The organism is Moritella sp. 36, from assembly GCF_018219415.1.
Classification (GTDB): Bacteria; Pseudomonadota; Gammaproteobacteria; order Enterobacterales; family Moritellaceae; genus Moritella.
Genome location: NZ_CP056120.1, coordinates 4,959,744 through 5,017,414, shown reverse-complemented (window position 1 = coordinate 5,017,414; position 57,671 = coordinate 4,959,744). Strand labels below are relative to the sequence as shown.

At 43.8% G+C, this 57,671-nt stretch carries 23 protein-coding genes, 4 tRNA genes and 18 rRNA genes (2 of these 45 cut by a window edge); 40 read left to right on the top strand and 5 right to left on the bottom strand.

Annotation, left to right across the window (positions count from 1 at the left end):
* The 3 genes from atpD to glmU form a co-directional block, all read left to right on the top strand.
* Positions 1-68: the end of a F0F1 ATP synthase subunit beta gene (gene atpD / locus HWV03_RS22385; protein ID WP_211677964.1), read on the top strand. 1,318 nt of this gene lie to the left of the window's left edge; the window shows 68 of its 1,386 coding nt (coding positions 1,319-1,386); its start codon lies beyond the left edge, outside the window; it ends in the stop codon at positions 66-68.
* A gap of 15 nt (positions 69-83) precedes the next feature.
* Positions 84-509 (top strand): F0F1 ATP synthase subunit epsilon, encoded by a 426-nt coding sequence (locus tag HWV03_RS22380; protein WP_045108515.1) that lies wholly within the window; start codon positions 84-86, stop codon positions 507-509.
* Between the two features lie 160 nt (positions 510-669).
* Entirely contained in the window at positions 670-2,034 is a 1,365-nt protein-coding gene (gene glmU, locus HWV03_RS22375; RefSeq protein WP_211677963.1) for a bifunctional UDP-N-acetylglucosamine diphosphorylase/glucosamine-1-phosphate N-acetyltransferase GlmU, read from the top strand.
* 72 nt (positions 2,035-2,106) lie between these two features.
* Here glmU and nadE read toward each other — a convergent pair whose 3' ends face one another.
* Complete coding sequence (nadE, locus tag HWV03_RS22370; protein WP_211677962.1) at positions 2,107-2,943, bottom strand: ammonia-dependent NAD(+) synthetase; 837 nt, start codon at positions 2,941-2,943, stop codon at positions 2,107-2,109.
* A gap of 456 nt (positions 2,944-3,399) precedes the next feature.
* Between nadE and HWV03_RS22365 the strand changes: the two genes are divergently transcribed.
* The 16 genes from HWV03_RS22365 to rrf (HWV03_RS22290) all read left to right on the top strand — a co-directional run bounded on the left by HWV03_RS22365 (position 3,400) and on the right by rrf (HWV03_RS22290) (position 32,136).
* Positions 3,400-4,944, top strand: a 16S ribosomal RNA gene (locus HWV03_RS22365).
* Positions 4,945-5,235: 291 nt separating this feature from the next.
* Positions 5,236-8,127: ribosomal RNA gene (locus HWV03_RS22360) — 23S ribosomal RNA — on the top strand.
* Positions 8,128-8,268: 141 nt separating this feature from the next.
* Positions 8,269-8,384: ribosomal RNA gene (gene rrf / locus HWV03_RS22355) — 5S ribosomal RNA — on the top strand.
* Between the two features lie 921 nt (positions 8,385-9,305).
* Positions 9,306-10,850 (top strand): 16S ribosomal RNA (locus tag HWV03_RS22350).
* A 119-nt stretch (positions 10,851-10,969) separates the two neighbouring features.
* Positions 10,970-11,045 (top strand) — tRNA-Glu (locus tag HWV03_RS22345).
* Between the two features lie 248 nt (positions 11,046-11,293).
* Positions 11,294-14,187: ribosomal RNA gene (locus HWV03_RS22340) — 23S ribosomal RNA — on the top strand.
* A gap of 141 nt (positions 14,188-14,328) precedes the next feature.
* Positions 14,329-14,444, top strand: a 5S ribosomal RNA gene (gene rrf, locus HWV03_RS22335).
* Between the two features lie 922 nt (positions 14,445-15,366).
* Positions 15,367-16,911: ribosomal RNA gene (locus HWV03_RS22330) — 16S ribosomal RNA — on the top strand.
* A 291-nt stretch (positions 16,912-17,202) separates the two neighbouring features.
* A 23S ribosomal RNA gene (locus HWV03_RS22325) occupies positions 17,203-20,094 on the top strand.
* A 126-nt stretch (positions 20,095-20,220) separates the two neighbouring features.
* Positions 20,221-20,336: ribosomal RNA gene (gene rrf / locus HWV03_RS22320) — 5S ribosomal RNA — on the top strand.
* A gap of 923 nt (positions 20,337-21,259) precedes the next feature.
* Positions 21,260-22,804, top strand: a 16S ribosomal RNA gene (locus HWV03_RS22315).
* A 291-nt stretch (positions 22,805-23,095) separates the two neighbouring features.
* Positions 23,096-25,989, top strand: a 23S ribosomal RNA gene (locus HWV03_RS22310).
* Between the two features lie 141 nt (positions 25,990-26,130).
* A 5S ribosomal RNA gene (gene rrf / locus HWV03_RS22305) occupies positions 26,131-26,246 on the top strand.
* 921 nt (positions 26,247-27,167) lie between these two features.
* A 16S ribosomal RNA gene (locus tag HWV03_RS22300) occupies positions 27,168-28,712 on the top strand.
* A 290-nt stretch (positions 28,713-29,002) separates the two neighbouring features.
* Positions 29,003-31,894 (top strand): 23S ribosomal RNA (locus HWV03_RS22295).
* 126 nt (positions 31,895-32,020) lie between these two features.
* Positions 32,021-32,136, top strand: a 5S ribosomal RNA gene (gene rrf, locus HWV03_RS22290).
* Together the 16S, 23S and 5S rRNA genes with 1 tRNA gene alongside form the textbook arrangement of a ribosomal RNA operon.
* Positions 32,137-32,339: 203 nt before the next feature.
* On the opposite strand, the gene pgi is transcribed toward rrf (HWV03_RS22290), so the two are convergent.
* Positions 32,340-33,977, bottom strand: coding sequence for a glucose-6-phosphate isomerase (gene pgi, locus HWV03_RS22285; RefSeq protein WP_211677961.1), 1,638 nt, complete (start codon positions 33,975-33,977; stop codon positions 32,340-32,342).
* Between the two features lie 287 nt (positions 33,978-34,264).
* Between pgi and HWV03_RS22280 the strand changes: the two genes are divergently transcribed.
* The 5 genes from HWV03_RS22280 (at position 34,265) to leuA (ending at position 41,118) form a co-directional block, all read left to right on the top strand.
* Positions 34,265-36,670, top strand: a complete 2,406-nt coding sequence (locus tag HWV03_RS22280) for a heavy metal translocating P-type ATPase (RefSeq protein WP_211677960.1) — start codon at positions 34,265-34,267, stop codon at positions 36,668-36,670.
* Positions 36,671-36,737: 67 nt separating this feature from the next.
* The gene (cueR, locus tag HWV03_RS22275; RefSeq protein WP_255546979.1) at positions 36,738-37,133 is read left to right on the top strand and encodes a Cu(I)-responsive transcriptional regulator; all 396 of its coding nucleotides are present in this window, start codon (positions 36,738-36,740) and stop codon (positions 37,131-37,133) included.
* A gap of 77 nt (positions 37,134-37,210) precedes the next feature.
* The gene (locus tag HWV03_RS22270; protein ID WP_211677959.1) at positions 37,211-37,855 is read left to right on the top strand and encodes a UPF0149 family protein; all 645 of its coding nucleotides are present in this window, start codon (positions 37,211-37,213) and stop codon (positions 37,853-37,855) included.
* 211 nt (positions 37,856-38,066) lie between these two features.
* Positions 38,067-39,107: a CobW family GTP-binding protein gene (locus HWV03_RS22265; RefSeq protein WP_211677958.1), complete on the top strand. Its 1,041-nt coding sequence runs from the start codon at positions 38,067-38,069 to the stop codon at positions 39,105-39,107.
* Positions 39,108-39,447: 340 nt separating this feature from the next.
* Positions 39,448-41,118 (top strand): 2-isopropylmalate synthase, encoded by a 1,671-nt coding sequence (gene leuA / locus HWV03_RS22260; RefSeq protein ID WP_211677957.1) that lies wholly within the window; start codon positions 39,448-39,450, stop codon positions 41,116-41,118.
* Between the two features lie 43 nt (positions 41,119-41,161).
* On the opposite strand, the gene HWV03_RS22255 is transcribed toward leuA, so the two are convergent.
* From HWV03_RS22255 to HWV03_RS22245, 3 genes are all read right to left on the bottom strand, one after another.
* The gene (locus HWV03_RS22255; RefSeq protein ID WP_211677956.1) at positions 41,162-41,539 is read right to left on the bottom strand and encodes a hypothetical protein; all 378 of its coding nucleotides are present in this window, start codon (positions 41,537-41,539) and stop codon (positions 41,162-41,164) included.
* A gap of 181 nt (positions 41,540-41,720) precedes the next feature.
* On the bottom strand, positions 41,721-42,209 hold the full coding sequence (locus HWV03_RS22250; RefSeq protein ID WP_211677955.1) for a hypothetical protein: 489 nt from the start codon (positions 42,207-42,209) through the stop codon (positions 41,721-41,723).
* A gap of 60 nt (positions 42,210-42,269) precedes the next feature.
* Positions 42,270-42,668, bottom strand: coding sequence for a hypothetical protein (locus tag HWV03_RS22245; RefSeq protein ID WP_211677954.1), 399 nt, complete (start codon positions 42,666-42,668; stop codon positions 42,270-42,272).
* Between the two features lie 556 nt (positions 42,669-43,224).
* Between HWV03_RS22245 and HWV03_RS22240 the strand changes: the two genes are divergently transcribed.
* The 16 genes from HWV03_RS22240 to hemB all read left to right on the top strand — a co-directional run.
* A 16S ribosomal RNA gene (locus tag HWV03_RS22240) occupies positions 43,225-44,769 on the top strand.
* A gap of 77 nt (positions 44,770-44,846) precedes the next feature.
* Positions 44,847-44,923: transfer RNA gene (locus HWV03_RS22235), tRNA-Ile, on the top strand.
* 24 nt (positions 44,924-44,947) lie between these two features.
* Positions 44,948-45,023: transfer RNA gene (locus HWV03_RS22230), tRNA-Ala, on the top strand.
* Positions 45,024-45,243: 220 nt separating this feature from the next.
* Positions 45,244-48,135: ribosomal RNA gene (locus HWV03_RS22225) — 23S ribosomal RNA — on the top strand.
* Positions 48,136-48,261: 126 nt separating this feature from the next.
* Positions 48,262-48,377, top strand: a 5S ribosomal RNA gene (rrf, locus tag HWV03_RS22220).
* A gap of 84 nt (positions 48,378-48,461) precedes the next feature.
* A tRNA-Asp gene (locus tag HWV03_RS22215) sits at positions 48,462-48,538 on the top strand.
* Positions 48,539-49,325: 787 nt separating this feature from the next.
* Complete coding sequence (gene ubiE, locus HWV03_RS22210) at positions 49,326-50,081, top strand: bifunctional demethylmenaquinone methyltransferase/2-methoxy-6-polyprenyl-1,4-benzoquinol methylase UbiE (RefSeq protein WP_211673507.1); 756 nt, start codon at positions 49,326-49,328, stop codon at positions 50,079-50,081.
* 9 nt (positions 50,082-50,090) lie between these two features.
* Positions 50,091-50,702 carry a ubiquinone biosynthesis accessory factor UbiJ gene (locus HWV03_RS22205; RefSeq protein ID WP_211673506.1) on the top strand — a complete coding sequence of 204 codons (612 nt, stop codon included), beginning with the start codon at positions 50,091-50,093 and terminating at the stop codon, positions 50,700-50,702.
* The gene (gene ubiB / locus HWV03_RS22200) at positions 50,703-52,343 is read left to right on the top strand and encodes a ubiquinone biosynthesis regulatory protein kinase UbiB (RefSeq protein WP_211677953.1); all 1,641 of its coding nucleotides are present in this window, start codon (positions 50,703-50,705) and stop codon (positions 52,341-52,343) included. It abuts the gene before it with no gap.
* Between the two features lie 131 nt (positions 52,344-52,474).
* A complete protein-coding gene (gene tatA / locus HWV03_RS22195) occupies positions 52,475-52,711 on the top strand; it encodes a twin-arginine translocase TatA/TatE family subunit (protein WP_211677952.1) in 237 nt (78 codons plus the stop codon).
* 3 nt (positions 52,712-52,714) lie between these two features.
* Positions 52,715-53,092, top strand: a complete 378-nt coding sequence (gene tatB, locus HWV03_RS22190; protein WP_211677951.1) for a Sec-independent protein translocase protein TatB — start codon at positions 52,715-52,717, stop codon at positions 53,090-53,092.
* Positions 53,093-53,848, top strand: a complete 756-nt coding sequence (tatC, locus tag HWV03_RS22185; RefSeq protein WP_211673503.1) for a twin-arginine translocase subunit TatC — start codon at positions 53,093-53,095, stop codon at positions 53,846-53,848.
* Positions 53,826-54,629 (top strand): TatD family hydrolase, encoded by an 804-nt coding sequence (locus HWV03_RS22180; RefSeq protein WP_211677950.1) that lies wholly within the window; start codon positions 53,826-53,828, stop codon positions 54,627-54,629. The genes tatC and HWV03_RS22180 overlap by 23 nt, the downstream gene beginning before the upstream one ends.
* 118 nt (positions 54,630-54,747) lie before the next feature.
* A complete protein-coding gene (locus tag HWV03_RS22175) occupies positions 54,748-56,196 on the top strand; it encodes a coniferyl aldehyde dehydrogenase (RefSeq protein ID WP_211677949.1) in 1,449 nt (482 codons plus the stop codon).
* Between the two features lies 1 nt (position 56,197).
* Positions 56,198-56,788, top strand: a complete 591-nt coding sequence (locus HWV03_RS22170) for a TetR/AcrR family transcriptional regulator (RefSeq protein WP_211677948.1) — start codon at positions 56,198-56,200, stop codon at positions 56,786-56,788.
* 71 nt (positions 56,789-56,859) lie between these two features.
* A protein-coding gene (hemB, locus tag HWV03_RS22165) for a porphobilinogen synthase (RefSeq protein WP_211677947.1) crosses the window boundary here: on the top strand, positions 56,860-57,671 show its 5' portion. 205 nt of this gene lie beyond the right edge of the window; 812 of the gene's 1,017 nt are visible here — the first part of the coding sequence; its start codon is at positions 56,860-56,862; its stop codon lies beyond the right edge, outside the window.

Sequence of the window (57,671 nt, the reverse complement as noted above, 5' to 3'; positions counted from 1 at the left end):
TTCCTGAGCAAGCGTTCATGTATTGTGGTTCTATCGACGATGCTGTTGAAGCTGCGAAGAAACTGTAAATAAGCGAGGGCACTATGGCTATGACTTTTGATTTGAATGTAGTAAGCGCAGAAGGTGTTTTATTTTCTGGGCGTGCTGAAAGCATTCAAGTTACCGGTTCTGGCGGTGAGTTCGGCATTTTAGCTGGACATACACCACTATTAACTGGAATAGTACCTGGCATGGTGCGCTTGGTTAAACAACACGGTGAAGAAGAAGTTATCTTCGTTTCAGGCGGTACTTGTGAAGTACAACCTGGCGAAGTTACCGTGCTGGCTGATACTGCGATTCGTGCAGAAGATCTAGATTTAGCCAAAGCGCAAGAAGCCAAAAGACAAGCTGAAGAACTACTTAACAGCTCTGCAACTAACCAAGATGTAGATTATGTTAAAGTTGCGAATCAACTGGCTGATGCAATTGCTCAACTTCGCGTGCTTAAATTGGTTAAAAAATTCAACTAGTTTGAATTTTTAATTGAATGCGTTTAGTTGTCAAAAAGCGACCTTAGGGTCGCTTTTTTTTATGTTTTTAATACACATTAATATTGTTAAACTTAATCATTCCCTATAACCTGAATATTCTATTTATATTTTAATGTCATCATTCAGATAAGAGCCCATTATGCCCATTAGTGTTGTTATTCTTGCCGCTGGTAAAGGAACGCGTATGCGTTCAGATCTTCCTAAAGTTCTTCACCCAATTGCTAAAAAACCAATGGTTCAGCATGTTATTGATACCGTAAAACAATTAGATGTTAACGATATCCATTTAGTTTATGGCCATGGTGCTGAATTACTGAAATCACGAATTCAAGATGATAAATTAAATTGGGTTCTACAAGCTGAACAATTGGGGACAGGCCATGCGGTACAACAGGCCGCGGGTCAATTTAAAGCTGATGAGCAAGTATTAGTGTTGTATGGTGATGTTCCATTAATTAGCCAAGAAACGCTAACGCATCTATGCCAATCTCAGCCTGAAGGTGGTATTGGCTTACTTACTGTGAAATTAGATAATCCGATGGGGTATGGCCGAATTGTCCGTGAAGGCGACACGGTTGTAGGTATTGTTGAGCAGAAAGATGCATCTGCAGAACAACTTAAAATTAATGAAGTGAATTCCGGAATCCTCGTTGCTAATGGTGCAGATTTTCAGCACTGGTTATCTTTGTTAGATAATAATAATGCGCAAGCTGAATATTACTTAACTGATGTAATTGCACTTGCACATAAAGCAGGTCGCACGATTAACGCCGTTCACCCGATTGCAAATATCGAAGTTGAAGGTGTGAATAACCGCATGCAATTAGCTGAACTAGAACGCGCATACCAAGAATTACAAGCATATAAACTCATGGAGCAAGGCGTTACTATGCTTGATCCTCGTCGCTTTGACTTACGCGGCGAAGTTAATGTTGGTAACGATGTTACTTTTGATATTAATGTGATTATTGAAGGTAAGGTCACTATTGGTCGTGGTGTCACTATTGGTGCTAACTGTATTTTGAAAGATTGTCATATAGGTGATAATTCTGAGATAAAACCAAACTCCATTATTGAATCAGCGACAATTGGTATTGATTGTAGTGTAGGCCCATTTGCGCGTTTACGTCCTAATACTATACTGGAAGACGATGCACATGTAGGTAACTTTGTTGAGCTGAAAAAGACAACATTAGGTAAAGGCTCTAAAGCTGGTCACCTTGCTTATCTTGGCGATAGCCTTATTGGTGAAAAAGTAAATATTGGTGCGGGTACTATTACTTGTAACTATGATGGGGTAAATAAATTCCAGACGGTTATTGAAGATGGCGCATTCATTGGTTCAGATAGTCAATTGATCGCACCTGTCACTATTGGTAAAAATGCCACTGTTGGCGCCGGTTCTACTATAGCTAAAGATGTAGCTGCCGATGAACTTGTGATCACTCGAGTGAAACAGCGTCATATCAAAAGTTGGCCTAAACCAACTAAAGTTGCAAAGTAAGCGTTAATGTAATTGCAGTTATAAAAAGCAGAGGCTTATCTCTGCTTTTTTGTATTCGTCATAAACTATGCATTATACAGGGGTTGGAATTGGATTACGTTTATGAGTTGTTTTTTTATAGGTATCGATAATTTTAGTTTCAGCTTTAATATCGATCTCTTTCCCTTCTAAGAAATCATCGATTTGCTCATAAGTAACACCTAAGGCAATTTCATCTTCTAATTGAGGGCGCTCTTCTTCCAAATCGGCAGTAGGTACTTTTTGATAAACTAATTCTGATGCGCCTAAATAGGCTGCGAGTGCTCTCACCTGACGTTTATTTAAACCAAACAATGGTGCTAAATCACAAGCTCCGTCACCGTGTTTAGTAAAGAAGCCGGAAATGTTTTCTGCACTGTGATCTGTTCCAGGTACTAAACCTTGATATAAACCGGCAATTTCATATTGTGCAATCATTCGCATTCTTGCTTTTACATTACCTTTATTAAAATCTTGGTTGAATGCGGTGCTTTCTGGTAATCCAGCTGCTTTCACGGATTCGAGTACTTCTGCATGAATACTATCTGCACCAGATTGAATATTGACTGTGACAGATGTTTTTGGATTAATAAAGCGAAGTGCTTTTTGTGCATCATCTTCATCTGCTTGTACAGAGTAAGGTAAACGTACTGCAATGAAATTATAAACATTACTCTGGTATTCTGTATTTAGCTCTTCGATAGCTAATTGGCAAAGTCGGCCACAAGTTGATGAATCAACACCACCACTTATACCTAATACTAAACTTTTTAATCCTGAGTCAGTTAATTGTTGTTTGATAAAGTTGATGCGACTACGGATCTCATCGGCGATATCGATACTAGGTTTAACTTTCATCTCTGCGATAATTTGTTTTTTAAGTTCAGTCATGGGTATATCTCCTTGGTTAAGGTTATTGTATCGCGATAAATGGACATTACTAGTTATCTGACGATGTTAATGATGACTTTTATCATGTCTTGCTTCGCTATATTGGGGGATTCATATACTATCAAGATCGAAAAAACACACTTCTGTACTAAATCTATACAGAGCTTGTTGTTTGTGAGGTTATTTTATAATAACGCTTGCCTATGTGATCGAATTCTCTATAATCCATCCCACTGAAACGGCAACAGCCGCTCAGTATGCTCTTTAACAATTTATTCAAGCAATCTGTGTGAGCACTTGCAGAGATATAATGACCAAAAATTATATCAATGTAATTGTGAACATTAAATTAAATCGAAAGATTTGGTTTTATAAACAACAAACCTCGGTTTGTTGTTGAAGTACAGAATTCATTGAGCCGACTTAATCAACAACGTTGATTAGTCAAAAAACTTTTAATTGAAGAGTTTGATCATGGCTCAGATTGAACGCTGGCGGTAGGCTTAACACATGCAAGTCGAGCGGAAACGAAGAATAGCTTGCTATTCTGGCGTCGAGCGGCGGACGGGTGAGTAATGCTTGGGAATCTGCCTAGTCGAGGGGGACAACAGTTGGAAACGACTGCTAATACCGCATACGACCTACGGGTGAAAGGGGGCCTCTTCTTGAAAGCTCTCGCGACTAGATGAGCCCAAGTGGGATTAGCTTGTTGGTGAGGTAAGAGCTCACCAAGGCGACGATCCCTAGCTGGTCTGAGAGGATGATCAGCCACACTGGAACTGAGACACGGTCCAGACTCCTACGGGAGGCAGCAGTGGGGAATATTGCACAATGGGGGAAACCCTGATGCAGCCATACCGCGTGTATGAAGAAGGCCTTAGGGTTGTAAAGTACTTTCAGCGAGGAGGAAAGGCAGTAGATTAATACTCTACTGCTGTGACGTTACTCGCAGAAGAAGCACCGGCTAACTCCGTGCCAGCAGCCGCGGTAATACGGAGGGTGCAAGCGTTAATCGGAATTACTGGGCGTAAAGCGCATGCAGGCGGTTTGTTAAGCGAGATGTGAAAGCCCCGGGCTCAACCTGGGAACTGCATTTCGAACTGGCAAACTAGAGTTCTTGAGAGGGTGGTAGAATTTCAGGTGTAGCGGTGAAATGCGTAGAGATCTGAAGGAATACCAGTGGCGAAGGCGGCCACCTGGCAAGTAACTGACGCTCAGATGCGAAAGCGTGGGTAGCAAACGGGATTAGATACCCCGGTAGTCCACGCCGTAAACGATGTCTACTCGGAGTTTGGTTCCTTGAGAACTGGGCTCTTAAGCTAACGCATTAAGTAGACCGCCTGGGGAGTACGGCCGCAAGGTTAAAACTCAAATGAATTGACGGGGGCCCGCACAAGCGGTGGAGCATGTGGTTTAATTCGATGCAACGCGAAGAACCTTACCTACTCTTGACATCCATAGAACTTTCCAGAGATGGATTGGTGCCTTCGGGAACTATGAGACAGGTGCTGCATGGCTGTCGTCAGCTCGTGTTGTGAAATGTTGGGTTAAGTCCCGCAACGAGCGCAACCCTTATCCTTATTTGCCAGCACGTAATGGTGGGAACTCTAAGGAGACTGCCGGTGATAAACCGGAGGAAGGTGGGGACGACGTCAAGTCATCATGGCCCTTACGAGTAGGGCTACACACGTGCTACAATGGCGCATACAAAGGGCTGCAAACCAGCAATGGTAAGCGAATCCCATAAAGTGCGTCGTAGTCCGGATTGGGGTCTGCAACTCGACCCCATGAAGTCGGAATCGCTAGTAATCGTGAATCAGAATGTCACGGTGAATACGTTCCCGGGCCTTGTACACACCGCCCGTCACACCATGGGAGTGGGCTGCACCAGAAGTCATTAGCTTAACCTTCGGGAGGGCGATGACCACGGTGTGGTTCATGACTGGGGTGAAGTCGTAACAAGGTAGCCCTAGGGGAACCTGGGGCTGGATCACCTCCTTACGTAAAGTTGTTAATTTTTGTAAGTGCCCACACAAATTGCTTGAATAGAAAGTTGAATAGTATGTCTTACTAATAGTAAGACGCTAGTAAGCAAAGATAAGCAATCGCTTGTTTATCTTTGCTTTTTAGCAAATTGCTCTTTAAAAATTTGGAAAGCTGAATAAATAAAGAAGTTCTTAAAACACGTTATTGCTTCGGCAATAACAATATAGTGTTCTTGAGTATTCTTGAGGCGAAAAAAACTAGATAATACCTAGTTATTTCAATTGTACGGTCGACTTTAGATTGTATGGTTAAGTGACTAAGCGTATACGGTGGATGCCTAGGCAGTCAGAGGCGATGAAGGACGTGTTAATCTGCGTTAAGCTGTGGGGAGTTGATAAAAAGCGTTAATCCACAGATTTCCGAATGGGGGAACCCACTCTACTTTGTAGAGTATCGTAACGTGAATACATAGCGTTGCGAAGCGAACCGGGAGAACTGAAACATCTAAGTACCCCGAGGAAAAGAAATCAATAGAGATACCCTTAGTAGCGGCGAGCGAACGGGGTCTAGCCCTTAAGCAGTTTGGAAGTTAGTGGAAGATTCTGGAAAGTTTCACGATACAGGGTGATAGTCCCGTACATGAAAACGACCTTACTGTGAAATCGAGTAGGACGGCACACGTGATATGCTGTTTGAATATGGGAGGACCATCTTCCAAGGCTAAATACTACTGACTGACCGATAGTGAACCAGTACCGTGAGGGAAAGGCGAAAAGAACCCCTGTGAGGGGAGTGAAATAGAACCTGAAACCGTATACGTACAAGCAGTGGGAGCAGACTTGTTCTGTGACTGCGTACCTTTTGTATAATGGGTCAACGACTTAATTTCAGTAGCAAGGTTAAGCGAATAGCGGAGCCGTAGGGAAACCGAGTGTTAACTGCGCGAATAGTTGCTGGGATTAGACCCGAAACCCGGTGATCTAGCCATGGGCAGGTTGAAGGTTGAGTAACATCAACTGGAGGACCGAACCGACTAATGTTGAAAAATTAGCGGATGACTTGTGGCTGGGGGTGAAAGGCCAATCAAACCGGGAGATAGCTGGTTCTCCTCGAAAGCTATTTAGGTAGCGCCTCGCGTCTAACTATTGGGGGTAGAGCACTGTTAAGGCTAGGGGGTCATCCCGACTTACCAACCCTTTGCAAACTCCGAATACCAATAAGTTCAATCGCGGGAGACACACGGCGGGTGCTAACGTCCGTCGTGGAAAGGGAAACAACCCAGACCGTCAGCTAAGGTCCCAAAGTGTATGTTAAGTGGGAAACGATGTGGAAAGGCTCAGACAGCCAGGAAGTTGGCTTAGAAGCAGCCATCTTTTAAAGAAAGCGTAATAGCTCACTGGTCGAGTCGGTCTGCGCGGAAGATTTAACGGGGCTAAACATACCACCGAAGCTACGGATGCAAGACTTGTTCTTGCATGGTAGAGGAGCGTTCTGTAAGCCGTCGAAGGTGAGTTGAGAAGCTTGCTGGAGGTATCAGAAGTGCGAATGTTGACATGAGTAACGATAATGGGGGTGAAAAACCTCCACGCCGAAAGACCAAGGGTTCCTGTCCAACGTTAATCGGGGCAGGGTGAGTCGACCCCTAAGGCGAGGCCGAAAGGCGTAGTCGATGGGAAACAGGTTAATATTCCTGTACTCACTTATATTGCGATGGGGTGACGGAGAAGGTTAGGCTAGCATGGCGATGGTTGTCCATGTTTAAGGTTGTAGGCTGTGTGCTTAGGTAAATCCGGGCGCACATTAAGGCTGAGAGCTGATGACGAGTCTCTACGGAGATGAAGTAGTTGATACCCGGCTTCCAGGAAAAACCTCTAAGCTTCAGATATAAGAGAATCGTACCCCAAACCGACACAGGTGGTTAGGTAGAGAATACTAAGGCGCTTGAGAGAACTCGGGTGAAGGAACTAGGCAAAATGGTACCGTAACTTCGGGAGAAGGTACGCCGATGATGGTGAAGGACTTGCTCCGTAAGCTATTGTCGGTCGCAGAGAAATGGTGGCTGCAACTGTTTATTAAAAACACAGCACTGTGCAAAATCGAAAGATGACGTATACGGTGTGACGCCTGCCCGGTGCCGGAAGGTTAATTGATTGGGTTAGACTTAGGTCGAAGCTCATGATCGAAGCCCCGGTAAACGGCGGCCGTAACTATAACGGTCCTAAGGTAGCGAAATTCCTTGTCGGGTAAGTTCCGACCTGCACGAATGGCGTAATGATGGCCACGCTGTCTCCACCCGAGACTCAGTGAAATTGAAATCGCTGTTAAGATGCAGTGTACCCGCGGCTAGACGGAAAGACCCCGTGAACCTTTACTATAGCTTGGCACTGAACATTGAACCTACATGTGTAGGATAGGTGGGAGACGTTGAAGCATTGTCGCTAGATGATGTGGAGTCAACCTTGAAATACCACCCTTGTACGTTTGATGTTCTAACGTAGGTCCCTTATCGGGATTGCGGACAGTGTCTGGTGGGTAGTTTGACTGGGGCGGTCTCCTCCCAAAGAGTAACGGAGGAGCACGAAGGTTGGCTAAACATGGTTGGACATCATGTGGTTAGTGCAAAGGCATAAGCCAGCTTAACTGCGAGACAGACACGTCGAGCAGGTACGAAAGTAGGTCTTAGTGATCCGGTGGTTCTGAATGGAAGGGCCATCGCTCAACGGATAAAAGGTACTCCGGGGATAACAGGCTGATACCGCCCAAGAGTTCATATCGACGGCGGTGTTTGGCACCTCGATGTCGGCTCATCACATCCTGGGGCTGAAGTTGGTCCCAAGGGTATGGCTGTTCGCCATTTAAAGTGGTACGCGAGCTGGGTTTAGAACGTCGTGAGACAGTTCGGTCCCTATCTGCCGTGGGCGTTTGAGAATTGAGAGGAGCTGCTCCTAGTACGAGAGGACCGGAGTGGACGAACCACTGGTGTTCGGGTTGTTATGCCAATAGCATTGCCCGGTAGCTAAGTTCGGAACTGATAACCGCTGAAAGCATCTAAGCGGGAAGCAGGCCTCGAGATGAGTTCTCACTGGGACTTTAAGTCCCCTGAAGGGCCGTTGGAGACTACAACGTTGATAGGCAAGGTGTGTAAGTGCTGTGAGGCATTGAGCTAACTTGTACTAATTACCCGTGAGGCTTAACCATACAAATTAAAGTATGATTAATTGAAATATCGACTTAAGAATTGATTGAACACTACTATTTATCGAAAGATAGGTTTTAAAGACTTCTTTATTTATAGCTTTTCAGATTTTAAAGATACAACTTGAAAGCAAACCAGATTTGCTTGGTGACCATAGTGTTGCGGTACCACCTGATCCCATTCCGAACTCAGTAGTGAAACGTAATAACGCCGATGGTAGTGTGGGGCTTCCCCATGTGAGAGTAGGGCATCGCCAAGCGCCAAATTAGAGAGAGCCGATATCAGTAATGATATCGGCTTTTTTGTGTCTGTAATTTACACCTGTGATGTGATTATTGCGCGTTTGAATTAAAAATACCGAGCTTAACCAGCAGCGTTGGTTGCTATAAACGTATTCCAACTAATAAAAAACCAGCCGATGGCTGGTTTTTGTGTATTTAAAGTTGGATTAATTAAAGTCAGCGATAATGTACAGGTGCTAGCTTGTAAAAATACGCAGTTCTCTTTCGCTGAACTGAATATCGGGTCTTATTATCGCGGAATATACACGTGTAATAATTTATTTATGCTAAAACCGTTTTATTTTGGCTGTAAAATGGCGTAATTGGACGCTAAGGACTAAACTTAATATCCTTGCTCGATAGTATTACCCTTAAAGTAAATCTGTAACGCAAGTTCAGGCCAATCATATTATGCTGTAATTATCACCGTTCGTATGAATCGTGATCGTTAATGCACGTGTTATTGCTGGTTTTTCCTGCACTAAATATTAAATCAATATAAGTGCATAAAATGGATTGCTAATGTGATCTAAATCCCTATAATGCATCCCACTGACACGGCAAGAGCCGCTCAGTAAGGTGTTTAAAAAGAACTTAGGTTACTTTTTAAACGTCCTGAATAAAGCATAAATATGTGCTTGACTTCGAATCTGGTTTGCGTAGAATACGCAGCCTGACTAAGACGCAAAGCGTTGATGTCAATGCTCTTTAACAATTTATTCAAGCAATCTGTGTGAGCACTTGCAGAGATATAATGACCAAAAATTATATCAATGTAATTGTGAACATTAAATTAAATCGAAAGATTTGGTTTTATAAACAACAAACCTCGGTTTGTTGTTGAAGTACAGAATTCATTGAGCCGACTTAATCAACAACGTTGATTAGTCAAAAACTTTTAATTGAAGAGTTTGATCATGGCTCAGATTGAACGCTGGCGGTAGGCTTAACACATGCAAGTCGAGCGGAAACGAAGAATAGCTTGCTATTCTGGCGTCGAGCGGCGGACGGGTGAGTAATGCTTGGGAATCTGCCTAGTCGAGGGGGACAACAGTTGGAAACGACTGCTAATACCGCATACGACCTACGGGTGAAAGGGGGCCTCTTCTTGAAAGCTCTCGCGACTAGATGAGCCCAAGTGGGATTAGCTTGTTGGTGAGGTAAGAGCTCACCAAGGCGACGATCCCTAGCTGGTCTGAGAGGATGATCAGCCACACTGGAACTGAGACACGGTCCAGACTCCTACGGGAGGCAGCAGTGGGGAATATTGCACAATGGGGGAAACCCTGATGCAGCCATACCGCGTGTATGAAGAAGGCCTTAGGGTTGTAAAGTACTTTCAGCGAGGAGGAAAGGCAGTAGATTAATACTCTACTGCTGTGACGTTACTCGCAGAAGAAGCACCGGCTAACTCCGTGCCAGCAGCCGCGGTAATACGGAGGGTGCAAGCGTTAATCGGAATTACTGGGCGTAAAGCGCATGCAGGCGGTTTGTTAAGCGAGATGTGAAAGCCCCGGGCTCAACCTGGGAACTGCATTTCGAACTGGCAAACTAGAGTTCTTGAGAGGGTGGTAGAATTTCAGGTGTAGCGGTGAAATGCGTAGAGATCTGAAGGAATACCAGTGGCGAAGGCGGCCACCTGGCAAGTAACTGACGCTCAGATGCGAAAGCGTGGGTAGCAAACGGGATTAGATACCCCGGTAGTCCACGCCGTAAACGATGTCTACTCGGAGTTTGGTTCCTTGAGAACTGGGCTCTTAAGCTAACGCATTAAGTAGACCGCCTGGGGAGTACGGCCGCAAGGTTAAAACTCAAATGAATTGACGGGGGCCCGCACAAGCGGTGGAGCATGTGGTTTAATTCGATGCAACGCGAAGAACCTTACCTACTCTTGACATCCATAGAACTTTTCAGAGATGAATTGGTGCCTTCGGGAACTATGAGACAGGTGCTGCATGGCTGTCGTCAGCTCGTGTTGTGAAATGTTGGGTTAAGTCCCGCAACGAGCGCAACCCTTATCCTTATTTGCCAGCACGTAATGGTGGGAACTCTAAGGAGACTGCCGGTGATAAACCGGAGGAAGGTGGGGACGACGTCAAGTCATCATGGCCCTTACGAGTAGGGCTACACACGTGCTACAATGGCGCATACAAAGGGCTGCAAACCAGCAATGGTAAGCGAATCCCATAAAGTGCGTCGTAGTCCGGATTGGGGTCTGCAACTCGACCCCATGAAGTCGGAATCGCTAGTAATCGTGAATCAGAATGTCACGGTGAATACGTTCCCGGGCCTTGTACACACCGCCCGTCACACCATGGGAGTGGGCTGCACCAGAAGTCATTAGCTTAACCTTCGGGAGGGCGATGACCACGGTGTGGTTCATGACTGGGGTGAAGTCGTAACAAGGTAGCCCTAGGGGAACCTGGGGCTGGATCACCTCCTTACGTAAAGTTGTTAATTTTTGTAAGTGCCCACACAAATTGCTTGAATAGAAACGTTAAAGACAGTCTTATGAAAATAAGACAACGTTTGGGATGAAATCCAAACGTAGAAAGTAAATAGTGTCCCGTTCGTCTAGAGGCCTAGGACACCGCCCTTTCACGGCGGTAACACGAGTTCAAATCTCGTACGGGATACCATCTTTCTTCTGTAAGGAAGATGGAGTATTTTTTCTTTCTGATTAAAAATCAAAGCTAAGCAGCGAATGCTTATCTTTGCTTTTTAGCAAATTGCTCTTTAAAAATTTGGAAAGCTGAATAAATAAAGAAGTTCTTAAAACACGTTATTGCTTCGGTAATAACAATATAGTGTTCTTGAGTATTCTTGAGGCGAAAAAAACTAGATAATACCTAGTTATTTCAATTGTACGGTCGACTTTAGATTGTATGGTTAAGTGACTAAGCGTATACGGTGGATGCCTAGGCAGTCAGAGGCGATGAAGGACGTGTTAATCTGCGTTAAGCTGTGGGGAGTTGATAAAAAGCGTTAATCCACAGATTTCCGAATGGGGGAACCCACTCTACTTTGTAGAGTATCGTAACGTGAATACATAGCGTTGCGAAGCGAACCGGGAGAACTGAAACATCTAAGTACCCCGAGGAAAAGAAATCAATAGAGATACCCTTAGTAGCGGCGAGCGAACGGGGTCTAGCCCTTAAGCAGTTTGGAAGTTAGTGGAAGATTCTGGAAAGTTTCACGATACAGGGTGATAGTCCCGTACATGAAAACGACCTTACTGTGAAATCGAGTAGGACGGCACACGTGATATGCTGTTTGAATATGGGAGGACCATCTTCCAAGGCTAAATACTACTGACTGACCGATAGTGAACCAGTACCGTGAGGGAAAGGCGAAAAGAACCCCTGTGAGGGGAGTGAAATAGAACCTGAAACCGTATACGTACAAGCAGTGGGAGCAGACTTGTTCTGTGACTGCGTACCTTTTGTATAATGGGTCAACGACTTAATTTCAGTAGCAAGGTTAAGCGAATAGCGGAGCCGTAGGGAAACCGAGTGTTAACTGCGCGAATAGTTGCTGGGATTAGACCCGAAACCCGGTGATCTAGCCATGGGCAGGTTGAAGGTTGAGTAACATCAACTGGAGGACCGAACCGACTAATGTTGAAAAATTAGCGGATGACTTGTGGCTGGGGGTGAAAGGCCAATCAAACCGGGAGATAGCTGGTTCTCCTCGAAAGCTATTTAGGTAGCGCCTCGCGTCTAACTATTGGGGGTAGAGCACTGTTAAGGCTAGGGGGTCATCCCGACTTACCAACCCTTTGCAAACTCCGAATACCAATAAGTTCAATCGCGGGAGACACACGGCGGGTGCTAACGTCCGTCGTGGAAAGGGAAACAACCCAGACCGTCAGCTAAGGTCCCAAAGTGTATGTTAAGTGGGAAACGATGTGGAAAGGCTCAGACAGCCAGGAAGTTGGCTTAGAAGCAGCCATCTTTTAAAGAAAGCGTAATAGCTCACTGGTCGAGTCGGTCTGCGCGGAAGATTTAACGGGGCTAAACATACCACCGAAGCTACGGATGCAAAGACTTGTTCTTTGCATGGTAGAGGAGCGTTCTGTAAGCCGTCGAAGGTGAGTTGAGAAGCTTGCTGGAGGTATCAGAAGTGCGAATGTTGACATGAGTAACGATAATGGGGGTGAAAAACCTCCACGCCGAAAGACCAAGGGTTCCTGTCCAACGTTAATCGGGGCAGGGTGAGTCGACCCCTAAGGCGAGGCCGAAAGGCGTAGTCGATGGGAAACAGGTTAATATTCCTGTACTCACTTATATTGCGATGGGGTGACGGAGAAGGTTAGGCTAGCATGGCGATGGTTGTCCATGTTTAAGGTTGTAGGCTGTGTGCTTAGGTAAATCCGGGCGCACATTAAGGCTGAGAGCTGATGACGAGTCTCTACGGAGATGAAGTAGTTGATACCCGGCTTCCAGGAAAAACCTCTAAGCTTCAGATATAAGAGAATCGTACCCCAAACCGACACAGGTGGTTAGGTAGAGAATACTAAGGCGCTTGAGAGAACTCGGGTGAAGGAACTAGGCAAAATGGTACCGTAACTTCGGGAGAAGGTACGCCGATGATGGTGAAGGACTTGCTCCGTAAGCTATTGTCGGTCGCAGAGAAATGGTGGCTGCAACTGTTTATTAAAAACACAGCACTGTGCAAAATCGAAAGATGACGTATACGGTGTGACGCCTGCCCGGTGCCGGAAGGTTAATTGATTGGGTTAGACTTAGGTCGAAGCTCATGATCGAAGCCCCGGTAAACGGCGGCCGTAACTATAACGGTCCTAAGGTAGCGAAATTCCTTGTCGGGTAAGTTCCGACCTGCACGAATGGCGTAATGATGGCCACGCTGTCTCCACCCGAGACTCAGTGAAATTGAAATCGCTGTTAAGATGCAGTGTACCCGCGGCTAGACGGAAAGACCCCGTGAACCTTTACTATAGCTTGGCACTGAACATTGAACCTACATGTGTAGGATAGGTGGGAGACGTTGAAGCATTGTCGCTAGATGATGTGGAGTCAACCTTGAAATACCACCCTTGTACGTTTGATGTTCTAACGTAGGTCCCTTATCGGGATTGCGGACAGTGTCTGGTGGGTAGTTTGACTGGGGCGGTCTCCTCCCAAAGAGTAACGGAGGAGCACGAAGGTTGGCTAAACATGGTTGGACATCATGTGGTTAGTGCAAAGGCATAAGCCAGCTTAACTGCGAGACAGACACGTCGAGCAGGTACGAAAGTAGGTCTTAGTGATCCGGTGGTTCTGAATGGAAGGGCCATCGCTCAACGGATAAAAGGTACTCCGGGGATAACAGGCTGATACCGCCCAAGAGTTCATATCGACGGCGGTGTTTGGCACCTCGATGTCGGCTCATCACATCCTGGGGCTGAAGTTGGTCCCAAGGGTATGGCTGTTCGCCATTTAAAGTGGTACGCGAGCTGGGTTTAGAACGTCGTGAGACAGTTCGGTCCCTATCTGCCGTGGGCGTTTGAGAATTGAGAGGAGCTGCTCCTAGTACGAGAGGACCGGAGTGGACGAACCACTGGTGTTCGGGTTGTTATGCCAATAGCATTGCCCGGTAGCTAAGTTCGGAACTGATAACCGCTGAAAGCATCTAAGCGGGAAGCAGGCCTCGAGATGAGTTCTCACTGGGACTTTAAGTCCCCTGAAGGGCCGTTGGAGACTACAACGTTGATAGGCAAGGTGTGTAAGTGCTGTGAGGCATTGAGCTAACTTGTACTAATTACCCGTGAGGCTTAACCATACAAATTAAAGTATGATTAATTGAAATATCGACTTAAGAATAGATTGAACACTACTATTTATCGAAAGATAGGTTTTAAAGACTTCTTTATTTATAGCTTTTCAGATTTTAAAGATACAACTTGAAAGCAAACCAAATTTGCTTGGTGACCATAGTGTTGCGGTACCACCTGATCCCATTCCGAACTCAGTAGTGAAACGTAATAACGCCGATGGTAGTGTGGGGCTTCCCCATGTGAGAGTAGGGCATCGCCAAGCGCCAAATTAGAGAGAGCCGATATCAGTAATGATATCGGCTTTTTTGTGTCTGTAATTTACACCTGTGATGTGATTATTGCGCGTTTGAATTAAAAATACCGAGCTTAACCAGCAGCGTTGGTTGCTATAAACGTATTCCAACTAATAAAAAACCAGCCGATGGCTGGTTTTTGTGTATTTAAAGTTGGATTAATTAAAGTCAGCGATAATGTACAGGTGCTAGCTTGTAAAAATACGCAGTTCTCTTTCGCTGAACTGAATATCGGGTCTTATTATCGCGGAATATACACGTGTAATAATTTATTTATGCTAAAACCGTTTTATTTTGGCTGTAAAATGGCGTAATTGGACGCTAAGGACTAGACTTAATATCCTTGCTCGATAGTATTACCCTTAAAGTAAATCTGTAACGCAAGTTCAGGCCAATCATATTATGCTGTAATTATCACCGTTCGTATGAATCGTGATCGTTAATACACGTGTTATTGCTGGTTTTTCCTGCACTAAATATTAAATCAATATAAGTGCATAAAATGGATTGCTAATGTGATCTAAATCCCTATAATGCATCCCACTGACACGGCAACAGCCGCTCAGTAAGGTGTTTAAAAAGAACTTAGGTTACTTTTTAAACGTCCTGAATAAAGCATAAATATGTGCTTGACTTCGAATCTGGTTTGCGTAGAATACGCAGCCTGACTAAGACGCAAAGCGTTGATGTCAATGCTCTTTAACAATTTATTCAAGCAATCTGTGTGAGCACTTGCAGAGATATAATGACCAAAAATTATATCAATGTAATTGTGAACATTAAATTAAATCGAAAGATTTGGTTTTATAAACAACAAACCTCGGTTTGTTGTTGAAGTACAGAATTCATTGAGCCGACTTAATCAACAACGTTGATTAGTCAAAAAACTTTTAATTGAAGAGTTTGATCATGGCTCAGATTGAACGCTGGCGGTAGGCTTAACACATGCAAGTCGAGCGGAAACGAAGAATAGCTTGCTATTCTGGCGTCGAGCGGCGGACGGGTGAGTAATGCTTGGGAATCTGCCTAGTCGAGGGGGACAACAGTTGGAAACGACTGCTAATACCGCATACGACCTACGGGTGAAAGGGGGCCTCTTCTTGAAAGCTCTCGCGACTAGATGAGCCCAAGTGGGATTAGCTTGTTGGTGAGGTAAGAGCTCACCAAGGCGACGATCCCTAGCTGGTCTGAGAGGATGATCAGCCACACTGGAACTGAGACACGGTCCAGACTCCTACGGGAGGCAGCAGTGGGGAATATTGCACAATGGGGGAAACCCTGATGCAGCCATACCGCGTGTATGAAGAAGGCCTTAGGGTTGTAAAGTACTTTCAGCGAGGAGGAAAGGCAGTAGATTAATACTCTACTGCTGTGACGTTACTCGCAGAAGAAGCACCGGCTAACTCCGTGCCAGCAGCCGCGGTAATACGGAGGGTGCAAGCGTTAATCGGAATTACTGGGCGTAAAGCGCATGCAGGCGGTTTGTTAAGCGAGATGTGAAAGCCCCGGGCTCAACCTGGGAACTGCATTTCGAACTGGCAAACTAGAGTTCTTGAGAGGGTGGTAGAATTTCAGGTGTAGCGGTGAAATGCGTAGAGATCTGAAGGAATACCAGTGGCGAAGGCGGCCACCTGGCAAGTAACTGACGCTCAGATGCGAAAGCGTGGGTAGCAAACGGGATTAGATACCCCGGTAGTCCACGCCGTAAACGATGTCTACTCGGAGTTTGGTTCCTTGAGAACTGGGCTCTTAAGCTAACGCATTAAGTAGACCGCCTGGGGAGTACGGCCGCAAGGTTAAAACTCAAATGAATTGACGGGGGCCCGCACAAGCGGTGGAGCATGTGGTTTAATTCGATGCAACGCGAAGAACCTTACCTACTCTTGACATCCATAGAACTTTTCAGAGATGAATTGGTGCCTTCGGGAACTATGAGACAGGTGCTGCATGGCTGTCGTCAGCTCGTGTTGTGAAATGTTGGGTTAAGTCCCGCAACGAGCGCAACCCTTATCCTTATTTGCCAGCACGTAATGGTGGGAACTCTAAGGAGACTGCCGGTGATAAACCGGAGGAAGGTGGGGACGACGTCAAGTCATCATGGCCCTTACGAGTAGGGCTACACACGTGCTACAATGGCGCATACAAAGGGCTGCAAACCAGCAATGGTAAGCGAATCCCATAAAGTGCGTCGTAGTCCGGATTGGGGTCTGCAACTCGACCCCATGAAGTCGGAATCGCTAGTAATCGTGAATCAGAATGTCACGGTGAATACGTTCCCGGGCCTTGTACACACCGCCCGTCACACCATGGGAGTGGGCTGCACCAGAAGTCATTAGCTTAACCTTCGGGAGGGCGATGACCACGGTGTGGTTCATGACTGGGGTGAAGTCGTAACAAGGTAGCCCTAGGGGAACCTGGGGCTGGATCACCTCCTTACGTAAAGTTGTTAATTTTTGTAAGTGCCCACACAAATTGCTTGAATAGAAAGTTGAATAGTATGTCTTACTAATAGTAAGACGCTAGTAAGCAAAGATAAGCAATCGCTTGTTTATCTTTGCTTTTTAGCAAATTGCTCTTTAAAAATTTGGAAAGCTGAATAAATAAAGAAGTTCTTAAAACACGTTATTGCTTCGGCAATAACAATATAGTGTTCTTGAGTATTCTTGAGGCGAAAAAAACTAGATAATACCTAGTTATTTCAATTGTACGGTCGACTTTAGATTGTATGGTTAAGTGACTAAGCGTATACGGTGGATGCCTAGGCAGTCAGAGGCGATGAAGGACGTGTTAATCTGCGTTAAGCTGTGGGGAGTTGATAAAAAGCGTTAATCCACAGATTTCCGAATGGGGGAACCCACTCTACTTTGTAGAGTATCGTAACGTGAATACATAGCGTTGCGAAGCGAACCGGGAGAACTGAAACATCTAAGTACCCCGAGGAAAAGAAATCAATAGAGATACCCTTAGTAGCGGCGAGCGAACGGGGTCTAGCCCTTAAGCAGTTTGGAAGTTAGTGGAAGATTCTGGAAAGTTTCACGATACAGGGTGATAGTCCCGTACATGAAAACGACCTTACTGTGAAATCGAGTAGGACGGCACACGTGATATGCTGTTTGAATATGGGAGGACCATCTTCCAAGGCTAAATACTACTGACTGACCGATAGTGAACCAGTACCGTGAGGGAAAGGCGAAAAGAACCCCTGTGAGGGGAGTGAAATAGAACCTGAAACCGTATACGTACAAGCAGTGGGAGCAGACTTGTTCTGTGACTGCGTACCTTTTGTATAATGGGTCAACGACTTAATTTCAGTAGCAAGGTTAAGCGAATAGCGGAGCCGTAGGGAAACCGAGTGTTAACTGCGCGAATAGTTGCTGGGATTAGACCCGAAACCCGGTGATCTAGCCATGGGCAGGTTGAAGGTTGAGTAACATCAACTGGAGGACCGAACCGACTAATGTTGAAAAATTAGCGGATGACTTGTGGCTGGGGGTGAAAGGCCAATCAAACCGGGAGATAGCTGGTTCTCCTCGAAAGCTATTTAGGTAGCGCCTCGCGTCTAACTATTGGGGGTAGAGCACTGTTAAGGCTAGGGGGTCATCCCGACTTACCAACCCTTTGCAAACTCCGAATACCAATAAGTTCAATCGCGGGAGACACACGGCGGGTGCTAACGTCCGTCGTGGAAAGGGAAACAACCCAGACCGTCAGCTAAGGTCCCAAAGTGTATGTTAAGTGGGAAACGATGTGGAAAGGCTCAGACAGCCAGGAAGTTGGCTTAGAAGCAGCCATCTTTTAAAGAAAGCGTAATAGCTCACTGGTCGAGTCGGTCTGCGCGGAAGATTTAACGGGGCTAAACATACCACCGAAGCTACGGATGCAAGACTTGTTCTTGCATGGTAGAGGAGCGTTCTGTAAGCCGTCGAAGGTGAGTTGAGAAGCTTGCTGGAGGTATCAGAAGTGCGAATGTTGACATGAGTAACGATAATGGGGGTGAAAAACCTCCACGCCGAAAGACCAAGGGTTCCTGTCCAACGTTAATCGGGGCAGGGTGAGTCGACCCCTAAGGCGAGGCCGAAAGGCGTAGTCGATGGGAAACAGGTTAATATTCCTGTACTCACTTATATTGCGATGGGGTGACGGAGAAGGTTAGGCTAGCATGGCGATGGTTGTCCATGTTTAAGGTTGTAGGCTGTGTGCTTAGGTAAATCCGGGCGCACATTAAGGCTGAGAGCTGATGACGAGTCTCTACGGAGATGAAGTAGTTGATACCCGGCTTCCAGGAAAAACCTCTAAGCTTCAGATATAAGAGAATCGTACCCCAAACCGACACAGGTGGTTAGGTAGAGAATACTAAGGCGCTTGAGAGAACTCGGGTGAAGGAACTAGGCAAAATGGTACCGTAACTTCGGGAGAAGGTACGCCGATGATGGTGAAGGACTTGCTCCGTAAGCTATTGTCGGTCGCAGAGAAATGGTGGCTGCAACTGTTTATTAAAAACACAGCACTGTGCAAAATCGAAAGATGACGTATACGGTGTGACGCCTGCCCGGTGCCGGAAGGTTAATTGATTGGGTTAGACTTAGGTCGAAGCTCATGATCGAAGCCCCGGTAAACGGCGGCCGTAACTATAACGGTCCTAAGGTAGCGAAATTCCTTGTCGGGTAAGTTCCGACCTGCACGAATGGCGTAATGATGGCCACGCTGTCTCCACCCGAGACTCAGTGAAATTGAAATCGCTGTTAAGATGCAGTGTACCCGCGGCTAGACGGAAAGACCCCGTGAACCTTTACTATAGCTTGGCACTGAACATTGAACCTACATGTGTAGGATAGGTGGGAGACGTTGAAGCATTGTCGCTAGATGATGTGGAGTCAACCTTGAAATACCACCCTTGTACGTTTGATGTTCTAACGTAGGTCCCTTATCGGGATTGCGGACAGTGTCTGGTGGGTAGTTTGACTGGGGCGGTCTCCTCCCAAAGAGTAACGGAGGAGCACGAAGGTTGGCTAAACATGGTTGGACATCATGTGGTTAGTGCAAAGGCATAAGCCAGCTTAACTGCGAGACAGACACGTCGAGCAGGTACGAAAGTAGGTCTTAGTGATCCGGTGGTTCTGAATGGAAGGGCCATCGCTCAACGGATAAAAGGTACTCCGGGGATAACAGGCTGATACCGCCCAAGAGTTCATATCGACGGCGGTGTTTGGCACCTCGATGTCGGCTCATCACATCCTGGGGCTGAAGTTGGTCCCAAGGGTATGGCTGTTCGCCATTTAAAGTGGTACGCGAGCTGGGTTTAGAACGTCGTGAGACAGTTCGGTCCCTATCTGCCGTGGGCGTTTGAGAATTGAGAGGAGCTGCTCCTAGTACGAGAGGACCGGAGTGGACGAACCACTGGTGTTCGGGTTGTTATGCCAATAGCATTGCCCGGTAGCTAAGTTCGGAACTGATAACCGCTGAAAGCATCTAAGCGGGAAGCAGGCCTCGAGATGAGTTCTCACTGGGACTTTAAGTCCCCTGAAGGGCCGTTGGAGACTACAACGTTGATAGGCAAGGTGTGTAAGTGCTGTGAGGCATTGAGCTAACTTGTACTAATTACCCGTGAGGCTTAACCATACAAATTAAAGTATGATTAATTGAAATATCGACTTAAGAATAGACAGAACACTTTATGTTTTAAAGACTTCTTTATTTATAGCTTTTCAGATTTTAAAGATACAACTTGAAAGCAAACCAAATTTGCTTGGTGACCATAGTGTTGCGGTACCACCTGATCCCATTCCGAACTCAGTAGTGAAACGTAATAACGCCGATGGTAGTGTGGGGCTTCCCCATGTGAGAGTAGGGCATCGCCAAGCGCCAAATTAGAGAGCCGATATCAGCGATGATATCGGCTTTTTTGTGTCTGTAATTTACACCTGTGATGTGATTATTGCGCGTTTGAATTAAAAATACCGAGCTTAACCAGCAGCGTTGGTTGCTATAAACGTATTCCAACTAATAAAAAACCAGCCGATGGCTGGTTTTTGTGTAACTGGCGTTCGATTAGTCAAAAGGAACGGCTCTTCGTAGTCAATTCGCTTGTGAACACGCACCGTTATTTTTAGCTTGAGTGAATGTTGGGCCTTATATTCACTGAATATAATGAGCAAAAAAGTTATTTTATGCTCAACGCTGATTATTTTGGCTAATTATAGTCGCGCTCTGTTCCGGGACAGAACTAGATTAATAGATTTGGTTAGTATTTTTTATCCATGAGACGAATTGGTATTAGTAAGGCTGTAGGGAATTGAATGCTGTAATAGTAGTCGTTCGTATGAATCGTGATCGTTAATACGCGTGTTATTGCTGGTTTTTCCTGCACTAAATATTAAATCAATATAAGTGCATAAAATGGATTGCTAATGTGATCTAAATCCCTATAATGCATCCCACTGACACGGCAAGAGCCGCTCAGTAAGGTGTTTAAAAAGAACTTAGGTTACTTTTTAAACGTCCTGAATAAAGCATAAATATGTGCTTGACTTCGAATCTGGTTTGCGTAGAATACGCAGCCTGACTAAGACGCAAAGCGTTGATGTCAATGCTCTTTAACAATTTATTCAAGCAATCTGTGTGAGCACTTGCAGAGATATAATGACCAAAAATTATATCAATGTAATTGTGAACATTAAATTAAATCGAAAGATTTGGTTTTATAAACAACAAACCTCGGTTTGTTGTTGAAGTACAGAATTCATTGAGCCGACTTAATCAACATCGTTGATTAGTCAAAAACTTTTAATTGAAGAGTTTGATCATGGCTCAGATTGAACGCTGGCGGTAGGCTTAACACATGCAAGTCGAGCGGAAACGAAGAATAGCTTGCTATTCTGGCGTCGAGCGGCGGACGGGTGAGTAATGCTTGGGAATCTGCCTAGTCGAGGGGGACAACAGTTGGAAACGACTGCTAATACCGCATACGACCTACGGGTGAAAGGGGGCCTCTTCTTGAAAGCTCTCGCGACTAGATGAGCCCAAGTGGGATTAGCTTGTTGGTGAGGTAAGAGCTCACCAAGGCGACGATCCCTAGCTGGTCTGAGAGGATGATCAGCCACACTGGAACTGAGACACGGTCCAGACTCCTACGGGAGGCAGCAGTGGGGAATATTGCACAATGGGGGAAACCCTGATGCAGCCATACCGCGTGTATGAAGAAGGCCTTAGGGTTGTAAAGTACTTTCAGCGAGGAGGAAAGGCAGTAGATTAATACTCTACTGCTGTGACGTTACTCGCAGAAGAAGCACCGGCTAACTCCGTGCCAGCAGCCGCGGTAATACGGAGGGTGCAAGCGTTAATCGGAATTACTGGGCGTAAAGCGCATGCAGGCGGTTTGTTAAGCGAGATGTGAAAGCCCCGGGCTCAACCTGGGAACTGCATTTCGAACTGGCAAACTAGAGTTCTTGAGAGGGTGGTAGAATTTCAGGTGTAGCGGTGAAATGCGTAGAGATCTGAAGGAATACCAGTGGCGAAGGCGGCCACCTGGCAAGTAACTGACGCTCAGATGCGAAAGCGTGGGTAGCAAACGGGATTAGATACCCCGGTAGTCCACGCCGTAAACGATGTCTACTCGGAGTTTGGTTCCTTGAGAACTGGGCTCTTAAGCTAACGCATTAAGTAGACCGCCTGGGGAGTACGGCCGCAAGGTTAAAACTCAAATGAATTGACGGGGGCCCGCACAAGCGGTGGAGCATGTGGTTTAATTCGATGCAACGCGAAGAACCTTACCTACTCTTGACATCCATAGAACTTTCCAGAGATGGATTGGTGCCTTCGGGAACTATGAGACAGGTGCTGCATGGCTGTCGTCAGCTCGTGTTGTGAAATGTTGGGTTAAGTCCCGCAACGAGCGCAACCCTTATCCTTATTTGCCAGCACGTAATGGTGGGAACTCTAAGGAGACTGCCGGTGATAAACCGGAGGAAGGTGGGGACGACGTCAAGTCATCATGGCCCTTACGAGTAGGGCTACACACGTGCTACAATGGCGCATACAAAGGGCTGCAAACCAGCAATGGTAAGCGAATCCCATAAAGTGCGTCGTAGTCCGGATTGGGGTCTGCAACTCGACCCCATGAAGTCGGAATCGCTAGTAATCGTGAATCAGAATGTCACGGTGAATACGTTCCCGGGCCTTGTACACACCGCCCGTCACACCATGGGAGTGGGCTGCACCAGAAGTCATTAGCTTAACCTTCGGGAGGGCGATGACCACGGTGTGGTTCATGACTGGGGTGAAGTCGTAACAAGGTAGCCCTAGGGGAACCTGGGGCTGGATCACCTCCTTACGTAAAGTTGTTAATTTTTGTAAGTGCCCACACAAATTGCTTGAATAGAAAGTTGAATAGTATGTCTTACTAATAGTAAGACGCTAGTAAGCAAAGATAAGCAATCGCTTGTTTATCTTTGCTTTTTAGCAAATTGCTCTTTAAAAATTTGGAAAGCTGAATAAATAAAGAAGTTCTTAAAACACGTTATTACTTCGGTAATAACAATATAGTGTTCTTGAGTATTCTTGAGGCGAAAAAAACTAGATAATACCTAGTTATTTCAATTGTACGGTCGACTTTAGATTGTATGGTTAAGTGACTAAGCGTATACGGTGGATGCCTAGGCAGTCAGAGGCGATGAAGGACGTGTTAATCTGCGTTAAGCTGTGGGGAGTTGATAAAAAGCGTTAATCCACAGATTTCCGAATGGGGGAACCCACTCTACTTTGTAGAGTATCGTAACGTGAATACATAGCGTTGCGAAGCGAACCGGGAGAACTGAAACATCTAAGTACCCCGAGGAAAAGAAATCAATAGAGATACCCTTAGTAGCGGCGAGCGAACGGGGTCTAGCCCTTAAGCAGTTTGGAAGTTAGTGGAAGATTCTGGAAAGTTTCACGATACAGGGTGATAGTCCCGTACATGAAAACGACCTTACTGTGAAATCGAGTAGGACGGCACACGTGATATGCTGTTTGAATATGGGAGGACCATCTTCCAAGGCTAAATACTACTGACTGACCGATAGTGAACCAGTACCGTGAGGGAAAGGCGAAAAGAACCCCTGTGAGGGGAGTGAAATAGAACCTGAAACCGTATACGTACAAGCAGTGGGAGCAGACTTGTTCTGTGACTGCGTACCTTTTGTATAATGGGTCAACGACTTAATTTCAGTAGCAAGGTTAAGCGAATAGCGGAGCCGTAGGGAAACCGAGTGTTAACTGCGCGAATAGTTGCTGGGATTAGACCCGAAACCCGGTGATCTAGCCATGGGCAGGTTGAAGGTTGAGTAACATCAACTGGAGGACCGAACCGACTAATGTTGAAAAATTAGCGGATGACTTGTGGCTGGGGGTGAAAGGCCAATCAAACCGGGAGATAGCTGGTTCTCCTCGAAAGCTATTTAGGTAGCGCCTCGCGTCTAACTATTGGGGGTAGAGCACTGTTAAGGCTAGGGGGTCATCCCGACTTACCAACCCTTTGCAAACTCCGAATACCAATAAGTTCAATCGCGGGAGACACACGGCGGGTGCTAACGTCCGTCGTGGAAAGGGAAACAACCCAGACCGTCAGCTAAGGTCCCAAAGTGTATGTTAAGTGGGAAACGATGTGGAAAGGCTCAGACAGCCAGGAAGTTGGCTTAGAAGCAGCCATCTTTTAAAGAAAGCGTAATAGCTCACTGGTCGAGTCGGTCTGCGCGGAAGATTTAACGGGGCTAAACATACCACCGAAGCTACGGATGCAAAGACTTGTTCTTTGCATGGTAGAGGAGCGTTCTGTAAGCCGTCGAAGGTGAGTTGAGAAGCTTGCTGGAGGTATCAGAAGTGCGAATGTTGACATGAGTAACGATAATGGGGGTGAAAAACCTCCACGCCGAAAGACCAAGGGTTCCTGTCCAACGTTAATCGGGGCAGGGTGAGTCGACCCCTAAGGCGAGGCCGAAAGGCGTAGTCGATGGGAAACAGGTTAATATTCCTGTACTCACTTATATTGCGATGGGGTGACGGAGAAGGTTAGGCTAGCATGGCGATGGTTGTCCATGTTTAAGGTTGTAGGCTGTGTGCTTAGGTAAATCCGGGCGCACATTAAGGCTGAGAGCTGATGACGAGTCTCTACGGAGATGAAGTAGTTGATACCCGGCTTCCAGGAAAAACCTCTAAGCTTCAGATATAAGAGAATCGTACCCCAAACCGACACAGGTGGTTAGGTAGAGAATACTAAGGCGCTTGAGAGAACTCGGGTGAAGGAACTAGGCAAAATGGTACCGTAACTTCGGGAGAAGGTACGCCGATGATGGTGAAGGACTTGCTCCGTAAGCTATTGTCGGTCGCAGAGAAATGGTGGCTGCAACTGTTTATTAAAAACACAGCACTGTGCAAAATCGAAAGATGACGTATACGGTGTGACGCCTGCCCGGTGCCGGAAGGTTAATTGATTGGGTTAGACTTAGGTCGAAGCTCATGATCGAAGCCCCGGTAAACGGCGGCCGTAACTATAACGGTCCTAAGGTAGCGAAATTCCTTGTCGGGTAAGTTCCGACCTGCACGAATGGCGTAATGATGGCCACGCTGTCTCCACCCGAGACTCAGTGAAATTGAAATCGCTGTTAAGATGCAGTGTACCCGCGGCTAGACGGAAAGACCCCGTGAACCTTTACTATAGCTTGGCACTGAACATTGAACCTACATGTGTAGGATAGGTGGGAGACGTTGAAGCATTGTCGCTAGATGATGTGGAGTCAACCTTGAAATACCACCCTTGTACGTTTGATGTTCTAACGTAGGTCCCTTATCGGGATTGCGGACAGTGTCTGGTGGGTAGTTTGACTGGGGCGGTCTCCTCCCAAAGAGTAACGGAGGAGCACGAAGGTTGGCTAAACATGGTTGGACATCATGTGGTTAGTGCAAAGGCATAAGCCAGCTTAACTGCGAGACAGACACGTCGAGCAGGTACGAAAGTAGGTCTTAGTGATCCGGTGGTTCTGAATGGAAGGGCCATCGCTCAACGGATAAAAGGTACTCCGGGGATAACAGGCTGATACCGCCCAAGAGTTCATATCGACGGCGGTGTTTGGCACCTCGATGTCGGCTCATCACATCCTGGGGCTGAAGTTGGTCCCAAGGGTATGGCTGTTCGCCATTTAAAGTGGTACGCGAGCTGGGTTTAGAACGTCGTGAGACAGTTCGGTCCCTATCTGCCGTGGGCGTTTGAGAATTGAGAGGAGCTGCTCCTAGTACGAGAGGACCGGAGTGGACGAACCACTGGTGTTCGGGTTGTTATGCCAATAGCATTGCCCGGTAGCTAAGTTCGGAACTGATAACCGCTGAAAGCATCTAAGCGGGAAGCAGGCCTCGAGATGAGTTCTCACTGGGACTTTAAGTCCCCTGAAGGGCCGTTGGAGACTACAACGTTGATAGGCAAGGTGTGTAAGTGCTGTGAGGCATTGAGCTAACTTGTACTAATTACCCGTGAGGCTTAACCATACAAATTAAAGTATGATTAATTGAAATATCGACTTAAGAATAGATTGAACACTACTATTTATCGAAAGATAGGTTTTAAAGACTTCTTTATTTATAGCTTTTCAGATTTTAAAGATACAACTTGAAAGCAAACCAGATTTGCTTGGTGACCATAGTGTTGCGGTACCACCTGATCCCATTCCGAACTCAGTAGTGAAACGTAATAACGCCGATGGTAGTGTGGGGCTTCCCCATGTGAGAGTAGGGCATCGCCAAGCGCCAAATTAGAGAGAGCCGATATCAGTAATGATATCGGCTTTTTTGTGTCTGTAATTTACACCTGTGATGTGATTATTGCGCGTTTGAATTAAAAATACCGAGCTTAACCAGCAGCGTTGGTTGCTATAAACGTATTCCAACTAATAAAAAACCAGCCGATGGCTGGTTTTTGTGTATTTAAAGTTGGATTAATTAAAGTCAGCGATAATGTACAGGTGCTAGCTTGTAAAAATACGCAGTTCTCTTTCGCTGAACTGAATATCGGGTCTTATTATCGCGGAATATACACGTGTAATAATTTATTTATGCTAAAACCGTTTTATTTTGGCTGTAAAATGGCGTAATTGGACGCTAAGGACTAAACTTAATATCCTTGCTCGATAGTATTACCCTTAAAGTAAATCTGTAACGCAAGTTCAGGCCAATCATATTATGCTGTAATTATCACCGTTCGTATGAATCGTGATCGTTAATGCACGTGTTATTGCTGGTTTTTCCTGCACTAAATATTAAATCAATATAAGTGCATAAAATGGATTGCTAATGTGATCTAAATCCCTATAATGCATCCCACTGACACGGCAAGAGCCGCTCAGTAAGGTGTTTAAAAAGAACTTAGGTTACTTTTTAAACGTCCTGAATAAAGCATAAATATGTGCTTGACTTCGAATCTGGTTTGCGTAGAATACGCAGCCTGACTAAGACGCAAAGCGTTGATGTCAATGCTCTTTAACAATTTATTCAAGCAATCTGTGTGAGCACTTGCAGAGATATAATGACCAAAAATTATATCAATGTAATTGTGAACATTAAATTAAATCGAAAGATTTGGTTTTATAAACAACAAACCTCGGTTTGTTGTTGAAGTACAGAATTCATTGAGCCGACTTAATCAACATCGTTGATTAGTCAAAAACTTTTAATTGAAGAGTTTGATCATGGCTCAGATTGAACGCTGGCGGTAGGCTTAACACATGCAAGTCGAGCGGAAACGAAGAATAGCTTGCTATTCTGGCGTCGAGCGGCGGACGGGTGAGTAATGCTTGGGAATCTGCCTAGTCGAGGGGGACAACAGTTGGAAACGACTGCTAATACCGCATACGACCTACGGGTGAAAGGGGGCCTCTTCTTGAAAGCTCTCGCGACTAGATGAGCCCAAGTGGGATTAGCTTGTTGGTGAGGTAAGAGCTCACCAAGGCGACGATCCCTAGCTGGTCTGAGAGGATGATCAGCCACACTGGAACTGAGACACGGTCCAGACTCCTACGGGAGGCAGCAGTGGGGAATATTGCACAATGGGGGAAACCCTGATGCAGCCATACCGCGTGTATGAAGAAGGCCTTAGGGTTGTAAAGTACTTTCAGCGAGGAGGAAAGGCAGTAGATTAATACTCTACTGCTGTGACGTTACTCGCAGAAGAAGCACCGGCTAACTCCGTGCCAGCAGCCGCGGTAATACGGAGGGTGCAAGCGTTAATCGGAATTACTGGGCGTAAAGCGCATGCAGGCGGTTTGTTAAGCGAGATGTGAAAGCCCCGGGCTCAACCTGGGAACTGCATTTCGAACTGGCAAACTAGAGTTCTTGAGAGGGTGGTAGAATTTCAGGTGTAGCGGTGAAATGCGTAGAGATCTGAAGGAATACCAGTGGCGAAGGCGGCCACCTGGCAAGTAACTGACGCTCAGATGCGAAAGCGTGGGTAGCAAACGGGATTAGATACCCCGGTAGTCCACGCCGTAAACGATGTCTACTCGGAGTTTGGTTCCTTGAGAACTGGGCTCTTAAGCTAACGCATTAAGTAGACCGCCTGGGGAGTACGGCCGCAAGGTTAAAACTCAAATGAATTGACGGGGGCCCGCACAAGCGGTGGAGCATGTGGTTTAATTCGATGCAACGCGAAGAACCTTACCTACTCTTGACATCCATAGAACTTTCCAGAGATGGATTGGTGCCTTCGGGAACTATGAGACAGGTGCTGCATGGCTGTCGTCAGCTCGTGTTGTGAAATGTTGGGTTAAGTCCCGCAACGAGCGCAACCCTTATCCTTATTTGCCAGCACGTAATGGTGGGAACTCTAAGGAGACTGCCGGTGATAAACCGGAGGAAGGTGGGGACGACGTCAAGTCATCATGGCCCTTACGAGTAGGGCTACACACGTGCTACAATGGCGCATACAAAGGGCTGCAAACCAGCAATGGTAAGCGAATCCCATAAAGTGCGTCGTAGTCCGGATTGGGGTCTGCAACTCGACCCCATGAAGTCGGAATCGCTAGTAATCGTGAATCAGAATGTCACGGTGAATACGTTCCCGGGCCTTGTACACACCGCCCGTCACACCATGGGAGTGGGCTGCACCAGAAGTCATTAGCTTAACCTTCGGGAGGGCGATGACCACGGTGTGGTTCATGACTGGGGTGAAGTCGTAACAAGGTAGCCCTAGGGGAACCTGGGGCTGGATCACCTCCTTACGTAAAGTTGTTAATTTTTGTAAGTGCCCACACAAATTGCTTGAATAGAAAGTTGAATAGTATGTCTTACTAATAGTAAGACGCTAGTAAGCAAAGATAAGCAATCGCTTGTTTATCTTTGCTTTTTAGCAAATGCTCTTTAAAAATTTGGAAAGCTGAATAAATAAAGAAGTTCTTAAAACACGTTATTACTTCGGTAATAACAATATAGTGTTCTTGAGTATTCTTGAGGCGAAAAAAACTAGATAATACCTAGTTATTTCAATTGTACAGTCGACTTTAGATTGTATGGTTAAGTGACTAAGCGTATACGGTGGATGCCTAGGCAGTCAGAGGCGATGAAGGACGTGTTAATCTGCGTTAAGCTGTGGGGAGTTGATAAAAAGCGTTAATCCACAGATTTCCGAATGGGGGAACCCACTCTACTTTGTAGAGTATCGTAACGTGAATACATAGCGTTGCGAAGCGAACCGGGAGAACTGAAACATCTAAGTACCCCGAGGAAAAGAAATCAATAGAGATACCCTTAGTAGCGGCGAGCGAACGGGGTCTAGCCCTTAAGCAGTTTGGAAGTTAGTGGAAGATTCTGGAAAGTTTCACGATACAGGGTGATAGTCCCGTACATGAAAACGACCTTACTGTGAAATCGAGTAGGACGGCACACGTGATATGCTGTTTGAATATGGGAGGACCATCTTCCAAGGCTAAATACTACTGACTGACCGATAGTGAACCAGTACCGTGAGGGAAAGGCGAAAAGAACCCCTGTGAGGGGAGTGAAATAGAACCTGAAACCGTATACGTACAAGCAGTGGGAGCAGACTTGTTCTGTGACTGCGTACCTTTTGTATAATGGGTCAACGACTTAATTTCAGTAGCAAGGTTAAGCGAATAGCGGAGCCGTAGGGAAACCGAGTGTTAACTGCGCGAATAGTTGCTGGGATTAGACCCGAAACCCGGTGATCTAGCCATGGGCAGGTTGAAGGTTGAGTAACATCAACTGGAGGACCGAACCGACTAATGTTGAAAAATTAGCGGATGACTTGTGGCTGGGGGTGAAAGGCCAATCAAACCGGGAGATAGCTGGTTCTCCTCGAAAGCTATTTAGGTAGCGCCTCGCGTCTAACTATTGGGGGTAGAGCACTGTTAAGGCTAGGGGGTCATCCCGACTTACCAACCCTTTGCAAACTCCGAATACCAATAAGTTCAATCGCGGGAGACACACGGCGGGTGCTAACGTCCGTCGTGGAAAGGGAAACAACCCAGACCGTCAGCTAAGGTCCCAAAGTGTATGTTAAGTGGGAAACGATGTGGAAAGGCTCAGACAGCCAGGAAGTTGGCTTAGAAGCAGCCATCTTTTAAAGAAAGCGTAATAGCTCACTGGTCGAGTCGGTCTGCGCGGAAGATTTAACGGGGCTAAACATACCACCGAAGCTACGGATGCAAGACTTGTTCTTGCATGGTAGAGGAGCGTTCTGTAAGCCGTCGAAGGTGAGTTGAGAAGCTTGCTGGAGGTATCAGAAGTGCGAATGTTGACATGAGTAACGATAATGGGGGTGAAAAACCTCCACGCCGAAAGACCAAGGGTTCCTGTCCAACGTTAATCGGGGCAGGGTGAGTCGACCCCTAAGGCGAGGCCGAAAGGCGTAGTCGATGGGAAACAGGTTAATATTCCTGTACTCACTTATATTGCGATGGGGTGACGGAGAAGGTTAGGCTAGCATGGCGATGGTTGTCCATGTTTAAGGTTGTAGGCTGTGTGCTTAGGTAAATCCGGGCGCACATTAAGGCTGAGAGCTGATGACGAGTCTCTACGGAGATGAAGTAGTTGATACCCGGCTTCCAGGAAAAACCTCTAAGCTTCAGATATAAGAGAATCGTACCCCAAACCGACACAGGTGGTTAGGTAGAGAATACTAAGGCGCTTGAGAGAACTCGGGTGAAGGAACTAGGCAAAATGGTACCGTAACTTCGGGAGAAGGTACGCCGATGATGGTGAAGGACTTGCTCCGTAAGCTATTGTCGGTCGCAGAGAAATGGTGGCTGCAACTGTTTATTAAAAACACAGCACTGTGCAAAATCGAAAGATGACGTATACGGTGTGACGCCTGCCCGGTGCCGGAAGGTTAATTGATTGGGTTAGACTTAGGTCGAAGCTCATGATCGAAGCCCCGGTAAACGGCGGCCGTAACTATAACGGTCCTAAGGTAGCGAAATTCCTTGTCGGGTAAGTTCCGACCTGCACGAATGGCGTAATGATGGCCACGCTGTCTCCACCCGAGACTCAGTGAAATTGAAATCGCTGTTAAGATGCAGTGTACCCGCGGCTAGACGGAAAGACCCCGTGAACCTTTACTATAGCTTGGCACTGAACATTGAACCTACATGTGTAGGATAGGTGGGAGACGTTGAAGCATTGTCGCTAGATGATGTGGAGTCAACCTTGAAATACCACCCTTGTACGTTTGATGTTCTAACGTAGGTCCCTTATCGGGATTGCGGACAGTGTCTGGTGGGTAGTTTGACTGGGGCGGTCTCCTCCCAAAGAGTAACGGAGGAGCACGAAGGTTGGCTAAACATGGTTGGACATCATGTGGTTAGTGCAAAGGCATAAGCCAGCTTAACTGCGAGACAGACACGTCGAGCAGGTACGAAAGTAGGTCTTAGTGATCCGGTGGTTCTGAATGGAAGGGCCATCGCTCAACGGATAAAAGGTACTCCGGGGATAACAGGCTGATACCGCCCAAGAGTTCATATCGACGGCGGTGTTTGGCACCTCGATGTCGGCTCATCACATCCTGGGGCTGAAGTTGGTCCCAAGGGTATGGCTGTTCGCCATTTAAAGTGGTACGCGAGCTGGGTTTAGAACGTCGTGAGACAGTTCGGTCCCTATCTGCCGTGGGCGTTTGAGAATTGAGAGGAGCTGCTCCTAGTACGAGAGGACCGGAGTGGACGAACCACTGGTGTTCGGGTTGTTATGCCAATAGCATTGCCCGGTAGCTAAGTTCGGAACTGATAACCGCTGAAAGCATCTAAGCGGGAAGCAGGCCTCGAGATGAGTTCTCACTGGGACTTTAAGTCCCCTGAAGGGCCGTTGGAGACTACAACGTTGATAGGCAAGGTGTGTAAGTGCTGTGAGGCATTGAGCTAACTTGTACTAATTACCCGTGAGGCTTAACCATACAAATTAAAGTATGATTAATTGAAATATCGACTTAAGAATAGACAGAACACTTTATGTTTTAAAGACTTCTTTATTTATAGCTTTTCAGATTTTAAAGATACAACATGAAAGCAAACCAGATTTGCTTGGTGACCATAGTGTTGCGGTACCACCTGATCCCATTCCGAACTCAGTAGTGAAACGTAATAACGCCGATGGTAGTGTGGGGCTTCCCCATGTGAGAGTAGGGCATCGCCAAGCGCCAAATTAGAGAGCCGATATCAGTAATGATATCGGCTTTTTTGTGTCTGTAATTTAAAGGTAGGGATATTGCTTATGTTAAATTACAAACTTTACTCTGGCTGAATCAAGCCAAGTGATAGACAATAAAAAACCAGCCGGCGGCTGGTTTTTGTGTATTTTTATTAGGCTAAGTAGAGCGTAATATCTTTATCGTTAATGGATTAACGCCATGCCTTGAAGGTATTGATTAAACCATTCGTAGAACTATCATGACTATCAATTAATTGATCATCATTTAATTCTGGTAAAATTTGATTGGCTAATTGCTTACCTAATTCAACCCCCCATTGATCAAAACTAAAAATATTCCATATAATACCTTGTGTGAAGATCTTATGTTCATACATGGCTAACAACGAACCAAGTGTTTTAGGTGTCAGTTGTTTGAATAAAATAGAGTTGGTTGGGTTATTGCCTTTAAATGTTTTAAACTCAGCTAGTGTGGCAATGTCTGCTTCTGACATACCAGAATCTGTTAATTCATCAATCACTGTTTGTTTTGATTTACCGAACGCTAACGCTTCTGTTTGTGCAAAGAAGTTAGACATTAGTTTTACATGATGATCTGAGATCTTATTATGTGATTGTGCTGGTGCAATAAAATCACATGGGATAAGTTTTGTGCCTTGGTGGATTAATTGATAGAAAGCATGTTGACCGTTTGTCCCTGGTTCACCCCAGATAATAGGACCTGTTTGGTAATCAACGGCTTTGCCATCACGATCAACACTCTTACCATTTGATTCCATATTACCTTGCTGGAAATAAGCAGCAAAACGATGCATATACTGATCGTAAGGTAAAATAGCTTCGCTTTCAGCACCGAAAAAGTTGTTATACCAAACCCCAATTAATGCCAAAATAACTGGGATATTATCTTCCAACGGTGTTTCAATAAAATGCTTATCCATTTCATGTGCACCGCTGAGTAACTCTTCGAAATTATCGAAGCCAATACTAAGTGCAATCGATAAACCAATTGCTGACCAAAGTGAATAGCGACCGCCAACCCAATCCCAAAACTCGAACATATTTTTGGTATCGATACCAAACGCTTGAACAGCGACTGCATTTGTTGATAATGCTGCAAAGTGAGATGCAACATGCTCTTCACTTTCAGCATTCGCCAAGAACCATGATCGTGCACTGTGTGCATTTGTCATTGTTTCTTGTGTCGTAAATGTTTTTGATGCAATTAAAAATAATGTTGTTTCAGGATTTAAGCCTTTTAATGTTTCTGCTATATGTGTACCGTCAACATTTGAAACAAAGTGCATGTTTAGATGGTTTTTATATGGTTTTAATGCTTCAGTAACCATGTATGGACCTAAGTCAGAGCCACCAATACCGATATTGACGATATCTGTAATTGATTTACCTGTATATCCTTTCCAATTTCCACTAATGATGTCCTGACAAAATGCTTTCATTTGAATTAGGACCGCATTTATAGCTGGCATTATATCTTCGCCATCAACCATTACCGGTGTATTACTGCGATTTCTAAGTGCTGTATGTAATACTGCTCTTTTTTCAGTTTGGTTGATTTGTTCACCTGACACCATCGCATTAATAGCTGCGGGTAAATCCATCTCATGCGCAAGTGCAGTTAATTTTTTCAGTGTGCATTGGGTGATTATATTTTTAGAGAAGTCGCATAAAATATCATTATTGAATTGCTTTGAGAATTGTTCGAATCTATTAGTGTCATTCGAAAACAAAGTACTGATATTTGTTTTTTGCATGTCTAAATAGTGTGCTTGTAAGGCATGCCAAGCATTCGTTTCTGTTGGATTCATGATTTTATTTTTCACTTTTACTAAATGGAATTTGGTAATTAATCTACATATAAGACAGATGAAGATGTTTTAAGGCGCTTCATTCAGCTGTACTCTAATTATATAAGTAATTTTCTTACATGATGATTATTTTTCATAAAAATATTGTTGTTAATGTTAGGGATATCTCGTTTTTACGAGATGTTACAAAACCCTTGAATAATAAATCGCGAAATTAACGTCTTGACCTTACACTAAGGGTAAAGGTTATATTCTATTTATATTATCACTAATCGGGTTTTTTCGTTATGTCTAAAACAGTTTCAATTGCTATCGATGGTATGTCATGTGCGGGCTGTGCATCAAAATTGGAGGCTGCGCTAAATGCTGAAAACGGTATTCAAGCTAGCGTTAATTTTGCGCTTGCGACTGCTCAGATCAATATAACTGATATCGCAACAAGTCGTACTGTTAAAACTATTTTAGATGATAAAAAATATCACTATCATAGCGAATCATTATCACTCTCTGTCGGAGGTTGGTCTTGTGCTAATTGTGCGGCAAAAACAGTTTCTAAATTATTAGTAAACAAACACATATTAAGCGTAGATGCTAACTTTGCGAGCGAGAAAATAACCGTAACGTATTTTTCTGGTGCTATCCTTCCCGCGGATATTATTAACTTGATCATTAATCTAGGTTACAAAGCGACTGTTAATCGCGGGAGTATGTTGTCACAAACAGAAAACTTATTAGCCAGAGAAGTTGAATTCAAAAGAAAAAATAAACAGCAGCTGCTATTTGTGATCATTTCTGCTTTACTAACGTTGCCTTTAGTTGCTGGCATGCTGACTATGTTTGTCAGTGATATTAACTTCCTTATTCCCGTATGGCTGCAATTATTATTAGCCACACCAATCCAATTTATTATTGGTCGTCGTTATTATTTAGGTGCGTATAATTCATTAAAAAACGGTGCTGCAAACATGGATGTGCTTGTTGCGACAGGTACCAGTGCTGCTTATTTCTATAGTTTATATTTATTTTTAACGATAGGTGAAAGTGCACAAGGTGCGCTGTATTTTGAAGCCAGTGCGGTTGTTATTACTTTAATAAGTCTTGGTAAATTCTTAGAAGAGAATGCGAAACAAAATACGTCTTCGGCTATTCATGCTCTGATGATGTTAAGGCCGGAAGTGGCTAACGTAAAACGTGGAGATGAATGGCTAAAACTCCCTATTGAAGAAGTCGTCATTGGGGATGAAGTTAGGGTTCTTGCGGGTGAAAAAATACCAGTAGACGGCGTTATTATCGATGGTCAAAGCGAACTAGATGAATCTATGATTACTGGGGAAAGCCTACCGGTAGTAAAACAGCCCGGACAAACACTTATTGGTGGCTCTATTAATGGCACTGGCGTTTTACTGTTAAAGGTCAATGCGGTTGGTAGCGATTCCAGCTTAAATAAAATTATCTCTCTTGTCGAAACTGCCCAAATGGGTAAAGCTCCTTTTCAGCAATTAGTTGATAAGATAAGTAATATTTTTGTTCCGGTTGTATTAACCATAGCTACGCTGACATTTTTAGTCTGGTATTTCGGCTTTGATGATTTTGAAAATGGTTTAATTTCTGCTGTGGCGGTATTAGTTATTGCTTGTCCTTGTGCTTTGGGTCTTGCAACGCCTGCTGCATTGGTTACTGGGACTGGGGCTGCTGCACGACAAGGTATTTTAATTAAAGATATAGATACCTTACAAAAAGCACATAAAATTACCGATGTAATATTAGATAAGACTGGTACGTTAACACAGGGTAAGCCTAAGGTTACCGCCGTACATTGCTTTGATTATGATGAAGATATTTTAATTAGAAGTGCTGCGGCAGTTCAACAGTTCAGTGAACATCCGTTAGCAAAATCGATCATCGGTTATGCGCAAGATAAACGACTTAAATTATTACCCGCCTCTCAAGTTGAAACTATCATCGGCTATGGTATTAAAGGGAATGTTGAAGAAGAGACCGTTTTGATTGGTAATCGCGAATTGATGCTCGCAGAGGGCGTAGGCACTAGACTTGGAGATTCGTTACTTGTTGAGTTAAGTGAACATGCCGGTTCAGAAATGTGGGTTGCAATAGAGGGTCATCTTGTAGGTTTAGTTATTATTGCTGATACCTTACGCGTTGAAAGTCGGGCTGCGATTGCATTATTACAACACGCTGGGATTAATACGATAATGCTCAGTGGTGATAATGCGATGGCAGTAGAAAAAATTGCTGAAGTACTAAAAATAGATCACTATTATGCGCAGGTAAAACCCGAAAATAAATCAAGTTATATCCAAGACCGACAGCGACTTGGAAAAACAGTTGCCATGGTTGGTGATGGGATTAATGATGCGCCTGCATTAGCTCAAGCCGATATTAGCATTGCGATGGGATCTGGTTCGGACGTTGCGCTGGAAACTGCAAATATTACCTTATTAAGAAATGATCCTCGTTTGGTTTCGGCAGCAATGGATATTTCGAAAATAACTTGGCGTAAGATCCAACAAAATTTATTTTGGGCATTTATTTTTAACCTTATTGGTATTCCGTTGGCTGCAGCTGGCTATTTAAGTCCTGAGATTGCAGGTGCGGCAATGGCATTTAGCAGTATTGCAGTATTGTCGAATTCACTACTGATTAAGCGTTGGCAGCCTAAGTTTGTTCACTAATAAATATATTGAAGCATTATCGATTACACAAGCTTGATTGCCTTGAAACAATAAAGTAGCAGGTTATATGATGAAAAATATTAGTTCAGTAGCAAAAGAAGTTGGTTTATCAACAAAAACGATCCGTTATTACGAAAGTATTGCTTTAACCTCTGAACCTATTCGGGGGGATAATGGTTACCGTTATTATGATAAACGCATTATTGATGAGTTAAATTTTGTGAAGCGGGCACGAGATGCAGGGTTCAATCTTGAAGAATGCAAAGAATTAGTACACCTCTATAAAAGTGAAGAGCGTACAGCGGCTCAGGTAAAGGCATTAACGTTAGAAAAAATTACCGATATCGAAGCACGTATTGTAATATTACAAGGCATGCACAGTACGCTATTATCATTAGCATCTTCTTGTAAGGGCGATAACTCTTCAGAGTGCGCTATTTTAGATCAGCTTTCTATTGAATAAATATCACTGTTGCCTACTTTCCAGTAAACTAAGCAGTAAATAACACGACAAAATATTTGTGAAATAAAAGGTTTTATATGACTGGTTCAGCATTATCACGCGAAGATGAAATATTATTATCAGATTGGCTATCTGGTGACGAAACACCAAAAGAAACATTATCATTAATTGCGATGAAAGGTTTTTTCTTTGGTTTAGTTGCTGCACCTGAACCAATAGAAACTGAAGATTGGATGGATATGATCTTTGGCGGTGCTGCACCAAAAAATATTACGGATGATAAATTATTCGCTATTATCTCTGTTTATAATGAGATCAGTGAACAGGTCTATGAAACGGGAGCTAAATTACCAACCGAGTGTATCGAGACTACTGATTTTGCGGACAACTTTAACTCCGGTGAAGCATTAAATGATTGGTCGATTGGTTTTGCGATTGGTGCTGCTTTTTATTATGAAAGTTTAGTAAGCTCATTGGCTGACGATAGTGAAATACATCAAGCATTACAAATGGCATATTTGTGCTTAAGTTATTTCTCCTGTGCTGGTACTGCGCAACAAATTGCACAATTACAACAAAGTGAATGGGAAACATTTACGCATACCGTATTAGAGATGATGCCTGATTTTATTGTCGCTTATGCTCAAGTGATTGAACAAGCGGCATTGGCAAGTGGTAATTATGATGATGACGATTGGAATGATGACGAACTGATTGATTAATCATTTGGTTATTATTTAATAACCGTGAGTAGTCAGCTGTTATTCACGGTTATATTTGTCTCGTAATACTAAGCTTATCGCTTTTGTCCCTTTACTGGCTGCTTTTCTTAATTACTATTTTCATATACCTGCCTATTTTATAAAAATGCCTTATCTATTATGATGTTTCAGTGTCACTTTTTGATCGCCGTAATCATGCATAGGAAGTCTAATGTCGAAACAAGTAAATAAAATACCGACCAATATTATTACTGGTTTTCTTGGTGTCGGTAAAACAACCGCTATTCAACAGTTACTTAAGCAAAAACCGGAAGGTGAAGTGTGGGGGGTATTGGTTAACGAGTTTGGTCAAATAGGCATTGATGGTACTTTATTATCTGCATTTACTGAAACGTTAGACAATCAAGAACAGCGTATTATTGTCAAAGAAATTCCAGGCGGTTGTCTTTGTTGCGTCGCCGGGCTACCCATGAAAATGGGATTGAATATGTTAATCAGTAAAGCAAAGCCTGATCGTATCTTGATTGAGCCAACAGGACTTGGGCATTTACAACAAGTGATTAAAGATCTATCGGGTGAATTTTACTGTGATGTTTTAGCGCTCAACGCAACTATCTGCTTGGTTGACCCTATCCATCTTAATGATCGTAAATACGTTGAAAATAATCACTTTCAAGATCAAATCAGCTTGGCTGATGTACTTGTGGCGAATAAAACGGAGCAACTCAATAGTGAAGATAAGCGCTGTTTCATGGACTTTACTGCACAACTATTACCAGCTAAAAAATCAGTCGTGTGGACGCATCACGGTGAATTTTCAATTGATACTCTCGCATTGCCACTTGATTATAAACGCCGGTCTCAACATTTATCCGCGCATCTAAAACATAGCCATACACATCATCATCATGAAAAAGAGTCGTTAGCGCTCGATACCGATCTGCGTTTTGAACGCAATCATGGTGAAGGACAGGGTTTATTTAGTTATGGCTGGATTTTCAATCAGCAACAGGTATTTAATTTAATGGCACTAGCGACATTATTAGAGCCTTTGGAAGTTGTGCGTTTGAAAGCTGTAATTAAGACCGAACAAGGCTGTTTTTCAATAAACAGTGTTAATGGCGAATGTGACTTTATGCCCATCAGTGAGTTGGAAACGAGTAAGATCGAAATCATTAGCATGATTGAGTTACCTTGGCAAAAGCTCGAAGAGGCATTATGCGATACTCTCACTCTCTCGAGCAGAAAATAATTGAAGCCAAATTTTTAAATTGCACTTTTAAAACAAAATGTGGTGATATATAGCTTAGTTGGTTTATATTTTAGCTATATATTGCTGATGTTCAGGTGATTAGTACAAACAAAACAATCATTATCTGCGTGTTTTTACGTATACTTTAATTATAAACTTTCTGTCAATAAACGTTTGGTGCCGATGATGGTTGATAAAAAAATTAAATCTTTATTACGTATACGACTTGGATACAGTAACTAAGCCTTGAGTGTGGTGCTTAGTTGCTGTTTTTACCCAGCGCGATGATCGCTAATTCATCATTGATGATGTGACTGTAAATACGTAAAAGGACTTTAATATGACTACATTTAACCACAGTAAATACCAAGCTTTCCCAATCCTAAATATGCCTAATCGACAATGGCCGAATAAGAGTATTATTCAGGCTCCGCAATGGTGTAGTGTTGATTTACGCGATGGCAATCAAGCGCTTGTTGAGCCGATGACAGTTGCGCAAAAGCGCCGTTATTACCAACTTTTATTGACTATGGGTTTTAAACAAATCGAAGTTGGTTTTCCTGCTGCATCGAAAATGGATTTTGATTTTGTCCGCTGGTTAATTGAAGAAAATAAGATCCCAGATGATGTGACTATTCAAGTTTTAACCCAAGCGCGTGAAAGTCTTATCGAAAAAACATTCGCAGCACTAAAAGGTGTGAAACAGGCGATTATCCACGTTTATAATTCAACGTCAACAGTACAAAGAGAGCTTGTCTTTCAAAAAGATCGTCAAGGTATAATTGATATAGCGGTGCAAGGGGCTACATGGGTTAAACAGCATGCTGATGCTAATCCTGGGCCTTGCTGGCAGTTTGAATATTCACCGGAAAGTTTTTCGGGTACAGAATTGGATTTTGCCGTTGATATTTGTGATGCGGTCAATGCGGTTTGGCAGCCAACACCGGCAAATCCGGTCATTATTAATTTGCCTGCAACGGTCGAAATGTCGACGCCGAACGTGTTTGCTGATCAAGTCGAATGGTTCTGTGAACATGTGCAGGGTCGAGAAGCCATTACCGTCAGTGTACATACTCACAACGATCGTGGTTGTGCTGTTGCGGCAGCTGAACTCGCTGTGATGGCGGGAGCAGACCGTGTGGAAGGTACCTTATTAGGTAATGGTGAACGTACTGGCAATATGGATATTATTACGATGGCTATGAACCTTTATAGCCAAGGTATCGATCCTAAACTTAATCTCGGCGATATTGATAATGTTATTACCACTATAACGGAATGTACCAAGCTACCTGTTCATCCTCGTCATCCTTATGTTGGTGAATTAGTGTATACCGCTTTTTCTGGAAGTCATCAGGATGCGATTAAAAAATGTCTAGACCGCAGAAAACCTGAAGATATTTGGAATGTGGCTTATTTACCTATTGACCCAACTGATTTAAATCGAACGTTAAAGCATGTTATTCGTGTAAATAGCCAGTCGGGTAAAGGTGGCATTGCTTATTTACTTGAACAAGAATATGGCGTGCAGTTACCTCGTTGGCTACAGGTTGAATTCTCTAGTGTGGTGCAACAAAAATCGGAAACAACCGCTAGTGAGTTGATGATCCCGCAAATATGGCAGCTATTTAAATCAACTTATGGAAGTAGTGATGACTTTTATAAGTTAATGGAATATAACGTTAGTCATGGCAATATAGATAAAATACAGGCTCAACTTGAAAATTCTGGAGAATTAAAAGCGATCACAGGTGAGGGGAATGGAGCCTTAACAGCCTTTATACAAGCGCTAAAACAACATTTTAATATTGAATTTGATGTAGTTAATTTTAGTGAGCATGCATTAAGTAAAGGTGCAGATGCCGATGCAATTGCTTATTTACAACTGAAAACTGCAACACAATCCGTTATTGGGGTTGCGGTTAACCGCGATATTTTAACGGCATCACTAACGGCATTATTAAATGCAGTGAATCAAATAGAAGTGATTAAAAACCTTGCTGCCGCATAATAGAGAATGGGTGTTTAGTGTTACTGAACACCCATTCTCTATATTAGTTTTGTTCACAGATATCTATAGCCCAAGGGCCTAAGGTTTTTCCGCCTTGGCCCTTATAAACAAATTTCACGCCTACATGATCTTTGTGCGCCAATCGATAAATGGTACTATTTTTATTTTCACATAACGTATTATGCGTTTGTTTTTCTATTTGATCTTGTTGCCAGATAAGATTGTTGGCTGGCAGTTGGTAAATGACTGTCAGAATTGAGTTGTAGCGATCAAATTTCAGATGCTGATAATTATCCGCCATTGTTTGATAACGTACGATAGCAATATTATCTAGTTTGCTGGGCTGGTATTTGTAGTTAGGTGCCGATTGACATCCATATAGACTAGTACTCAGCACAATATATGCAAGTAACTTCTTCATAAAACAGCACTTCCTTGTGTTATTTCGATTGTCGTTAATAAGTAATGATATTAACACTCGCTTAACATAATTGGCTATTGTTTTAAGTCATTAACTATCACACTTTAGTGCTACATAATGTAAATGGCTGATAAGATAAGTAAGTTGAAAGGTTTAGGCAAACTAGTTATGATTTTTTGTGCTATTTCTTTAGTCTGAGAATAAAATTAATTGCTTTACCAAGTTGCTGATAGCGTTGTAAGTCTGTTTTGTCATACTTGGTTGATAGATAGGTAATGTTGTTTCTATTCTTTAAATAGCGAGAAACTTGTAAACGATTGAAATTACCTATTTTGTATAGCATATCAAGTAATGTACTGGCATGTTCATCATCAAAGGCTAGTTTGAGCGGGTATTCAGCTTCTTTATAATCGACTTGCTCTAGTGATACTTTTTTGATTAACTGCTTTTCTTCTAAATATTCTAGCCATTGTTCTACCAACAAAGGTTTACAACCTGCGAGTAGGTTGAAAAAACCACCACTATCACTTTTACATTGGGTTAGTAGTAAGCAGGCAAAGTTATCATCAGTAGCGCTAAAGGTGACTTCGCCTGATTCTGTCCACAGTAACGATGTAACTTGAATCGTTGCTTGTTCTTGATTAAAACCTTCGCATTTAAAAATAAACATAATTGATTTAAATAATGGAAAAATTAATTATACGCAATTTACCCATAAAATAACATTAGCTTAAACATGCTCTGTTAATTTATGGACCTGATCTAAGCATACTTGAAATAAATGCTGAGCTGGAACACTGGTTTTATCTATTGTTGTGAGCTCGTCTATTAATAAAGGTAATAATGAAGGCGTTGTAGATTGATATAAGCGGGTTGGTAAACCAATTGTTACTCGAGCTGAAAACGATAATATATCAATCTGACTTGTTGCTAATGATTCAACTGAATATAAGCAGTCATGCGGTAACCATATAGATTGTGATTGATTGACTGTGATAAGTGTTTTACCTAAACGAATGTTGATATCACCGCTGCGTATTACAAGGAGTTGAGCTTTGTATTGTCGTTGGCGTTTGGTTTTCTCGGCGACTAATAGGTTTAAGCGGGTATATTCAATAGGTAAAGACATGATAGTTTCATTATGAGGTAAATGTAGGGATAAAATAATCGATATATGGAGTGATGGCTATTATAAGCATAGAGTGAATGTTATTTATCGAGCAGTTTGGTCGTGGACGTGATCTATTTGGCTGTTATATGAGCAGCTCTTTGTCTGGTTACATGTTTTGTTAATAAAGACTTGCCATGTAAAGTTAGATCTCTATAATGCGTCCTCACTGACACGGCAACAGCCGCTCAGTAAGGTGTTTAAAAAGAACTTAGGTTACTTTTTAAACGTCCTGAATAAAGCATAAATATGTGCTTGACTTCGAATCTGGTTTGCGTAGAATACGCAGCCTGACTACGACGCAAAGCGTTGATGTCAATGCTCTTTAACAATTTATTCAAGCAATCTGTGTGAGCACTTGCAGAGATATAATGACCAAAAATTATATCAATGTAATTGTGAACATTAAATTAAATCGAAAGATTTGGTTTTATAAACAACAAACCTCGGTTTGTTGTTGAAGTACAGAATTCATTGAGCCGACTTAATCAACATCGTTGATTAGTCAAAAAACTTTTAATTGAAGAGTTTGATCATGGCTCAGATTGAACGCTGGCGGTAGGCTTAACACATGCAAGTCGAGCGGAAACGAAGAATAGCTTGCTATTCTGGCGTCGAGCGGCGGACGGGTGAGTAATGCTTGGGAATCTGCCTAGTCGAGGGGGACAACAGTTGGAAACGACTGCTAATACCGCATACGACCTACGGGTGAAAGGGGGCCTCTTCTTGAAAGCTCTCGCGACTAGATGAGCCCAAGTGGGATTAGCTTGTTGGTGAGGTAAGAGCTCACCAAGGCGACGATCCCTAGCTGGTCTGAGAGGATGATCAGCCACACTGGAACTGAGACACGGTCCAGACTCCTACGGGAGGCAGCAGTGGGGAATATTGCACAATGGGGGAAACCCTGATGCAGCCATACCGCGTGTATGAAGAAGGCCTTAGGGTTGTAAAGTACTTTCAGCGAGGAGGAAAGGCAGTAGATTAATACTCTACTGCTGTGACGTTACTCGCAGAAGAAGCACCGGCTAACTCCGTGCCAGCAGCCGCGGTAATACGGAGGGTGCAAGCGTTAATCGGAATTACTGGGCGTAAAGCGCATGCAGGCGGTTTGTTAAGCGAGATGTGAAAGCCCCGGGCTCAACCTGGGAACTGCATTTCGAACTGGCAAACTAGAGTTCTTGAGAGGGTGGTAGAATTTCAGGTGTAGCGGTGAAATGCGTAGAGATCTGAAGGAATACCAGTGGCGAAGGCGGCCACCTGGCAAGTAACTGACGCTCAGATGCGAAAGCGTGGGTAGCAAACGGGATTAGATACCCCGGTAGTCCACGCCGTAAACGATGTCTACTCGGAGTTTGGTTCCTTGAGAACTGGGCTCTTAAGCTAACGCATTAAGTAGACCGCCTGGGGAGTACGGCCGCAAGGTTAAAACTCAAATGAATTGACGGGGGCCCGCACAAGCGGTGGAGCATGTGGTTTAATTCGATGCAACGCGAAGAACCTTACCTACTCTTGACATCCATAGAACTTTTCAGAGATGAATTGGTGCCTTCGGGAACTATGAGACAGGTGCTGCATGGCTGTCGTCAGCTCGTGTTGTGAAATGTTGGGTTAAGTCCCGCAACGAGCGCAACCCTTATCCTTATTTGCCAGCACGTAATGGTGGGAACTCTAAGGAGACTGCCGGTGATAAACCGGAGGAAGGTGGGGACGACGTCAAGTCATCATGGCCCTTACGAGTAGGGCTACACACGTGCTACAATGGCGCATACAAAGGGCTGCAAACCAGCAATGGTAAGCGAATCCCATAAAGTGCGTCGTAGTCCGGATTGGGGTCTGCAACTCGACCCCATGAAGTCGGAATCGCTAGTAATCGTGAATCAGAATGTCACGGTGAATACGTTCCCGGGCCTTGTACACACCGCCCGTCACACCATGGGAGTGGGCTGCACCAGAAGTCATTAGCTTAACCTTCGGGAGGGCGATGACCACGGTGTGGTTCATGACTGGGGTGAAGTCGTAACAAGGTAGCCCTAGGGGAACCTGGGGCTGGATCACCTCCTTACGTAAAGTTGTTAGTTTTTGTAAGTGTCCACACAAATTGCTTGAATAGAAAGTTGAAAAGCATGTAAGAAATGCGATAGGACTGTAGCTCAGTTGGTTAGAGCGCGCCCCTGATAAGGGTGAGGTCGGTAGTTCAAATCTACTCAGTCCTACCAATCTTCTTACGAACTCTATGATGTGGGGCTATAGCTCAGCTGGGAGAGCGCCTGCCTTGCACGCAGGAGGTCTGCGGTTCGATCCCGCATAGCTCCACCACATCATAGTTGTTAAAATACAAAGCTAAGCAAGCTTAATGCTTATCTTTGCTTTTTAGCAAATTGCTCTTTAAAAATTTGGAAAGCTGAATAAATAAAGAAGTTCTTAAAACACGTTATTGCTTCGGCAATAACAATATAGTGTTCTTGAGTATTCTTGAGGCGAAAAAAACTAGATAATACCTAGTTATTTCAATTGTACGGTCGACTTTAGATTGTATGGTTAAGTGACTAAGCGTATACGGTGGATGCCTAGGCAGTCAGAGGCGATGAAGGACGTGTTAATCTGCGTTAAGCTGTGGGGAGTTGATAAAAAGCGTTAATCCACAGATTTCCGAATGGGGGAACCCACTCTACTTTGTAGAGTATCGTAACGTGAATACATAGCGTTGCGAAGCGAACCGGGAGAACTGAAACATCTAAGTACCCCGAGGAAAAGAAATCAATAGAGATACCCTTAGTAGCGGCGAGCGAACGGGGTCTAGCCCTTAAGCAGTTTGGAAGTTAGTGGAAGATTCTGGAAAGTTTCACGATACAGGGTGATAGTCCCGTACATGAAAACGACCTTACTGTGAAATCGAGTAGGACGGCACACGTGATATGCTGTTTGAATATGGGAGGACCATCTTCCAAGGCTAAATACTACTGACTGACCGATAGTGAACCAGTACCGTGAGGGAAAGGCGAAAAGAACCCCTGTGAGGGGAGTGAAATAGAACCTGAAACCGTATACGTACAAGCAGTGGGAGCAGACTTGTTCTGTGACTGCGTACCTTTTGTATAATGGGTCAACGACTTAATTTCAGTAGCAAGGTTAAGCGAATAGCGGAGCCGTAGGGAAACCGAGTGTTAACTGCGCGAATAGTTGCTGGGATTAGACCCGAAACCCGGTGATCTAGCCATGGGCAGGTTGAAGGTTGAGTAACATCAACTGGAGGACCGAACCGACTAATGTTGAAAAATTAGCGGATGACTTGTGGCTGGGGGTGAAAGGCCAATCAAACCGGGAGATAGCTGGTTCTCCTCGAAAGCTATTTAGGTAGCGCCTCGCGTCTAACTATTGGGGGTAGAGCACTGTTAAGGCTAGGGGGTCATCCCGACTTACCAACCCTTTGCAAACTCCGAATACCAATAAGTTCAATCGCGGGAGACACACGGCGGGTGCTAACGTCCGTCGTGGAAAGGGAAACAACCCAGACCGTCAGCTAAGGTCCCAAAGTGTATGTTAAGTGGGAAACGATGTGGAAAGGCTCAGACAGCCAGGAAGTTGGCTTAGAAGCAGCCATCTTTTAAAGAAAGCGTAATAGCTCACTGGTCGAGTCGGTCTGCGCGGAAGATTTAACGGGGCTAAACATACCACCGAAGCTACGGATGCAAGACTTGTTCTTGCATGGTAGAGGAGCGTTCTGTAAGCCGTCGAAGGTGAGTTGAGAAGCTTGCTGGAGGTATCAGAAGTGCGAATGTTGACATGAGTAACGATAATGGGGGTGAAAAACCTCCACGCCGAAAGACCAAGGGTTCCTGTCCAACGTTAATCGGGGCAGGGTGAGTCGACCCCTAAGGCGAGGCCGAAAGGCGTAGTCGATGGGAAACAGGTTAATATTCCTGTACTCACTTATATTGCGATGGGGTGACGGAGAAGGTTAGGCTAGCATGGCGATGGTTGTCCATGTTTAAGGTTGTAGGCTGTGTGCTTAGGTAAATCCGGGCGCACATTAAGGCTGAGAGCTGATGACGAGTCTCTACGGAGATGAAGTAGTTGATACCCGGCTTCCAGGAAAAACCTCTAAGCTTCAGATATAAGAGAATCGTACCCCAAACCGACACAGGTGGTTAGGTAGAGAATACTAAGGCGCTTGAGAGAACTCGGGTGAAGGAACTAGGCAAAATGGTACCGTAACTTCGGGAGAAGGTACGCCGATGATGGTGAAGGACTTGCTCCGTAAGCTATTGTCGGTCGCAGAGAAATGGTGGCTGCAACTGTTTATTAAAAACACAGCACTGTGCAAAATCGAAAGATGACGTATACGGTGTGACGCCTGCCCGGTGCCGGAAGGTTAATTGATTGGGTTAGACTTAGGTCGAAGCTCATGATCGAAGCCCCGGTAAACGGCGGCCGTAACTATAACGGTCCTAAGGTAGCGAAATTCCTTGTCGGGTAAGTTCCGACCTGCACGAATGGCGTAATGATGGCCACGCTGTCTCCACCCGAGACTCAGTGAAATTGAAATCGCTGTTAAGATGCAGTGTACCCGCGGCTAGACGGAAAGACCCCGTGAACCTTTACTATAGCTTGGCACTGAACATTGAACCTACATGTGTAGGATAGGTGGGAGACGTTGAAGCATTGTCGCTAGATGATGTGGAGTCAACCTTGAAATACCACCCTTGTACGTTTGATGTTCTAACGTAGGTCCCTTATCGGGATTGCGGACAGTGTCTGGTGGGTAGTTTGACTGGGGCGGTCTCCTCCCAAAGAGTAACGGAGGAGCACGAAGGTTGGCTAAACATGGTTGGACATCATGTGGTTAGTGCAAAGGCATAAGCCAGCTTAACTGCGAGACAGACACGTCGAGCAGGTACGAAAGTAGGTCTTAGTGATCCGGTGGTTCTGAATGGAAGGGCCATCGCTCAACGGATAAAAGGTACTCCGGGGATAACAGGCTGATACCGCCCAAGAGTTCATATCGACGGCGGTGTTTGGCACCTCGATGTCGGCTCATCACATCCTGGGGCTGAAGTTGGTCCCAAGGGTATGGCTGTTCGCCATTTAAAGTGGTACGCGAGCTGGGTTTAGAACGTCGTGAGACAGTTCGGTCCCTATCTGCCGTGGGCGTTTGAGAATTGAGAGGAGCTGCTCCTAGTACGAGAGGACCGGAGTGGACGAACCACTGGTGTTCGGGTTGTTATGCCAATAGCATTGCCCGGTAGCTAAGTTCGGAACTGATAACCGCTGAAAGCATCTAAGCGGGAAGCAGGCCTCGAGATGAGTTCTCACTGGGACTTTAAGTCCCCTGAAGGGCCGTTGGAGACTACAACGTTGATAGGCAAGGTGTGTAAGTGCTGTGAGGCATTGAGCTAACTTGTACTAATTACCCGTGAGGCTTAACCATACAAATTAAAGTATGATTAATTGAAATATCGACTTAAGAATAGACAGAACACTTTATGTTTTAAAGACTTCTTTATTTATAGCTTTTCAGATTTTAAAGATACAACTTGAAAGCAAACCAAATTTGCTTGGTGACCATAGTGTTGCGGTACCACCTGATCCCATTCCGAACTCAGTAGTGAAACGTAATAACGCCGATGGTAGTGTGGGGCTTCCCCATGTGAGAGTAGGGCATCGCCAAGCGCCAAATTGAGTCGAAAGACTACAATCAAGGTTTTATACCTTGTATAAAGAATAGACTGATGGAAACATTAGCACAGATTGTGCGGAGTGGTAGTTCAGTTGGTTAGAATACCGGCCTGTCACGCCGGGGGTCGCGGGTTCGAGTCCCGTCCACTCCGCCAACAACAACGAAAGCCTGAATCGAAAGATTCAGGCTTTTTTTGTGCCTGAAATTCAGGATACAAAAATACAGATTGTTCGGGGTGGGCGTTCAGTTGGTTAGACTCTTTATAAAACCATAAGCGGCCTGTCACGCAGGGGCTCGCGGGTTGTGTTTATAGAAAGCCGTCCGCTTTCTCTTTGCCAACAACAACGAAAGCCTGAATCGAAAACTTTTTGTTAGAAATAGAGGCTTTTTTTGTGCCTGAAATTCAGGATACAAAAATTCAGATTGTTCGGAGTGGTCGTTCAGTTGGTTAGACTGTTTACCTAAAAAGGCGGCCTGTCACGCTGCCGAAGGCTTCGCGGGTTCGAGTCCCGGCACTCCGCCAACAAACAACGAAAGCCTGAATCGAAAACTTTTTGTTATAAATAGAGGCTTTTTTTGTGCCTGAAATTCAGATACAAAAATAAAGATTGTGGGGATCCTTTATTCTTATTAGTAGTACTCAGTTGGTTAGACTGTTCACCCAAACAAGTGGCCTGTTACGCTGCCGAAGACTTCGAGTCCCGTCCACACCGCTAACAAACAATGAAATCCTGAAATTCAGAGATAAAGTACCGAGCAGATTGCCGTTAGACTCTTGATAAAAAGATAAGCGATCTATCACACTGAGTACTGGATTTTCTTATGATAACTTATCCTATGTGGTATTTTTTTACCTTTTATAGATTAAATGCTTTGTTTCGTTTCAGTTGGCTCTGAGTTGCAGTAAACTATCCGCTTAAACTGATATTAAGGACAGCTCGATGACAGATAAATCAAATAACACCACTCATTTTGGCTATAAAACTGTAGAGTCAGACCAAAAGGTCGATATGGTTGCGAGTGTGTTTCATTCAGTCGCGGCTAAATATGATGTAATGAATGACCTCATGTCTATGGGGATTCATCGTCTGTGGAAACGTTTTACGATTGATTGCAGTGGTGTAAGACCTGGCCATAAAGTTTTAGATCTTGCCGGTGGTACAGGTGATTTAACTGCTAAGTTTTCGCGTATTGTTGGAGACACTGGCGCAGTGACGCTTGCTGATATTAATGATTCAATGCTAAAAGTTGGTCGTGCTAAATTACGTGACCGTGGTATTGTTGGTAACGTGACTTACGTGCAAGCAAATGCTGAAGAACTGCCTTTTCCTGATAATCATTTCGACCTGATCACGATAGCATTTGGTTTACGTAACGTGACTGATAAAGATAAAGCGCTAGCATCGATGTTTCGTGTATTAAAACCAGGTGGTCGTTTATTAGTTCTTGAATTCTCAAAACCAGATTCTGAAGCATTAAATAAAATTTATGATTTCTATTCATTTAATATTTTACCTAAGATGGGTGAATTAATTGCTGATGATGGCGATAGTTACCAATATCTAGCAGAATCAATTCGTATGCATCCAAATCAAGAAACATTAAAAGGTATGATGGAAACTGCTGGTTTTGAAAGCGTTGAATATCACAACTTGACTGGTGGTATTGTTGCTCTGCATCGCGGTTACAAATTCTAAGGAATACTCATGCCAATCGAAATGCTAGTTACTGCGGGAATTGAAACATTATTGAATCAATTATTAAAAGCAGATACAAATGCAGTAGATAAGATCGCGTCGCTAAAAGGTAAAGTGCTACAGGTAAATATTGCAGAACTACCAAAGCCACTTTATTTTATTTTTTCATCTCAGGTTGATGTGTTAGCCAAGTATGATGGAAATGCAGACTGCTGTATGGATATAAAGTTATCGAGTCTTTCTCGATTACAAGATAGTTCACAATTCACTGCTCTGATTAAAGAGGGTGAATTAGATATGAGCGGTGATCCTATGGTAGCAAGCAAGTTTAGCATTATCTTAAAAGAATTAGATATTGATTGGGAAGAGCATTTATCTCGTTACACAGGAGATGTTGCTGCACATAAGCTACTACAAGGTGCAAAATCGAGCCAAGCTTGGCTGCAAAACAACATGATGATCGCACGGAATAATGTAGCTGAATATTTAATTGAAGAAATACGTTTAGCTCCAGGCGCTTTAGAAATTGTTAATTTTTGTGATGAAGTAAATGAGTTAGAACAGCAATGTAAGCAGATTGAAATGCGTTTGGCATTATTGTCACGTAAGGAAGATGTATAAATGACATTGGTTGAGCTAAAGCGTTTTTATCATATCCAAAAAGTTGTTTTGGAATATGGCATTGATGAATTGTTACCTGCACAATTGCAGCCGTTATCAGCACGATTATTCAGAAAATCTATTTTTTGGATCAAAAATAAACATGCAGAAAAGTCACCTGCAGAACGTATCAAATTAGCATTACAGAAACTTGGCCCTGTTTTTATCAAATTTGGTCAGATGTTATCAACGCGTCGTGATTTATTACCACAAGAGTTTGCTGAGCAATTGGCTATGTTGCAAGATCAGGTGCCACCATTTGATAGTCAATTAGCAATGCAGCAGATCGAATCTGCGCTTGGTCAGCCAATTGATGACGTATTTGATGACTTTGATCCGATGCCTTTAGCATCTGCATCTATTGCACAAGTGCATACAGCGAAGTTAAAGAGCAACGGCGAAGAAGTTGTTATTAAAATAATTCGACCTGATATCGAACCGATTATTCGCGCCGATACTCAGTTGATGAAACGTCTGTCGAGAGTATTACTGAAGTTAGTCCCCGAGGCTAGGCGCTTAAGACCACTCGAAGTAGTTCTTGATTATGAAAAAACGATTCTTGATGAATTGAATTTAGAGCGTGAAGCGGCGAATGCAATCCAATTACGTCGTAATTTTCTTGATTCTAAAGAGTTGTATGTACCAGAGATATACCCAGATTACAGTCATAAAAATATGATTGTAATGGAGCGTATTTACGGTATTCCTGTATCCGATATTGCTGCGTTAGAGGCACAGGGCACCAATATGAAACTCTTGGCTGAGCGAGGTGTTGAAACCTTCTTTACCCAAGTTTTTCGTGATAGTTTTTTTCATGCCGATATGCATCCCGGTAATGTGTTTGTTTCTTATGAAACACCTGAAGATCCTCGTTGGATTGGTATTGATTGTGGGATTGTTGGTACCTTAAATCGTGACGACAAGCGTTACTTAGCGGAGAATCTGTTAGCCTTTTTCCATCGCGATTATCGTAAAGTCGCAGAGTTACACGTTGATTCTGGTTGGGTGCCATCCTATGTTGATGTTAATGATTTTGAATTTGCGATCCGTACTGTGTGTGATCCCATTTTTGAAAAGCCATTAGCCGAAATTTCTTTTGGTCATGTACTGGTTAATCTATTTGCTACTGCACGTAAGTTTGATATGACAGTACAACCGCAATTAGTATTATTGCAAAAGACATTATTGTACATTGAGGGATTAGGTCGTCAGCTCTATCCTCAACTAGACTTATGGGATACGGCTAAGCCATTTCTTGAAAATTGGGTCAAAGAACAGATGGGGCCACAAGCGGTCTTTTCTGCAGTAAAACAACGTGCGCCGTTTTGGGCTGAAAAGTTACCAGAATTGCCTGAACTGGTGTTTGATACACTCACGAAAGCGACTAAGCAGCAAGCTAAATTAGATACACTGTTTACCCAAGCAGAGCGTTTTACTCAGCAGCAAGCGTACGCAAACAAAGGTCGTTATTTATTGAGCTGTGGTGGTGTACTTATGATTTGTGCGGCGATCGTGTACAATCCTGATACCACTTCGCTAGCCATTACGTTAGCCAGTATCGGCTCAGGGCTATTAATAGTCGGCTGGTTTAAGCTTAAGTAGTTGGTACAACAAAGTGAGCTAAGCGAAAAAAATTTATCGTAGATCAGAGAGTAGTAAATATGTAGCTTATATACTGTATACTGATCGACGTTAATAATGACGTATTCAATTATATAAAATAAGGTTTTATCATGGGCGGAATTAGTGTTACTCAGTTAATTATCATTGCTGTAATTATTCTTTTATTGTTTGGAACGAAGAAGTTACGTAATGTTGGTGGTGATCTAGGTGCGGCAGTTAAAGGCTTCAAAAAAGCCATGAGTGACGAACCTAAAGATACGAAAGAAGACAATAAAGTATTAGAAGAAACTACTGCAACAAAAACAGACGTAACCAAAGAAACAAAAAAAGATAAAGAACAGGCATAATTTATGTTTGATATCGGATTTTGGGAAATTGTGGTTATTTCAGTGCTGGGCCTATTAGTATTAGGGCCAGAGCGTTTACCTGTCGCTATCAGAACTGTGAGCTCTTGGGTGAAAACCATCAAGGGTGCCGCCAATTCTGTAAAAGAGGAATTGTCACATGAATTGAAAATTCAAGAAATGCATGACAATTTGAAAAAAGCGGAGCAGCAAGGGATGAATAATATCAGTCCTGATTTGCAAAGCTCTATCGACTCTTTACGTGATGCTGCAGCGTCGGTGACGCGTCCTTATGCGGATGATAAATCGACGTCAACATCTACGCCGAGTGTTGACCAAGCACCTAAAGTAGCAGAGCAGGTAATTGAACAGGATAAAAAATAAATGGCAGCAGATCCAAATACTCAGCCTTTGATTGCCCATTTAATCGAACTGAGAGATAGGTTATTGCGTGCGAGTGCCGCAATTATCTTAGTTTTTATTTCATTAGTGTATTTTGCTAATGATATTTATCAGTTGATATCAGCGCCACTGATTGCGCAATTACCCGCTGGTACAAGTATGATTGCAACAGATGTCGCAACACCATTTTTTACTCCAATAAAGTTAACACTGGTTGCTTCTTCATTTATTGCTATCCCTTGGGTTTTGTATCAAGTTTGGGCTTTTATCGCGCCAGGTTTATATAAGCACGAGAAGAAGTTGATCGCGCCATTGGTAATAAGTAGTGCTTTACTCTTTTATCTTGGTATTGCTTTTTCTTATTTCGTTGTGTTTCCTTTAGCATTCGAGTTCTTTGCGGCGGCTTCGCCGGAAGGGGTAACATTTGCGCCTGATATTAGTAGCTATCTTGATTTTGTGTTGAAGATATTTTTTGCGTTTGGTCTCGCATTTGAGATCCCCATTGCCACATTAGTATTATGTTGGACTGGCGCAACTACGCCTGAAAATTTACGTCAAAAACGACCTTATATTGTCGTTGCTGCATTTATCATGGGGATGTTATTAACACCGCCAGATATTATTTCACAAACATTATTAGCGATACCTATGTTGCTATTGTTTGAGTTAGGTTTATTATTTTCTCGTTTTTACGTTAAACAGGACGAGACAAAAGATGAAGAAGCAGGAACTGATTGATATAGGCGTTAATTTAACAAACGCTGCTTTTCACAAAGATTTACCTGATGTTATTGAACGCGCCTCTGCCCAAGGGGTGCGTCGTTTAATTGTTACTGGCACGGATATCGCCGAAAGCCAGCTAGCTTATCAACTTACTCAAGATTACCCACTGCAACTTTATTCAACAGCAGGCATTCACCCGCACGATGCTCGACATGCTACAGATGATAGCTGGCAGCAAATTAAAGCCCTTGCTCAATATGACAGTGTCGTCGCTATTGGTGAATGTGGTTTGGACTTCAACCGTGATTTTTCTCCTCGCCCGATGCAAGAAGCCGCGTTTGCAAAGCAGTTAGAGCTTGCTGCCGAATTAAATATGCCAGTTTTCATGCATGAACGCGATGCTAACGAACGTTTTATCGCAATCTTGAAAGACTATCGTTCAGCGTTACCCGCAGCTGTACTGCACTGTTTTACTGGTTCTGCGAGTGATTTGGCTGCGTGCCTAGAATTAGATTTACATATTGGTGTTACTGGCTGGATCTGTGATGAACGTCGTGGGTCGGAATTATACCAGTTGGTGCGAGATATCCCAGCTGATCGGTTAATGTTAGAAACGGATGCGCCGTATTTATTACCGCGAAATCTAAAACCAAAGCCTAAATCACGTCGTAATGAACCTTGCTATCTACCGCATGTTGCACAAACGATTGCTACCGCGCGTAATGAGGATGTTGAGCTATTATTGCGTCGCAGTTTACAGGTGACTGAACAGTTCTTTAGGTTACCTAAGCTGTGACCACTATCACTTTATATTGCTTAGTTAATACTTCCTGTATCGAAGACTAGACAAAACCGACTAACCAGTCTATTTTGATTGACTAACTAGTCGGTTTTTATATTGAGGCATGAAAATTATGAGTGTAGCGACAATCAGAACGAATGATAGCGATAGTATCGATGATATTGTAGAAATGGAACAGATCTTTGCAACGCAAAAAGAAGCTTATTTAACCCAACCTGAATGGGATATGGTTGAGCGTAAGAAACGCTTAATATTATTTAAAGCCGCTTTCTTGGCAAACAAAGAAGCATTAGTGACGGCTGTTTCAGAAGATTATGGTCACCGTTCTCGTCACGATACTTTGTATGCTGATATTTTACCTACAACGGCACAATTTAATTATACTTTGGCGCGTTTAGCTAAGTGGATGAAGCCGACGCGACGTAGCCCCGGTTTGTTGTTAGCTCCAGCAAGTGTGACAGTTCATTATCAACCTGTTGGGGTCGTTGGTATTGTCGTACCTTGGAACTTCCCGATTAATCTTGCCGTTATGCCTCTGATTACCAGTATTGCAGCTGGTAATCGTGCGATGCTTAAAATGTCGGAATTCACTCCGAAAACTAATCAAGTACTAAAGCAGATCATTACTTCAGTATTTGATAGTAAAGATGTTTGTATTGTTGAAGGTGAAATGGCCTTGTCTGCAGCGTTTACTAAGCTGCCTTTTGATCACTTATTATTTACAGGTTCGACTGTTGTAGGTAAGCATGTAATGCGTGCTGCTGCGGATAACCTAACGCCAGTGACGCTTGAACTTGGTGGTAAATCACCTGTGGTGGTTGCCCCTGATATTGATATTAAAATGGCGGTTAATCGTATTTTGTTAGGAAAAAGCCTGAATGCTGGCCAGATCTGCATTGCACCTGATTATATTCTTTGCCCGCGTGCAAAAGTTATGGAGTTTGTTAAAGAATATCGTAATGAGTTTAATCGTCGTTACCCTACTGCAATGCAAAATGATGATTATACTAATATTGTTGATGCTCGCCAGTATGCTCGTCTTAAATCATGGCTAGAAGATGCACAGCAAAAGGGGGCTAAGGTTGAAACAATGCAAGATGGTTGCAGTCTTGATGATCAAAGACACCGTATGTTACCGCATTTATTGTTAGATGTGAGTGACGATATGCAGCTAATGCAGGATGAAATATTTGGTCCATTGTTACCTATTTTACCTTATGATTCGATTGATGATGCGATCCGATATATTAAAGCGCGTCCACACCCATTAGCGTTATATATCATGAGTTTTGATAGTTATACTCAGAAAAAAATTATACGTGAGACGATTTCCGGTGGTGTCGCGATCAATGATACAATCATGCACTTTGCTGCTGACGATGCCCCATTTGGTGGTGTTGGCCCATCAGGTATGGGACAGTACCATGGTATCGAAGGGTTCCGTACTTTTTCAAAATCAAAAACAATATTGAAACAAGGTAAATTCCATTCTACGCGCTTTATTTATGCACCGTATGGGAGTTTGATACAAAAAATCATTTTGAAATTTTTCTTGAGATAATATGACTAAATCTAAAAAAACACTGATCTTGGATGCCGCGTTAGCGTTGTTCACGGTCAATGGTTTTCATGGTACGACGACGGCGGCGATTGCACGTGAAGCAAAAGTTGCAACGGGAACCTTGTTTCATCACTTTGCCACGAAAGAAGCATTAATCGAAGCCTTGTATCTTGAGGTTAAAAAAGAATTTGCTCAGGCTTTATTGCAGCCGAATGATCATAATGCAGAATCTCGATTAACTGATATCTGGGTTAACGGTGTTCACTGGCTAGTTAATCACCCACAAAAAATGGCGTTTATCCTACTTTGTAGCCATTCTTTGTATTTTGATAAAAAGATCCAACTGGCTATTTGGGAAGAGGTATTAGGCTTCTTTACGCAATTACTTAATACGGGTATTCATAACGGTATAATTAAAGACTTACCGATACCATACCTTTTAACGACATGTGAGAGTTTCTTACTATCAACTGCGACTTATGTGTATGCGCTACCTGAGATAGATCAAAAGGCTGCTATTAATTCGTCAATTAATGTAATTGTTGATGCTATTTCAGTACAAGGTGCTGATATTCATTTACTCACGCGGTAAGATGACTATCTAGCCAAGTACAAAGCGTACTTGGTTTCCCAATTCGCATTCCTACCTCGCAAGGAGATATCGTGAGTAAAACTATTCTAGGTGGCTTCCCAAACCGTCGCCCTCGTCGTAATCGTAAAAATGATTTTTCTCGTCGTTTAGTTGCTGAGCATCAATTAACAGTTAATGATCTTATCTACCCTATGTTTGTACTTGAAGGTACAGGTCGTCGTGAAGCGATCGCATCAATGCCGGGTGTTGAGCGCTTATCGATTGATTTGTTACTCGAAGAGGCGGCAGAATTGGTTGCGTTAGGCATTCCGATGATTGCTATCTTCCCGGTTACCCCATTAGAACAAAAAAGCTTACTTGCAGAAGAAGCGTATAACGCTGATGGCTTAGCACAGAAAGCAGTGCGTGCATTAAAATCATCATTTCCAGACCTCGGTGTGATGACTGATGTGGCATTGGACCCGTTCACCACACATGGCCAAGACGGTATCATTGATGACTCGGGTTATATTCTTAACGATATTACCACTGAGATCTTAGTTAAACAGGCGCTTTCTCATGCTGCTGCAGGTGCTGATATTGTTGCCCCTTCAGATATGATGGATGGTCGTATTGGCGCTATCCGCATCGCACTAGAAGAAGCGGGTCATGTGAATACGCAAATTATGGCTTACTCTGCAAAATATGCATCTAATTATTATGGACCTTTCCGTGATGCGGTGGGTTCGGCGAGTAATCTAAAAGGCGGCAGTAAGGTTACTTACCAAATGGATCCGGCAAACTCGGATGAAGCGTTACATGAAGTGGCGATGGACATCGAGGAAGGTGCTGATATGGTGATGGTGAAGCCTGGTATGCCTTATCTGGATATTGTACGTCGTGT

Bases quoted from the DNA above. Each gene is read 5' to 3' on its own strand.
- HWV03_RS22380 (WP_045108515.1), top strand. From the start codon at position 84: ATGGCTATGACTTTTGATTTGAATGTAGTAAGCGCAGAAGGTGTTTTA.
- glmU (WP_211677963.1), top strand. From the start codon at position 670: ATGCCCATTAGTGTTGTTATTCTTGCCGCTGGTAAAGGAACGCGTATG.
- nadE (WP_211677962.1), bottom strand. From the start codon at position 2,943: ATGACTGAACTTAAAAAACAAATTATCGCAGAGATGAAAGTTAAACCT.
- pgi (WP_211677961.1), bottom strand. From the start codon at position 33,977: ATGAATCCAACAGAAACGAATGCTTGGCATGCCTTACAAGCACACTAT.
- HWV03_RS22280 (WP_211677960.1), top strand. From the start codon at position 34,265: ATGTCTAAAACAGTTTCAATTGCTATCGATGGTATGTCATGTGCGGGC.
- cueR (WP_255546979.1), top strand. From the start codon at position 36,738: ATGATGAAAAATATTAGTTCAGTAGCAAAAGAAGTTGGTTTATCAACA.
- HWV03_RS22270 (WP_211677959.1), top strand. From the start codon at position 37,211: ATGACTGGTTCAGCATTATCACGCGAAGATGAAATATTATTATCAGAT.
- HWV03_RS22265 (WP_211677958.1), top strand. From the start codon at position 38,067: ATGTCGAAACAAGTAAATAAAATACCGACCAATATTATTACTGGTTTT.
- leuA (WP_211677957.1), top strand. From the start codon at position 39,448: ATGACTACATTTAACCACAGTAAATACCAAGCTTTCCCAATCCTAAAT.
- HWV03_RS22255 (WP_211677956.1), bottom strand. From the start codon at position 41,539: ATGAAGAAGTTACTTGCATATATTGTGCTGAGTACTAGTCTATATGGA.
- HWV03_RS22250 (WP_211677955.1), bottom strand. From the start codon at position 42,209: ATGTTTATTTTTAAATGCGAAGGTTTTAATCAAGAACAAGCAACGATT.
- HWV03_RS22245 (WP_211677954.1), bottom strand. From the start codon at position 42,668: ATGTCTTTACCTATTGAATATACCCGCTTAAACCTATTAGTCGCCGAG.
- ubiE (WP_211673507.1), top strand. From the start codon at position 49,326: ATGACAGATAAATCAAATAACACCACTCATTTTGGCTATAAAACTGTA.
- HWV03_RS22205 (WP_211673506.1), top strand. From the start codon at position 50,091: ATGCCAATCGAAATGCTAGTTACTGCGGGAATTGAAACATTATTGAAT.
- ubiB (WP_211677953.1), top strand. From the start codon at position 50,703: ATGACATTGGTTGAGCTAAAGCGTTTTTATCATATCCAAAAAGTTGTT.
- tatA (WP_211677952.1), top strand. From the start codon at position 52,475: ATGGGCGGAATTAGTGTTACTCAGTTAATTATCATTGCTGTAATTATT.
- tatB (WP_211677951.1), top strand. From the start codon at position 52,715: ATGTTTGATATCGGATTTTGGGAAATTGTGGTTATTTCAGTGCTGGGC.
- tatC (WP_211673503.1), top strand. From the start codon at position 53,093: ATGGCAGCAGATCCAAATACTCAGCCTTTGATTGCCCATTTAATCGAA.
- HWV03_RS22180 (WP_211677950.1), top strand. From the start codon at position 53,826: ATGAAGAAGCAGGAACTGATTGATATAGGCGTTAATTTAACAAACGCT.
- HWV03_RS22175 (WP_211677949.1), top strand. From the start codon at position 54,748: ATGAGTGTAGCGACAATCAGAACGAATGATAGCGATAGTATCGATGAT.
- HWV03_RS22170 (WP_211677948.1), top strand. From the start codon at position 56,198: ATGACTAAATCTAAAAAAACACTGATCTTGGATGCCGCGTTAGCGTTG.